The sequence below is a fragment of the Pseudomonas sp. 31 R 17 genome (genome assembly GCF_900004915.1).
GTDB lineage: Bacteria > Pseudomonadota > Gammaproteobacteria > Pseudomonadales > Pseudomonadaceae > Aquipseudomonas > Aquipseudomonas orientalis_A.
This window is the reverse complement of the sequence record NZ_CVTN01000068.1, coordinates 74,857-124,378: the sequence shown is the minus strand read 5'-3', so window position 1 is coordinate 124,378 and position 49,522 is coordinate 74,857. Positions and strand designations below refer to the sequence as shown.

At 62.3% G+C, this 49,522-nt stretch carries 37 protein-coding genes and 1 pseudogene (1 of these 38 cut by a window edge); 11 read left to right on the top strand and 27 right to left on the bottom strand.

What is annotated here, in order from left to right:
• Positions 1–52: 52 nt before the first annotated feature.
• The 15 genes from BFP89_RS16990 to BFP89_RS16920 are packed head-to-tail and all read right to left on the bottom strand — an operon-like array spanning position 53 to position 13,370.
• Positions 53–535: a hypothetical protein gene (locus tag BFP89_RS16990; protein ID WP_065886605.1), complete on the bottom strand. Its 483-nt coding sequence runs from the start codon at positions 533–535 to the stop codon at positions 53–55.
• Positions 532–1,281: a class I SAM-dependent methyltransferase gene (locus BFP89_RS16985; protein WP_065886604.1), complete on the bottom strand. Its 750-nt coding sequence runs from the start codon at positions 1,279–1,281 to the stop codon at positions 532–534. Before BFP89_RS16985 ends, BFP89_RS16990 begins: the two co-directional genes overlap by 4 nt.
• Positions 1,278–2,525 carry an NAD(P)/FAD-dependent oxidoreductase gene (locus BFP89_RS16980; RefSeq protein ID WP_083208089.1) on the bottom strand — a complete coding sequence of 416 codons (1,248 nt, stop codon included), beginning with the start codon at positions 2,523–2,525 and terminating at the stop codon, positions 1,278–1,280. The genes BFP89_RS16985 and BFP89_RS16980 overlap by 4 nt, the downstream gene beginning before the upstream one ends.
• A gap of 33 nt (positions 2,526–2,558) precedes the next feature.
• Positions 2,559–4,889, bottom strand: coding sequence for an MMPL family transporter (locus BFP89_RS16975; protein ID WP_065886602.1), 2,331 nt, complete (start codon positions 4,887–4,889; stop codon positions 2,559–2,561).
• A complete protein-coding gene (locus BFP89_RS16970) occupies positions 4,861–5,544 on the bottom strand; it encodes an outer membrane lipoprotein carrier protein LolA (protein WP_065886601.1) in 684 nt (227 codons plus the stop codon). The genes BFP89_RS16975 and BFP89_RS16970 overlap by 29 nt, the downstream gene beginning before the upstream one ends.
• A complete protein-coding gene (locus tag BFP89_RS16965; RefSeq protein ID WP_065886600.1) occupies positions 5,541–5,966 on the bottom strand; it encodes an acyl-CoA thioesterase in 426 nt (141 codons plus the stop codon). Before BFP89_RS16965 ends, BFP89_RS16970 begins: the two co-directional genes overlap by 4 nt.
• Positions 5,959–7,500 (bottom strand): HAL/PAL/TAL family ammonia-lyase, encoded by a 1,542-nt coding sequence (hutH, locus tag BFP89_RS16960; protein ID WP_065886599.1) that lies wholly within the window; start codon positions 7,498–7,500, stop codon positions 5,959–5,961. Before hutH ends, BFP89_RS16965 begins: the two co-directional genes overlap by 8 nt.
• Positions 7,484–8,419, bottom strand: a complete 936-nt coding sequence (locus BFP89_RS16955) for an LpxL/LpxP family acyltransferase (protein WP_065886598.1) — start codon at positions 8,417–8,419, stop codon at positions 7,484–7,486. The genes hutH and BFP89_RS16955 overlap by 17 nt, the downstream gene beginning before the upstream one ends.
• Positions 8,416–9,150 (bottom strand): glycosyltransferase family 2 protein, encoded by a 735-nt coding sequence (locus tag BFP89_RS16950; RefSeq protein ID WP_065886597.1) that lies wholly within the window; start codon positions 9,148–9,150, stop codon positions 8,416–8,418. The genes BFP89_RS16955 and BFP89_RS16950 overlap by 4 nt, the downstream gene beginning before the upstream one ends.
• On the bottom strand, positions 9,143–10,813 hold the full coding sequence (locus BFP89_RS16945) for an acyl-CoA synthetase family protein (RefSeq protein WP_065886596.1): 1,671 nt from the start codon (positions 10,811–10,813) through the stop codon (positions 9,143–9,145). The genes BFP89_RS16950 and BFP89_RS16945 overlap by 8 nt, the downstream gene beginning before the upstream one ends.
• Complete coding sequence (locus tag BFP89_RS16940; protein WP_065886595.1) at positions 10,810–11,355, bottom strand: COG4648 family protein; 546 nt, start codon at positions 11,353–11,355, stop codon at positions 10,810–10,812. The genes BFP89_RS16945 and BFP89_RS16940 overlap by 4 nt, the downstream gene beginning before the upstream one ends.
• Positions 11,352–11,606, bottom strand: a complete 255-nt coding sequence (locus tag BFP89_RS16935) for an acyl carrier protein (RefSeq protein ID WP_003209389.1) — start codon at positions 11,604–11,606, stop codon at positions 11,352–11,354. The genes BFP89_RS16940 and BFP89_RS16935 overlap by 4 nt, the downstream gene beginning before the upstream one ends.
• Positions 11,607–11,615: 9 nt before the next feature.
• Positions 11,616–11,885, bottom strand: a complete 270-nt coding sequence (locus BFP89_RS16930) for a phosphopantetheine-binding protein (RefSeq protein ID WP_065886594.1) — start codon at positions 11,883–11,885, stop codon at positions 11,616–11,618.
• Positions 11,863–12,675: a lysophospholipid acyltransferase family protein gene (locus BFP89_RS16925; protein ID WP_065886593.1), complete on the bottom strand. Its 813-nt coding sequence runs from the start codon at positions 12,673–12,675 to the stop codon at positions 11,863–11,865. The genes BFP89_RS16930 and BFP89_RS16925 overlap by 23 nt, the downstream gene beginning before the upstream one ends.
• A complete protein-coding gene (locus BFP89_RS16920) occupies positions 12,651–13,370 on the bottom strand; it encodes a beta-ketoacyl synthase chain length factor (RefSeq protein WP_065886592.1) in 720 nt (239 codons plus the stop codon). The genes BFP89_RS16925 and BFP89_RS16920 overlap by 25 nt, the downstream gene beginning before the upstream one ends.
• A 316-nt stretch (positions 13,371–13,686) precedes the next feature.
• Between BFP89_RS16920 and BFP89_RS16915 the strand changes: the two genes are divergently transcribed.
• Positions 13,687–14,457, top strand: a complete 771-nt coding sequence (locus tag BFP89_RS16915; protein ID WP_057724393.1) for a ParA family protein — start codon at positions 13,687–13,689, stop codon at positions 14,455–14,457.
• A gap of 465 nt (positions 14,458–14,922) precedes the next feature.
• A complete protein-coding gene (locus BFP89_RS16910; protein WP_065886606.1) occupies positions 14,923–15,141 on the top strand; it encodes a DUF6124 family protein in 219 nt (72 codons plus the stop codon).
• 130 nt (positions 15,142–15,271) lie between these two features.
• Here the strand turns inward: BFP89_RS16910 and trxC are convergent, their stop codons facing one another.
• Entirely contained in the window at positions 15,272–15,706 is a 435-nt protein-coding gene (gene trxC, locus BFP89_RS16905; RefSeq protein WP_065886591.1) for a thioredoxin TrxC, read from the bottom strand.
• A 222-nt stretch (positions 15,707–15,928) separates the two neighbouring features.
• Here trxC and BFP89_RS16900 point away from each other — a divergent pair, with 222 nt between their 5' ends.
• Together BFP89_RS16900 and BFP89_RS16895 are read left to right on the top strand one after the other, a co-directional pair.
• Positions 15,929–16,225, top strand: coding sequence for a type II toxin-antitoxin system HigB family toxin (locus BFP89_RS16900; protein WP_065886590.1), 297 nt, complete (start codon positions 15,929–15,931; stop codon positions 16,223–16,225).
• Positions 16,222–16,623 carry a helix-turn-helix domain-containing protein gene (locus BFP89_RS16895; RefSeq protein ID WP_057724389.1) on the top strand — a complete coding sequence of 134 codons (402 nt, stop codon included), beginning with the start codon at positions 16,222–16,224 and terminating at the stop codon, positions 16,621–16,623. Before BFP89_RS16900 ends, BFP89_RS16895 begins: the two co-directional genes overlap by 4 nt.
• Positions 16,624–16,627: 4 nt before the next feature.
• Here the strand turns inward: BFP89_RS16895 and selO are convergent, their stop codons facing one another.
• The 5 genes and pseudogenes from selO to BFP89_RS29755 form a co-directional block, all read right to left on the bottom strand.
• Positions 16,628–18,091 carry a protein adenylyltransferase SelO gene (gene selO, locus BFP89_RS16890; protein WP_065886589.1) on the bottom strand — a complete coding sequence of 488 codons (1,464 nt, stop codon included), beginning with the start codon at positions 18,089–18,091 and terminating at the stop codon, positions 16,628–16,630.
• Positions 18,092–18,139: 48 nt separating this feature from the next.
• Positions 18,140–21,517, bottom strand: coding sequence for a mechanosensitive channel MscK (gene mscK / locus BFP89_RS16885; protein WP_065886588.1), 3,378 nt, complete (start codon positions 21,515–21,517; stop codon positions 18,140–18,142).
• A 49-nt stretch (positions 21,518–21,566) separates the two neighbouring features.
• Positions 21,567–23,309 (bottom strand): potassium/proton antiporter, encoded by a 1,743-nt coding sequence (locus BFP89_RS16880; protein ID WP_065886587.1) that lies wholly within the window; start codon positions 23,307–23,309, stop codon positions 21,567–21,569.
• Positions 23,310–23,647: 338 nt separating this feature from the next.
• On the bottom strand, positions 23,648–24,511 hold the full coding sequence (locus tag BFP89_RS29760; RefSeq protein WP_370671221.1) for a methyl-accepting chemotaxis protein: 864 nt from the start codon (positions 24,509–24,511) through the stop codon (positions 23,648–23,650).
• Positions 24,503–25,258: pseudogene (locus BFP89_RS29755) on the bottom strand (MCP four helix bundle domain-containing protein); the annotation flags it as partial. The gene BFP89_RS29760 and the pseudogene BFP89_RS29755, both read right to left, overlap by 9 nt.
• Positions 25,259–25,548: 290 nt before the next feature.
• On the opposite strand from BFP89_RS29755, the gene BFP89_RS16870 reads away from it, so the two are divergent.
• Together BFP89_RS16870 and BFP89_RS16865 are read left to right on the top strand one after the other, a co-directional pair.
• A complete protein-coding gene (locus BFP89_RS16870) occupies positions 25,549–25,779 on the top strand; it encodes a hypothetical protein (RefSeq protein ID WP_057724384.1) in 231 nt (76 codons plus the stop codon).
• The gene (locus BFP89_RS16865) at positions 25,776–26,066 is read left to right on the top strand and encodes a cell division protein ZapA (RefSeq protein WP_057724383.1); all 291 of its coding nucleotides are present in this window, start codon (positions 25,776–25,778) and stop codon (positions 26,064–26,066) included. Before BFP89_RS16870 ends, BFP89_RS16865 begins: the two co-directional genes overlap by 4 nt.
• Here the strand turns inward: BFP89_RS16865 and BFP89_RS16860 are convergent.
• Together BFP89_RS16860 and putA are read right to left on the bottom strand one after the other, a co-directional pair.
• Positions 26,063–27,865 (bottom strand): acyl-CoA dehydrogenase, encoded by a 1,803-nt coding sequence (locus tag BFP89_RS16860; protein WP_065886585.1) that lies wholly within the window; start codon positions 27,863–27,865, stop codon positions 26,063–26,065. The genes BFP89_RS16865 and BFP89_RS16860 overlap by 4 nt on opposite strands.
• Positions 27,866–28,086: 221 nt before the next feature.
• Entirely contained in the window at positions 28,087–32,040 is a 3,954-nt protein-coding gene (gene putA, locus BFP89_RS16855) for a trifunctional transcriptional regulator/proline dehydrogenase/L-glutamate gamma-semialdehyde dehydrogenase (protein WP_065886584.1), read from the bottom strand.
• A 461-nt stretch (positions 32,041–32,501) separates the two neighbouring features.
• On the opposite strand from putA, the gene putP reads away from it, so the two are divergent.
• The 4 genes from putP (at position 32,502) to BFP89_RS16835 (ending at position 37,848) form a co-directional block, all read left to right on the top strand.
• Entirely contained in the window at positions 32,502–33,986 is a 1,485-nt protein-coding gene (gene putP, locus BFP89_RS16850; RefSeq protein ID WP_065886583.1) for a sodium/proline symporter PutP, read from the top strand.
• A 201-nt stretch (positions 33,987–34,187) separates the two neighbouring features.
• A complete protein-coding gene (locus BFP89_RS16845) occupies positions 34,188–36,206 on the top strand; it encodes a type VI secretion system Vgr family protein (RefSeq protein WP_065886582.1) in 2,019 nt (672 codons plus the stop codon).
• Positions 36,206–36,931: a DUF4123 domain-containing protein gene (locus tag BFP89_RS16840; RefSeq protein ID WP_065886581.1), complete on the top strand. Its 726-nt coding sequence runs from the start codon at positions 36,206–36,208 to the stop codon at positions 36,929–36,931. The genes BFP89_RS16845 and BFP89_RS16840 overlap by 1 nt, the downstream gene beginning before the upstream one ends.
• Positions 36,932–37,011: 80 nt before the next feature.
• Positions 37,012–37,848: a 23S rRNA (adenine(2030)-N(6))-methyltransferase RlmJ gene (locus BFP89_RS16835; RefSeq protein WP_065886580.1), complete on the top strand. Its 837-nt coding sequence runs from the start codon at positions 37,012–37,014 to the stop codon at positions 37,846–37,848.
• Positions 37,849–38,378: 530 nt separating this feature from the next.
• Here the strand turns inward: BFP89_RS16835 and msrA are convergent.
• From msrA to aceE, 4 genes are all read right to left on the bottom strand, one after another.
• Positions 38,379–39,026 carry a peptide-methionine (S)-S-oxide reductase MsrA gene (gene msrA / locus BFP89_RS16830; RefSeq protein ID WP_065886579.1) on the bottom strand — a complete coding sequence of 216 codons (648 nt, stop codon included), beginning with the start codon at positions 39,024–39,026 and terminating at the stop codon, positions 38,379–38,381.
• Positions 39,027–39,098: 72 nt separating this feature from the next.
• Positions 39,099–41,792, bottom strand: a complete 2,694-nt coding sequence (locus BFP89_RS16825; RefSeq protein WP_065886578.1) for a putative bifunctional diguanylate cyclase/phosphodiesterase — start codon at positions 41,790–41,792, stop codon at positions 39,099–39,101.
• 301 nt (positions 41,793–42,093) lie between these two features.
• Positions 42,094–43,731: a dihydrolipoyllysine-residue acetyltransferase gene (gene aceF / locus BFP89_RS16820; RefSeq protein WP_065886577.1), complete on the bottom strand. Its 1,638-nt coding sequence runs from the start codon at positions 43,729–43,731 to the stop codon at positions 42,094–42,096.
• A gap of 11 nt (positions 43,732–43,742) precedes the next feature.
• On the bottom strand, positions 43,743–46,388 hold the full coding sequence (gene aceE, locus BFP89_RS16815) for a pyruvate dehydrogenase (acetyl-transferring), homodimeric type (RefSeq protein WP_065886576.1): 2,646 nt from the start codon (positions 46,386–46,388) through the stop codon (positions 43,743–43,745).
• A gap of 383 nt (positions 46,389–46,771) precedes the next feature.
• Between aceE and glnE the strand changes: the two genes are divergently transcribed.
• Positions 46,772–49,522, top strand: partial view of a bifunctional [glutamate--ammonia ligase]-adenylyl-L-tyrosine phosphorylase/[glutamate--ammonia-ligase] adenylyltransferase gene (gene glnE, locus BFP89_RS16810; RefSeq protein ID WP_065886575.1) — the 5' portion only. The gene runs 189 nt beyond the window's last position; the window shows 2,751 of its 2,940 coding nt (coding positions 1–2,751); its start codon is at positions 46,772–46,774; its stop codon lies beyond the right edge, outside the window.

Genomic DNA, 49,522 nt, shown 5'->3' with positions numbered 1-49,522 from the left:
GCCTGGCCGCGACCGAGGGCACAGATCACGCCCAGGGCATTGAGGTAGGCGCTCATTTGCCCACGCCCAGCGGGGTAATGCGATAGCTCAACGGTTGGCCCACCATGTTCACGCTGAACACCTCTGAAGACTGATAGACGATTTGCCAATGGCCCGGCAGCGTTCGCGTAAGGTCCATGGCCTGGGCCGCAGGATACAGCGCACGCAGGTCATCCGCCGAGGCCAGGGCAAACAACAGCGCGGCGAACAGCGCTCGGGCCTGGGGGTTGGGCGGCAGCAAGCCATCGGCCTGCCACTTGCCGTCGATCAACTTCTGCCGGGCCTGGGGAATGCCCAACGGGTCCATCATCGACCAGCGAATCGCCCGGCCTTCACGCTGGATCACCAGCAGCCAATCCTGGCTGAGTTCGCCCTCCAGGCGTTGTACATGCAGCTGCATCGGCAAGTTCAGGGCGGGCATGGTTTGCGGCAACGGCGCCTGGCTGGCGCACGCGCCGAGCAGCAACAGGCAACTCATCAGCAACCAGCGGATCATGAACGCGCGGCCTCTGCCGGCTTGCGCGCCACGCAGTTGACCAGGGTTTCCTCGCGCTGGCCCACCGGCGGCGCCTTGCGCAGGCCCCAACGTTCCAGCAGGCCGAAATCGCTGGAGCGGCTCCACCACAGATAGGGGTACGAGACGTTCTGCGCGCCGAATTCAAAGCCCTGCTCGCGCAGCATGTCCAGGTACTGCTCGGCGCTTTTCTGCACATGCATGGGGTGGCGGAACAGCCAGCGAATTACCCAGGTGTCGATGTAGGCTTCGGTGGATTCGGCAAACAGCAAATAGCCGCCCGGCTTGAGGACCCGATAGAACTCCTTGAGGGCGCGATGCTGCTCGACCAGGTGGTGAAAGGTCTGGTGGCAAAACACAATATCGACGCTGGCGTCGGGTAACTCGAGGGTGGCGCAGTCGCTGCCGATCAACTCCACGGCCAGGCCCTGGCGAGTGGCTTCTTCGCGGCTCAGCGCCAGGCTGTGAGGGTCGGCATCCAGGCCGATCAGGCGCGCGGGCGCAAATACCTGCTGCAGCAACTTGAACGATTTACCCTGGCCGCAGCCGGCGTCGAGCAATACCGGCGCCACCGGCAGCGGTTCGCTGAACAGGCTGCGCAGGTCATCGATCGCCACGCGCAACACATGATGCTGCCAGGTGTGGCTGCGCAGGAACCAGAAGCCGAAGCGGGTTTCTTCGACGTAGTTTTTACTCAGGTAGTTCTTTTCAACCGCAGGGCTGGTCATACCGGCTCACTCGCACAGATTTGCGACAGCATTCGCAGGCGCCGCTTGGGCTCGCTGACAAACGGGTTGCGTTCATCCCAGGCGTAGCCGGCGAGGATCGAACTGATCATGCGGCGAATCTGCGGCGAACTGCCGGCGTGGAAAATCACGTCCTGGAATGTCCCGGCGTACCAGCCCTCGACGTAGCAGCGGAAGGTGTCGACGCCGCGCTTCAACGGCTCGGCAAACTCGGTTTGCCAGTCCACCGCTTCGCCTTGCAGTTGGCGATGCAGCACGCCCGCAGCCATGCTCGCCGAGCGCATGGCGATGGTGACGCCGGAGGAGAACACCGGGTCGAGAAATTCCGCCGCGTTGCCCAGCAGCGCAAAGCCCGGGCCGTGCAGGGTTTTGACGTTGGCCGAATAGCCGCCGATGCTGCGCGCCGGGGTGTCCCACACGGCGTTCTGCAGTACGCCGGACAGGCTTGGGGTTTCGTCGATAAAGCTGCGCAGGCAGGCATCCAGATCGTGGTCACGGCCGTCGAAATGTTCCTTGGCCGCGACCACGCCCACCGAGCATCGGCCGTTGCTGAACGGGATGGTCCAGAACCAGATATCACGCTGCAGGGGATGGGTGGTGATCAGAATCTTGGTACGGTCGAAGCCTGGGTGTTCGATGCGGTCTTCGACGTGGGTGAACACGGCCTGGCGCAGCGGGAAACCGGACGGCACTTCGAGGTCCAGCAGGCGCGGCAGCACGCGGCCATAGCCACTGGCATCCAGCACGAATGCTGTCTTGAGGTGGTACTCGCTACCATTTTCGCGGCGTACGTGCAGGTAGCGATGGTTGGCGGAAAAATCCACGCCGACGATGCTTTCGCCGTAGCGGATTTCCACACCCTGCAACGTCGCCTGGTCGGCCAGCAGCTTGTCGAACTCGGCACGCTGCACCTGGAAAGTCGTCGGTTTGCCGTTGCTGAAGGTGTCACCGAAATCGAACGCACTGTATCGCTCGCCCCAGGCGAACGCCGCACCGGTTTTCAGTTGAAAGCCGGCAGCCTGCACGGCGTCGAGCATGCCGGCTTCTTCGATAAAGTCGATGCAGTGCGACAGCAGGCTTTCGCCAATCGAGAAACGCGGGAAATACTGGCGCTCGATAATCAATACATCATGCCCTTTGCGCTTGAGCAGCGCGGCCGCGATGGCCCCGGATGGCCCGGCACCGATCACCACCACCTGGCGACGTTCCATTTCAACTGTGGGCACGAAGGCTCCTTGCCACTTTGGCGATATTCACATTCATAAGGCGTGCTTTTGTTGCCCGGCCCAGGGCGCCAGCATAAAGCTGAATGCCAGGCCGAGGCTGACCGACAGGCCGAAATTGCTCACCGCCGGGGTACTGGAGACGGCCAGCAGGCCGAACGATAACCAAGTGGTCAGCGCGGCCAGCAAGGTTCCCAGCAGGCTGACGGCGGCCCCGCCAATCTGCTCGCGCATCAGGATCGCGTAGTCGACGCTGATGGCCGTGACCAGCAGCAGGCCGAACAGGCTGAACAGGGTCAACGGCTGGCCCAGCCAACCGAGGCTGGCCAGGCTGCACAGCGCCGCCAGCAACGGCAGCGCGACGACGCGCAAGGCGCCGGTGAAGCCGAAAGGCAGCATTAACAGCAGCACGATCAGCCCACAGGACAGCAATTTCAATTCGGCCGCGCTGATTTGAGTGTCGGCAAACACACGGTTCAAATCACCCAGGCGATCCACCAATTGCACACCGGGCAGATCCACCGCCTGCACCCGCAGCAACGCCGGGTTGTTCAGGCCTTGCAGGCTGACCATCGCCGCCACGCCGCCGTCTACCTTGCCCAGCCACAGCGTGCGCCAGGGCTCGGCCAGGGGGCCTTTGAGCGCGGCGTCGATGTCTTCGGTGGGCAGCGCCTGCAACTGCGCGACTTCAGCTTGCAGCGCGTCGACGGGAATGCCGATGTCCAGCAACGGTTGCCAATGCTGCTCAAGCTTATTGAGCGCATCGCGCAGTTGCTGCTGTTCGGCGGGCAGGTTGACCAGTTGAGTCAGCGCCAGGTAACCCTGGAGCTTGTCCATATTCACCAGTTGATCCAGGCGCTGGCCCAGGGCGGCCTGGCGCTCCAGCAACTGCTGCTGATTGTCGGCGCGCACCAGGAAGAACTGACTGGTGGGCTGGAACCCGGTAATGCGCGCCACGGCCTGGGCTTCCTGCAGCAATTGCGGCGGCGCGCCGATCCACTGGCGGATATCGTTTTTACTGTTCAATTGCCACAGGCCACCGGCGCAGAACAACAGCACCCACACCAGCAACACGGCGCCGGGCACGCGCTTGATCAATCCCGCCCGCCACTGCCACAAGCGTTCGGCGATGCGCAGCGGCCAGCGCGCCGGGCGCAGTTCGACGCCGTTGAGCAGTGCCGGCAGCAGGCACACGGCGCACAGGTACGCGCCGACCAGACCGGCTGCCGAGAACACCGCGATTTGCGTCAGCGCCGGGAACGGTGTCCAGGCCAGCGCCAGGTAGCCGATGCAACTGGTGGCCAGGCTCAGGCTCAGTCCCGGCAGGGTCAGGCGCAATGCCGCCCAACTGCGCCACGGCTGCAGGCTCCAGCTTTTGGACAAATAGTGCAGCGGGTAATCCACCGCCACGCCGATCAGGCTGGAGCCCAACACCAGGGTCATCACGTGCATATGGCCGAACAGCGCCACACAGGCCACTGCGCCAAACAGCATGCCGACCACCACCGGCACGAAGGCCAGCAGCACCCGCCAGCGCCGGAATGCCAGCAGCAGCAATATCAGGATGCCCAGGGTTGCACCGCCGCCGACCCAGGTCATCTCCCGCGTGGCTTGTTGCTGCCCGTTGGCCGCATAGAGCAGACCACTGGCGGCGAGCAGTTGCACGCCTTGCGCGCCGGCCTGGGCGCGGCTGGTCTGGAGCAGATCCGCCACGTGCAGCGGCAGTTTCATGTCGAATGCATTGCCGGTGGTGCGCGCCCGCAGGAGTACCCAGCTTTTGCCGTCGGCGTCGGCGATCAACGCGCCGCTGCCGATATCCAGCTGTACCGCGCCGTGTTGTGGCTGGCTGTTCTGGATGCGCCCGGTCAGGCCCAGCCAGTCGTCCTGGCTGGGCACCAGGCTGAAGCCGGCGATGGGGTCGAACAGCGTTTGCACGCGTTGTTGTATAAACGCGTCGGGGTGTTCTATCAGTTGCTCGCGGTCCTTGGCCGACAGCATCGCCAGTCGGTCGCGCAGCAGTTGTTTGCGCAGCGCCGGCAAGTCGGCCTGCAGGTTCCATTGCACCTTCTCAAACAGACCGCTGGCCTGCCAGCGCTCGGCCAGTTGCTGCGCCATGGCCAGCGCTTGCTGGCGGTCGGCATGCCCCACCAGCACCAGCATTTCGCGGTTCAGCGGTTCCTGCATGCGCTGCTCGGCTTGCAGCTCCAGGGCGTCCGGCGTACTGCCGGGCACCAGCTCCATCAGGTTGGCCGACAAAGGCGCACCGTGACGCCACTGCCAGCCGGCCAGTGCCAGCACGGCCACCAGCAGGATCAGGAACAGGCGCGGCAGCAGGCGCTCACTGGGCAAAGTCGTGTTGCTCCGCATCGCTCAACGGTTGGTCGGCGCTGCTGTCCTGCATGCGCAGTACGGTACTGTCGCCCTGGGTTTCCAACAGCTCGATGGTCTTCACCAGCGCGCCGCCATCGATATTGATTTGGGTGAATACTTGCTTGAGCAGCAGTGAGCGCGGAATCAGCGTGAGCTTCCAGTCTTGCGCCTGGCCTTGCAACTGCAGGTCGAAGTCACGCTGCAAGCCGCTGCTGTCGCCCTGAAGCACCGCGAGGAACAGGCGATTCTGCTCGGTGCCGGCGCTCTTGTTCGGCAGCAGTTGCCAGCCGTTGGCGTCACGCCGGGCGATGCCCTGACTGGTGATGCGATAGTCCTGTTGCAGCGGGGTTTTGAGCAGCCACAGCAGGCCGTGGTCCTTGGCGAGCACGAAGGTGCCTTTGCTGACCAGCGGCTGGGGCAGGGCGCGCAGGTGTTTTTCCTGGGTGAAGTTGCCGTGGATCACGCTGGGTTTGGCCAGTTGATCGCTCAGTTGTTGCAGGTCGAAGGCGTGGGCGCTGAAGCTCAGCAATGCGGCGGCCACTGTAGGAGCGAGCTTGCTCGCGAAAAACCTGAGGGCCCCACGGGGTGTCAGGCGCCCCGCGTTATCGTTGGCGATCTTCGCGAGCAAGCTCGCTCCTGCAGGGGATCTCATTTCAGGGCCCTTTCGACGGCGTTGGTGAATATTGTTGGCGATGCAAGCTGCATTTCGCGGCTGGCGATTTCTACTGCCACTTGCACGGTGCTGGCGCGGGTCAAGCGTTCGCCGCTGGCCAGATCGGTAATCAGGTAATTGATCTTCAAACGGTTCTCCCACTCCACCAGGCTGGCGCGCACGTTGATCGTTTGGCCGAAGGTGGCGCCGCGCACGTAGCGCAGTTGCATGTCGATCACCGGCCAGGCGTAGCCGGCCTCGAGCATCGCAGCGTAGTTGTGGCCGATCTTGTCCAGCAGCGCGCAGCGCGCCACTTCCAGGTACTTCACGTAATGCCCGTGCCACACCACGTGCATGGTGTCGATGTCGAAAAACGGCACGAGGATTTGAGTGTCGCAGTGCAACACGCCGGGGCTACGCATGCAGCCTCCAGTGTTGCTCGGCGATGCGTTGCAGGCACAGGCGCAGTTCGCCTTCCAGGGCGCGGTCTTCGATGACCGGCGGGAAGTCCCGGGCCAGTTCTTCGTGCATCGCCGCCAGTGCTGGTGGCAACGGCCGTGCATCGTCAGCCTGGGTACGCAGCCACACGCCCTGGTTGGCGGCGAGCAGGGTGGCGGCGGCGACCTGTTCGGTCAGCTCGAGCACGCGGATCGCATCGCGGGCGGCGATGGTGCCCATGCTGACCTTGTCCTGGTTATGGCACTCGGTCGAGCGCGAGAACACGCTGGCCGGCATGGTGTTTTTCAGCGCTTCGGCGGTCCAGGCGCTGGTGCCGATCTGTACGGCCTTGAAGCCATGGTTGATCATTGCGCGCTCGGCCGGCGCGCCCGACAGGTTGCTCGGCAGGCCGTGGTTGTAACGCACGTCCACCAGCAGCGCCAGTTGGCGGTCGAGCAGGTCGGCGACATTGGCCACCAGGGTCTTGAGGCTGTCCATGGCAAAGGCAATGTGCCCGCCGTAGAAGTGCCCGCCGTGCAGCACGCGTTCCTCTTCGGCGTCGATGATCGGGTTATCGTTGGCGCTGTTCAGTTCGATTTCGATAAACGCGCGCAGCCAGTTCAGGCTGTCGGCCAGCACGCCGAGTACATGGGGTGCGCAGCGCAGGGAGTAGCGATCCTGCAGGCGGTGCAGCGGGGCCGTCGGTGCATCGATGGCCAGGTCCTGGCGCAGCCAGGCGGCGACTTGCATTTGCCCGGGATGGGGCTTGGCGGCGAACAGGCGTTCGTCGAAGTGTTCCGGGTTGCCTTGCAGCGCCACCACATTCAACGCGGTGATGCGCGTGGCCAGCTGCAGCAGGTAGTCGGCGCGGGCGAAGGCCAGGCAGGCAATGCCGGTCATTACCGCTGTGCCGTTCATCAACGCCAGGGCTTCCTTGGGGCGCAGCACCAGCGGTTCCCAGCCCAGTTCTCGATGCACGTCGGCGGCCTGGCGGCGTTCGCCACGAAACAGCACTTCACGTTCACCGGACAAGGTGGCCGCCACATACGACAGCGGGGTCAGGTCGCCGCTGGCGCCCACCGAGCCTTCTTCAGGGATCAGCGGCAGCACGTCGTGTTCGAGGAATCCGTGCAGGCGCTCGAGCAGTTCCACGCGCACCCCGGACACGCCATGGCACAGCGACTGCAAGCGCGCCGCCAGCACGGCGCGGGTGGCTTGGGCATCGAGCAACTTGCCCAGGCCGCAACCGTGGAAGGTGTACAGATGACGCGGCAGCGCCTCGACGTGTTCGAGCGGCACCGCCACCACGCAGGAGTCGCCGTAGCCGGTGGTCACGCCGTAGATCACGCCTTCCTTGTCCAGCAGCGAATCAAGAAACTGCGCGCCCTTGGCGATGCGCCGGCGATACGCGGCATCGTCCTGCAATCGAGTGGGCACCTGACGGTTGGCCAGGGCCAGGACGTCTTCGATGCGCAGGGGGCATTCGCCAAAGGTGATCGGCTCAAGAGACGTGGTCATCGGTCTTCCAGAAAGGGTAAAAGTTGAACCATTGTTGCGGCGCTTGCAGGCAGAACTGGCCCAGGCGTGCGGCGTAGCGGGCGGCCCACAGGGCGATGACCTGCTCACGGGTGCTGCGCTTCCATTCGATCAATGGCGCGAAGGGCTCGATGGTCAGGCGATAGCGGCCCTGGTGCTTGAGGCACATCAGCAGGTTGACCGGGCACTTGAGCAGGCCGGCCAGCAGCCACGGGCCCTGGGGGAATGCGGCATCATGCCCGAGGAAATCCACGCGCACCGTGCGCCCGCCGTGCAGCGGAATGCGGTCGCCGGCAATCGCCAGCCATTCGCCGTCGTCCAGGCGCTGGCTGAGCAGCAGCATGGTGGCCGGGTCCAGCTCGCTGACCTGGATCAGGCGCAAATGGGTCGCGCCCGCTTCGCCCAGCAGACGATTGAAACGCTCGGCGTGCTTGGTGTGCACCAGCACGTTCATGGTGACCTGTTCACCGATCTCCGCCAGCGCGCGGCACACTTCCAGGTTGCCCAGGTGCGCGCCCACCAGCATCTGCCCGCGCTCGCCACGCAACTGGCCGCGCAATTGCGCCGGATCGTTGATTTCGATCTGCTCCAGGCGCAGCTTGCCGTTCCACACGTCGAGCTTGTCGAGCAGGGAGTCGGCGAAGGCCATGAATTGGCCGAAGACCTTGGCGTGGCTCGGCTGCAGCTCGGCACGCCCGCTCCACTGCGCCAGGCGCTGCTGGTATTGCCAGGCGCTCTGGCGCGCGGTGCGGCCGAACACGAAGAAGTAGAACACGATGCTGTAGAGCAGCGGGCTCAACAGGCGCCGGCCAAGGACTTTTGCCGCGAACGCCGTGAGTTTCATCAGCCGGAAGCTGCCGCGCTCCTCGCGGTCGGCCCAGTGTTTGCTGCGCTCGCTCATGCCTGCCACCGGCGCCACAGGATGGCGGGCGCGCGCACCAGCATGCCGAAGAACAGTCGCGTATGCATGGCGCTGATGCGCACGTTGTCACGCAACAGGCGAAAGTGCGACAGGCCGTCGGCGGGGTAATGCACCTGGGTCGGCAGCCAGCGCATCGGCTGGTTGCGCCAGGCCAGGCGCACGAGGATGTCCGAGTCGAAATCCATGCGCGTGCCGATGTAGGCCGAGTCCATCAGCGCCAGGGTGGGTGCCAGCGGGTACACGCGAAAGCCGCACATCGAGTCGCGAATCTGCAACGACAGGGTGTTGATCCACACCCACACGTGGGTCAGGTAGCGCGCGTAGAGACGGCCCTTGGGCACGCTTTCGTCGTATTCGGGATAGCCGCAGATGATCGCGTCGGGGTGCCTGCGGGACGTATCGACAAAGGTCTCAACTTCGCGCAGGTCATGCTGGCCGTCGGCGTCCACTTGCAGGGCGTGGCTGTAGCCCAGGCGCGCGGCTTCGCGAAAGCCCGCCATGACGGCGGCGCCCTTGCCCTGATTGCGGGGCAGGGTCAGCAGGGTGACGTTATCCAGCGTCGCCAGTTGCATAAGCACCGCCGCACAGGCCGGGCTGCTGCCGTCGTCCACCAACAGGCAGGGCAGGCCACTGTTCAGAAGGCTGCGCACCACGGCAGGCACGGCGGTTTCATGGTTGTAGACCGGGATCAGGGCGCAGGGGTTATGCATGCGCGGCCTCCAGCACGATCCGGCCACTTGAGCATGCAGCCTCCCCATTGCGATAGGCGAAGTACAACTTGCCGCGCTCTTGGTCAAAGCGCAGGTGCAATTGAATGTGATCGCCGGGGCGTACCAGTTGCTGGAACTTGAGCACTTCCATACCGGCAAACGTGCTCGGCAAGTCGAGCAGTTGCTTGCCCAGGTTGAAGGCCCATTCCACTTGCACCACGCCCGGCAGCACAGGCGTGACTGGAAAATGCCCGCTGAAATAGGCCAGGTCGGGCGGCACGCTCAGTTGCAATGTCCATTCGCCGTCGGTCTCGGCCTGCGCCAGCACGTCCGGCGCCTTGGGGCGCGGGGCCAGCAACAGCGCCTCGATATCGGCCTGGGGCAGCTTGCCCTGGCTGTTGAGCGGCAGTTGGCGCAACAAACGCCAGCGGCGGGGCAAGGCCAGGGCTTCGCAATGCTGGCTCAGGTGCTGGCGCAGGGCTTGGGTCACCGTGCGCCGACCCTGATTGCGCAGAACATGCAGGCCCTCGGCGCTCAGTACCACGAGGGCACCGAGTGACGCGCGGTTTTCCTGCACCACGCCCAGGCGGGTTTCAGCGACCCACGGATGGGTCATCAAGGCCTGTTCGAACATCGGCAGGGCGATGCGTTTTTCTTCCAGCTTGACGATACGGTCCAGGCGACCGAGCAGTTCGAAGCGGCCATCGGCATGGATGCGCGCGGCGTCGGCGGTCTGTTCGATATGCCCGGCGGGCAGGTAGGGCGAGGCGATGCGCAGGGCACCGTCGGCCGCCTGGCTCAGGTGCACGTCGGCAAACGGCTGCCAGGGTTGTGCGCCCTGGCGCCAGGCGATGCCGCCGGTTTCCGAGCTGCCGAGGATTTCCGTCGGCCATTGCTGCAAGCGGTCATAGAGGCTGCCGGCGGCTTCGACAGGCAAGGCGCCGCCCGAGGAAAACACCCGTGAGACCTGGCTCAGCGCCGGCCAGTCGAGGTTATCGCCCATGCGCTTGAGCAGCGCCGGGCTGGCCACCCAGGCGAATGGCGAATGCTCGCGACTGGCGCGCTGCATGTCCTCGGGGAATGCCAGTTGCCTGCGCAAAAACGTGCGACCGGCGCACAGTGGCCACAGCACGCGGAACAGCAAGCCGTAGATATGTTGGGTGGCGACGCTGCCGATGATGCAGGCGTCTTTCAGGTCGGCGCCCCACAGTGCCTCCAGCGCCTGTACCTCATTGGCCAGCTGGCGCAGGGACTTGTCGATGCGCTTGGGTTCACCGCTGGAGCCGGAGGTGCACAGGCTCAGTTGGCAGCGATCGAGGTCGAGGGCGGCAGGGCTCAGAGGCGCCTGGTACAACGCTTCAACGTCCGCCGCTTCTGTCAGCCAGGCATCGACGACGGCGTCCCAGCGTTGACGGGTTTGCGGCTGCAGGTCGGCGGGCAGCAACACGCCGACCCCGGCACGCCAGGCGCCGAGCAACGCAATCGCCAGTACGCCGGCGTCTTCCAGGTGCACCGCCAGGCGCTGGATGCCACGCGCTTGCAAGCCTGCCGCCAGGCGCAGCGACTGCTCCATCAGTTGAGCATGATTGAGCGCCGGCTCAGTGGTGACCCGACGCTGTTCCTGTGGCTCGAGCAGCAGGTGCTCAAGTTTCAAACCTTTCATACGCGGCCTCGAACCCTTTGTCGTACCAGCCATTCCACGGCAAACAACAGCCCCATCAGCGCGTAGGCGATAAAGCCGTTGTACAACGTCCACCAGCTCAGCGGCGCCCATAAGGTGAGGGCGGCAGCGAGCAGGCCATTACACAGAAAAAACACACTCCACACCACGGTGACCTGGCGCGTATACAGCACCGCGTTCGACGGCAGGTCCGGCTCAGTCATGCGCGCCAGGCGCTCGACCATCGGCGGCCCGTATTTCAGGCTCAGGCCGAACAGTGCCAGCATGAACCCACTGACCAGGCTGGGGTACCAGCGCAGCCATTGCGGGTTATCGAACCAGGCCAGCGCCAGGCAAAACACAATCACCACCAGCGCCATCCAGCGACTGCCGGGGCGTCGTGCAGCGGTGAACGCGCGCAGCAACCACAGGCTGCCCAACAACAGGCCAAATTGCCAGGGCGCAAAATGCTCGGTGCCGTAATACACCGCGAAGGGGTACAGCAGCCCCGCCAGCAACAGGCCAAGGCCGATCAGCCGGCTCATGCGGCGGGCTGGACCAGACGGTACACCGCCTCAACCACGTCATTGACGGTGCGCACCGCCTTGAATTCTTCGGCGGCGATCTTCTTGCCGGTCTGGCGCTTGATATGGTCGATCAGGTCCACGGCATCGATGCTGTCGATTTCCAGGTCCTGGTACAGGTTGGCGTCCAGGGTGACGCGCTCAGGTTCCAGTTCAAACAGTTCCACCAAGGCATCGCGCAGGGTGTTGAAAATATCGTCACGAGTTTGCATGGTCCGGTCTCAAGCTGCCTGTCTGGCCGTGACGAATGCCGCAAGGCTGGCCACGTTGGTGAAGTGATTGCGCGTGTCCTTGGCGTCGGCGTCGATCTTGATGCCGTACGTTTTCTGAATCGCCAGACCCAGTTCAAGGGCGTCGACCGAATCCAGTCCCAGGCCCTCGCCGAACAGGGTCTGGTCGCTGCCGATGTCGTCGGCGCTGATGTCTTCCAGGCCCAGGGCCTCGATGATCAGCGTCTTTATGTCGTGCTCAAGGCGGTGTTGGTCGCTCATCTTCGGCGAGCTCCTTAATGAAATAGTGATGCAGGTAATCGTTGAGCTTGCGTGACGCCTGGGGCGCGGGGCCCAGTGCGGCAAACGCGTGTGGTTCTATATCGGCACCCACACGCAAACTGAAGTGGAATCGGCACTTGGGGATGCGATACCAGGGCTCGGCCTTGGTCAGGGTGGTGGGACTGACCTTGATCACCACCGGGGTGATGATCGTCGCACCGCGCAGTGCAATCGCCGCGCCGCCGCGATGAAAGGCCGGTGGCGCGCCGGGCGTGGTGCGGGTGCCCTCTGGAAAGATGATCAGGGTTTGCCCCGCGCGCAGGGCATCGGCAGCGGCATCGAGCATGTCGGCGCTGCCATCGTTGCTGATGTAGCCGGCGTCGCGCACCGGGCCGCGGGTGAACGGGTTCTGGAACAGGCTCTGCTTGACCACGCAATTGGTCTGACGCATCAGGCCGATCAGGAACACGACATCGATCAGCGACGGGTGGTTGGCGACGATCATCTGGCCCGGGCGACCGAGTTTCTCCGCGCCCTCGACGCTGTACGTGAGGATGCCCAGCCATTTCATCAGGCGAATGAAGAACCAGAACAGGCAACTGATGGTGTGGCGCGCGCGCCGTTGATGCTGTCCGGCGTCGCCCGGCAGGCAACTGAGCAGCGGGAACACCAGCAAGCGCAGGCACAGCCCGCCGACGCCGAACACAAAGAAGCTGGCGGCCGTGGCGAACAGGCGCCAGTAATAGGCCTGCCGTGGTTTGTCGTTCAGGACTTGCGTCGCCAGTTCCATACTCGGTTCTTCCAGGCATGTTGGCAGGCGCCCTGTTCGGTCAGCAGGGTGCGCAGCAGGTTCAGGGCGTGGGGCCACTGGGTGTGAGTGAGTTGGACAGCGCTGCTGTTTAGTTCCAGTTGCCACTCGTCGCCCGGCGTCAGCAACAGGCCCAGGGCATAGGGGAAGGGCACGTCAGCGATCCAGCTGGCATACGCCTCGGGCGGTTGTTCTTCGGTAATTATCAGCAATACGGCCGGGGCGCCTTCGTTGAGCAGCGCGGCGGCTTCAAGCAGGCCGTGTTCGAGGCCATCACCGGCGGCGGCAAGGGCGGTCATTTCGCTGGTTTCATTGCGCAGAATCGACCACAGGCCAATCACCGCGTTATGCACCGACAGGCTGAACTGGGTCGGCGACAGCGGCTGCTCGTTGGCCAGGTCGCTGAGGATGTCGAGGGTGCGTGGGGTTTCGCCGTGGCGGGAAATGAACACCAGCGGCAGGTCTTCAAGGCCTTCGGCCAGTGGCCAGCCGACGCTGAACGCCATGCGCGCCAGGCGGCTCAGGCGGCGACGCTGCATAGCTGGCAAAAATGACACATCGGGGGACGCGTCGCTGACAGGCAGCAACACCGGGTCCCGGCACCAGGCGTGCCAGTCGTCCGCACTCTCAAGGCTTGGAGCCCAGGCGCGCCATTGGGCGATGTTGAAGTTGATCACTGAGAAGTTATCCCGCCCCTGCGGGCTTCCATGTGCGGCCAATGGCCCCGGATTCCGGGACAGAGGGCAATGGCCGAATGGCGCGCATTATCCCGGTGCCGTGGGGTTCTAGCAAATACTGGTTAAAATTTGTTCGCTATTGATTACAAATAAGTCGTTGAAATTTACGCGCTGTGTGCGACAGAAGGTCGAACCGGATTATCGGAACGTTCCCATTCATTTGTGAGCCAGGCACAGCGGATGGATGAACGAGGTAGCTAACCGGCGCTTTTGCGCTCTACACTCGGGTTATTCATTGATACACGGAGGCTTTTCCATGCGGCGCGTGGTGTTCAATCAGAAAGGCGGCGTGGGCAAGTCCAGCATCGCCTGCAACCTGGCGGCGGTCAGCGCCAGCGAAGGTTATCGAACCCTGTTGGTGGACCTCGATGCACAGGGCAACTCCACCCAGTACCTCACCGGGCTGACCGGTGATGACATTCCCATGGGGATCGCCGATTTTTTCAAGCAAACCCTGTCTTCCGGGCCGTTTTCCAAGAAGAACAAGGTAGATATCTACGAAACGCCCTTCGACAACCTGCATGTCATCACCGCCACCCCGGAATTGGCGGACCTGCAGCCCAAGCTCGAGGCCAAGCACAAGATCAACAAGCTGCGAAAGCTGCTGGATGAGTTGAGCGAGGATTACGACCGTATCTACCTGGACACGCCCCCGGCGTTGAATTTTTATGCGGTTTCGGCGCTGATTGCCGCTGATCGCGTGCTGATCCCCTTCGATTGCGACAGCTTCTCGCGGCAGGCCCTGTATGGCCTGCTGGCTGAAATCGAAGAATTGAAGGAAGACCATAACGAAGGCCTGGAAGTGGAAGGTATCGTGGTCAACCAGTTCCAGGCCCGGGCGAGCCTGCCGCAGCAGATACTCGACGAAATGATTGCCGAAGGGCTGCCGGTGCTGCCGGTGTACCTGGCCAGCTCGGTGCGCATGCGTGAGTCGCACCAGGAGAACAAGCCGCTGATTCACCTGGACCCACGGCACAAGCTGACCCAACAGTTTGTGGAACTGCATAACTTGCTGGAAAATGCCTGACCTCAAGCAGTACACAGTTTCAATGTGGGAGGGGGCTTGCCCCCGATGGCGGTATGTCAGCCAGCGTATTTGTAGCTGACCCACCGCTATTGGGGGCAAGCCCCCTCCCACATTTGGATTTGGATTTTTCCCACAAGGTCTGTAGGAAGTCTCTGGCAGCAGAGGATTGGCCTTGTAACCTTGCCTACAGCTACGCCAGAATCCGCCGGCTTGTGCGTCTGGATGTGGGTCTCTAAGGTTTGCCGGTCGCTGAATGTTCAGTGATCGGGTTTAGTAGCCCGCTCAGACGAAAGCATGTGCACCGCTCCAAAAGCATGGCGTCTTTGCCTGTCGATGGTAGCTGTGCGCAGGGCACCTTCGGGTGCGCCGGGTTTTGCTTTCGTTCTACCGGTCTACTAACCTGCGTACAGCTGCCGCCCCTTGTTTAGTAGCAAGCAGGCGATGGCCCTGGCAGAGAACGAAAATATGAATTTATTCACCGTCACACCCAACCTTCCCACCGAAGCGCTGGTCATCAACAGCTACGAAACCTTCTCCTCGGTCCGCACCTTATTGCTCAATCTATCCAACGACCTCACCGGTGAACACCGCGATGTGGCTCTGGCTATCCATCAACTGAGCGAGCTTGGCGTCATGCTGGTCAGCCAGATGATGGACCGCCAAGCCCCGCTATCCTCAAGTTAAAACGCGGTTAAAAAATGTGGGAGGGGGCTTGCTCCCGATAGCAGAGTGTCAGGCACTTATGTGTCACTGATACACCGCTATCGGGAGCAAGCCCCCTCCCACACTGTCCTGTGGTGCTTTCCTGACCGGGTTACACGCCCTGACTACGCAACCAACTCATCAACTGTGGCAACGGAAAGGCCCCACTCTGGCGCGCCACTTCCCGGCCATTCTTGAACAGAATCAAACTTGGAATCGAGCGAATCCCCAGCTGAGCCGACAACTGCTGGTTGGCCTCGCTGTCCAGCTTGGCCAACCGGCATTTGCCTTCAAGCTGCCCGGCGGCCTGCTCGAATACCGGCGCAAACGACTTGCACGGCCCGCACCAGTCAGCCCACACGTCCACCAGCAACGGCAGGTCGCCCTTGATCTGGCTGGCGTAGTCGCCCTGTTCCAATTCAAACGGCTTGTTCAACAGCACTGGCTGCTTGCAACGCCCGCATTTGGGCGCATCACCCAGGCGTGCGCCGGGGATGCGGTTGAGACCGTTGCAATGAGGGCAGGGGATTACGAGAGGTTCAGACATCGGAGGCTCCTGGGGACTGGCCAATAGGTTGTATCTGGTGCCGGGGCTGAGATTTATCAAGGCTGGGTGCAGAGACTCATTCGCTCACAGTTTCTCCCGCGCCGAATGAGTCGTCTGTCTAGGCTTGCTGTTGTGCGCCATTGGTCTGTTTACGGCTATAGCAAATTGCGATAGTCGGAAATCAGGTTTAACCTCCATAGCAAGATGCGATAGGGACGTTGCATGCGAGTCATCAGTGAAAAGAGGATCTGGGAAGCAAAGGAAACATGGCCGCGCTCGGCAACGGCTTTGGACCAGTGGTATCGCGTGATCAAGCGCAACGCCCCCAAGAACTTCGCTGCAATGAAAGCCATGTTTCCCGCCACGGACAAGGTAGGTGAATTTCATGTGTTTGATATTGGCGGTAACAAGCTGAGGTTGATCGCGTCGGTGCAGTATCGAATGCAGCGCGTTTACATCAAGCACCTGCTGGACCACCGCGACTATGAGAAGGACAAATGGAAGGAAAAAAACAGATGAGCGCGCTTATGCAAGTAGCGGCAGAACACTGGCAGTTCGTTTCGCCGGTGCTGCGCAAGCCGGAAAACGAGGCGGACTACGACGCACTGGTATGCGGTCTGGATGAGTTGTTGAGCCTCGTGGGTGAAGACGAGGACAGCCCGCTGATGAGCCTGGTCGACATTCTCAGTGACTGGATCGAAGCGTATGACCGTGAACACCGCCCAATGCCCGTCGCCAGCGGGGTCGATGTGCTGCGCTACATGATGCGCGAGCACAATCTCACCCAGAGCGACCTTCCGGGGGTTGGGGCACAGTCAGTCGTCTCGGAGATATTGAGCGGAAAGCGTCAGCTCAACGTGCGTCAGATTCGTTGGCTGGCCGAGCGTTTCGGGGTGTCCGTGGAGACCTTTATCTAAGCGGTCAAGACGAACAACTGATCTCCAGATGCTTGCCCCAATCCGGCGGCCGCTGTGCATACTGCTCCATCCCCGCTTGTTCCTCGAACGGCCTGGTCAGCACTTTATGCAGCCGCCGCACTTCACTGTAGTCCCCGGACTCGGCGGCGGCGATCGCGTTTTGGGCGAGGTAATTGCGCAGGATGTACAGCGGGTTCACGGCATGCATGCGTTCGCGGCGCTGTGCCTCGCTGTCGTCCCCGTCCCTTGCGACACGGGCCTTGTACTGCTCGGCCCAGGCATCGAAACCGGCCAGGTCGACAAAGTCGTCACGCAAACGCGCCACGGCCAACGCCGCTGATTCATCGCCCAAACGCCGGAAGAACAACGTGTAATCCACACCGCTGTTCTGCATCAGTTTGAGCAAGCGCTCCACCAGCTTCTGATCATCCTCTTCGGCGGTCGTCAGACCCAACCGGCGACGCATCAGGTCCAGGTAGTGCGCCTGGTAAATCGGCAGGTACAGGCCGAGGGCTTCCTTCAAGGCGTCAACGCTGATAAACGGCGTCAGCGCCTGGGCCAGCGCGCTGAGGTTCCACTGCCCGATCGGCACCTGATTACTGAAGGAGTAACGCCCTTCATGATCGGAATGGTTGCAGATGAAGTGGGCGTCGAAGTCATCCAGAAACGCGAACGGCCCGAAGTCGAAGGTGATGCCCAGGATCGACATGTTGTCGGTGTTCATCACGCCGTGGCAGAAACCATACGCCTGCCATTTGGCGATCATCTCGGCGTTGCGCTCAACGATTTCGCGGAACATCGCCAGATACGGCTCAGACTGTTCGCGGCACTCGGGGTAATGCAGGTTCAATACGTGTTCAGCCAGCTCGGCCAACTGCTCGGGTTTCTGGGTGTAGTAGAAGTATTCGAAGTGCCCGAAGCGGATATGGCTGGGGGCCAGGCGCAACACCATGGCCCCGCGCTCCTGCTTCTCACGCCACACCGGCGTGCTGGAGCCGATCACGCACAAGGCGCGGCTGGTGGGGATGCCCAGTGCATGCAGCGCTTCGGAGGCGAGGAATTCGCGGATCGAGGAGCGCAATACCGCGCGCCCGTCGCCCATGCGTGAGTAGGGCGTCATGCCGGCGCCCTTGAGGTGCAGGTCCCAATGCTCGCCGGCCTGGTTATACACCTCGCCCAGCAGCAACCCTCGGCCATCGCCCAGTTGCGGGGTGTAGCCGCCGAACTGGTGCCCGGAATAGACCATCGCCCGCGGCTGAGCTTCGGCCCACAGCTTATGGCCGCCGAACAGTTCGGCAAACACGGGCGTTTCGGCCACGGCCGGGTCGAGGTCGAGCAGGGCCATGGCGGCGTCGCTCGCCACCACCAGGCGAGGCTCGTCCAGGGGCTCGGGCAGCACGTGGGTCGAGAACGCATCGCCCAGGCGTGCGAAGCGGTTGTCGAAGGTCAGTTCGTCGAGGGCTTTCACCGGGCATCTCCAGCAGGATGCCCCAGCATTTGGCTGGGGCTCAGTTCGTTAGTCGAGTTTGCTCGGCGGTGGTTCAGGCGCATCTTCGACCTTTGCGGCGGGCGGCTCGGGCGTATCCTGCTCGGGCGCGACGAGGGTCTTGCGTTCGTCCTCCACCGGCACCAGTTTGTATTCCTGGCCGTGCATGTTCTTCAAGTACACCTCCATCTGTCGGAACGAGATGTTGATGTGCTGCTTCTTGAACTCACGGTTGATATAGCGGTTGACCTCGTCCAGCACCGGGTTGCGGTCGCCCAGGTCGCGCACGTGCATGCGCAACTCGTGGTCCAGGGTGCTTTCGCCGAAGTTGAGGAAATACACATGGGGTTCCGGTTCCTTCAATACCCGTGGGTTTTCCCTGGCGGCCTTGAGTAACAACTCCTTCACCAGATCCAGGTCGGAGCCGTAGTCCACGCCCAGTTTCAGGGTCACTCGCGTGATGGTGTCGGTCAGCGACCAGTTGATCAGTTGCCCGGTAATGAAGGTCTTGTTCGGGACAATGATGTCCTTGCGGTCGAAGTCGGTGATGGTGGTGGCGCGGATGCGGATCTTGCTCACCGTGCCCGACAGGTTGCCGATGGTGATGGTGTCGCCGATGCGCACCGGGCGCTCGAACAGGATCATGATGCCGGAGATGAAGTTGGCGAAGATTTCCTGCATGCCGAAGCCCAGGCCTACCGACAACGCCGCCACCAGCCATTGCAACTTGTCCCAGCTCACGCCCAGGGTGGACAAGGTGGAGACGAAACCGACGCCGGCGATCACATAGGACAGCAATGTCGTGGTGGCATAGGCGCTGCCTTGCGCCAGTTCCAGCTTGGACAGCACCAGCACTTCGAGTAAACCGGGCAGGTTGCGCGCCAGGGCGAAGGTGATACCGATGATGATCAACGCGCCGAGCAAGTCGCCGATGCTGATGGGCACCATGCTGATATTCGCACCGGTGCCGCTGGTGTATTCGTACAGCGTGACGTTATCCAGGTAGGAAAATACCGAGATGAGGTCCGACCACACCCAGTACAGGACTGCGATAAAGCCGCCGAGCAGGGCCAGGCGGATCAGGCGCAAGGATTGTTCGTTGACCTTTTCGATGTCCAGGGTCGGCTCTTCAACCACCGCTTCGCCTTCACCGGCTTCCTTGGCGGCCTGGCGTTTGGCCAGGGCGCGCGCATAGGCCAGGCGTCGGGCGGCCACGCTCAGCCAGCGTACGAAGGTGGCTTCGATCACCAGCCAGAACATCAGCAGGTACAAGGTGTTGATCAAGCGGTCGCTGAGCTTGAGCGCGGTGTAGTAGTAGCCGAAGCACACCGCAATAAACAGCGCAATCGGCAGGGCGGTGAACAACAGGCCCACGGCTTTGCGGAACAGCGAGGCTTTTTCGTGGGTTGGGCTGTTGAGCAGCAGGCGACTGAGCAACCACGCCATCAAGGCGTAGCAGGTGAGGACAACGGCGATGCCCAGCACGTCTTCGGCGAGTGCCGCCGGTTGGTGCTCGGCGATGGCCACCACGGCCACCAGGGCCAGTACCACCAGCCCGAGCTTGCGCACCCAGCCCTGGAGGAATTCGACCTGGGGCTTTTCCCAGCGAAAGTGCAGCTCGGCCACGCCGCCGGGCGCGAGGATGCGGTAGGCGGTGTAGAACACCAGCCACGCCTGGGCGATCTGCAACAGGGCCGAGCCCAGGTTGGCGTTCTGCCCACGGGCGTCGATCTGCAAGGCATAGCCGCACAGCGCCAGGCCCAGGGATACCGGCATTGCCAGCAGGATATTGATCAGGATCGCCTGCGGCGTGTGCCACTGGCTGTCGCGCTTGAAGTGACCGATGTCCAGGTGAACCTTGTTCAGGCGCTGATACAGCGCCTTGCGCCGCCACAGCAGCGCGCCGATCAACAGCAGCAGCGGCAGGAACAGCAGCGGACGCTGGGTCAGGCCGTCATACAGCTCGCTGACGCTGGAGGCCCAGGGCAGGGTGGTGACTTGCTTGGTCAGGTGCGCCGGTACGGTTTCCAGCCACTCGGTGTCCAGCGGTTTGTTACTCGGAATCCAGAACATCTGCTCATCGAGCGTGGCGCGCAGGGTGGTGGCGGTGCTGAGCAGTTGTTTCTGGTTCAGTTGCAGGGTGATGGATTCGTTGAGCAGCGCGCTCAATTCACGGCTCAGGCGCTCCAGCAGGTCGCTGCGGGTGATCGCCAGTTCCAGCAGGGTGCGGCGCAATTGCGGGGTGACGTCGTCCGGCGGCTGGTTGGCCAGCAGGTTATCCACATAGGCGCTGGGAGAGCTGATCAGCTCGCGCTGCTGGTTGACCTCGAACTGGTACAAGCGAATGTTGGCGATGTCGTCGGCCAGGTCGCGGTCGACGGTCAAGCGCGGCAGCGCCTGTTTCTGTTTGTAGAGGATCTTGGACAGCAGCAGGCTGCCCTTGAGTACGTTGATCTGTTCGTCCAGCGCCGAATCGCTTTGGGTCACGGTGTCCAGTTGCTGCTTGGTCTGCAGGTTTTTCTGGGTCAGGTCGTTGAGGCGGTCGGTGCTTTTGAGCAGGTAGTCGGAGAGCTTCAGGTTGGCCGCGCTTTCCGTGGCCAGCAGGCTGCTGCCGCCGGCTTTCTGCGCTTCGATGGACTGTTGGGTCACCGTCTGCTGGGACTGGGCCAGGCGTTTCTGGTTGATCAGGGTTTGCAGGTCCTGGATTTCCTGCTCCAGGCGCGTGGTTTTTTCCTGGATCAGGTCGTGCTGGCTGTTGCCCAGGTCTTGCAACTGGCTGTTGCCGGCCAGTTCCTGGCGGCGAAGGGGAATCAGCGCATTCAGGGCGGCGAGTTCGGCGTTGAGCTGGTTGCGCTGGTCGGCGTTGAGGGCTTTGCCGTTGTCCTTGCCGGTCTTGAGGGTCGCATTGATTTGCTGGATGCGCGTCTGGCTGCTGCTGATCTCGGTCTGGGCGCGCTCGGGCCGGGTCTGGGCGGCGATGGTCAGGCTGTTGGCGTCGGCCAGCTCTTTTTGCAGGTCGCCTTGCTGGGTACTGCGCTGCACCAGTAATTGCTCAAGCTGCGGCACCGGCAGGCTGGCGTAGCGTTGGGCCACCGGGACGATTTTGGTGGCCTTGAGCCGGGTCAGCTCGCGCTGGTTGTCGACCGTCTGGCGCGGCGCGTCCTCAAGCTGGCGTTTGAGGTCGGCCAGGCGCTGCTCGTAATCCTGCTTGTTGGCCAGGTACGTCAGGGTCTGTTGCAGGATGCCCTGCAATGCCTTCATGTCGGCGTCGGGCAGCTTGCGGTCGGGCAGCTTGTCCAGGGTTTGCTGGATAGCGTCGGCGCTGGGCGGGTCGGCGGCGTGGACGGTGCCGACACAAAGGGTCAGGCCCAGCAGGGCAGTAGCGAGAAAAGTGCGCAGGATTGGCATAGAGACCGGTCGAGCAAGGTGAAGAATCGGGGCGTTGTCGCCCCGCAGTTTAGAGGAAGAGCCCGGGGCCCGGGCGACTTCCTTCGGGGAATCTGACGCCGACTTTGCCAATCTTGTTCCCGTCCATGACTGCGACGGTCCAGATGGTGTTGTTCCACTCCACCTGGTCGCCCACCACCGGCGCACCGCCGACTTTCTGGGTGATGAAGCGGCTCAACGGCATGTCCGGGTCGATACCCTCCAGCTTGAGGCCGTACAGCGCCGACACCGCGCCCAGCTGGGCGTCGCCTTCAAGGACGAAGTCGCCGAAGAAACGCAGGTCCAGGCCGCGTTGAGGTGCCTGGCTGAACAGTTTGCCCAGGGCCGGCAGGTTGTGTTCATGGCCGATGACGCAGAGCAAATCATCGACTTCCAATACCGTACTACCCGACGGATGGAGCAGTTGCTGGCCACGGAACAGCGCGGCGATCCGCGTGCCCTCGGGCATTTTCAGCTCGCGCAGGGCGGCGCCGATGCACCATTTTTCCGCGCCCAGGCGGTAGACGAACAGCTCCCACTCGCTGGTGACGTGCACTTCCAGGGCGGCGCGGGAAATCGGCGCCGGGTCCGGCGGAACGGTGACTTTGAGCAACTTGGCCACCCACGGCAGGCTGGTGCCCTGCACCAGCAGCGACACCAGCACGATAAAGAACGCCAGGTTGAAGTACAGCTGCGCATGGGGCAGGCCGGCCATCAGCGGGAACACCGCGAGAATGATCGGCACCGCACCGCGCAGGCCGACCCAGGCGATAAAGGCTTTTTCGCGACTGTGGAAGGCCTTGAACGGCAGCAGGCCGACCATCACCGACAGCGGGCGCGCAAACAGGATCATCCACAGCGCCAGGCCCAGGGCGGGCAGGGCGATGGGCAGCAAGTCATGGGGCGTGACCAGCAGGCCCAGCACCAGGAACATGCCGATCTGTGCCAGCCAGGCCATGCCGTCGAGCATATGCAGGATGCCGTGGCGGCTGCGCACCGGGCGGTTGCCGATCACCAGGCCGCACAGGTACACGGCGAGGAAGCCGCTGCCGTGCAAGGCGTTGGTCAGGGCGAAGACGAACAGGCCGCCGGCGATCACCAGGATCGGGTACAGGCCGTTGGCCAGGTTGATGCGGTTGACCATTTGCAGCATCAGCCAGCCGCCGCCCAGGCCCACGAGGCCGCCGATGCCGAATTCGCGGATCAGGTGGGTCAGCAGGCTCCAATGCAGGCCGGTCTGGCCGCTGGCGAGCATGTCGATCAGGGTCACGGTGAGGAACACCGCCATGGGGTCGTTGCTGCCCGATTCGATTTCCAGGCTGGCGCTGACCCGCTCGTTCAGGCCCTTGCCGCCCAGCAGCGAGAACACTGCCGCAGCGTCCGTGGAGCCGACGATGGCGCCGATCAGCAAGCCCTGGATGATATTGAGGTCAAACAGCCAGGCCGCCGCCATGCCGGTGAGGCCGGTGGTGATCAGCACGCCCACTGTGGCCAGGGACAGCGCCGGCCAGAGCGCCACACGGAAACTCGCCACCCGCGTGCGCAAACCACCGTCGAGCAGGATCACGGCCAGGGCGAGGTTGCCCACCAGGTAGGCGGTCGGGTAGTTATCGAAGATGATGCCGCCGCCATCGACGCCGGCGATCATGCCCACGGCCAGGATGATCACCAGGATCGGGATGCCCAGGCGTGACGAAAGAGAACTCACCAGAATGCTCGCACTCACCAGCAACGCGCCGATCAAGAACAGGCTGTTGATGGTCGTCGCATTCAAAGGCAGTACTCCAGAGCAGGGAAGACAGGGCGCAAACTGACCATGCAGTCTGCGTGCCAGGGATTCTAACCTGTTGAATTGCTGCGCTGTCAAAAAGCTTTTGTGGGGGGAATCCCATAATAAAGATTTCCACCCCATTCCAAATGTGGGAGGGGGGCAGGCCCTGATGCCAGTGTAGGAGCGAGGGGGGCGCCTAGCTCTTGCTCGCGAAAAACTCACAGGCGCCGCGGTCAGTCAGGAAGCACGCGTTATCGTTGACGTTTTTCGCGAGCAAGCTCGCTCCTACAGACTGGCATCAGGGCAAGCTCCCTCCCGCATTTTCAAGCCAGTGCCGTCAGTCAGAGGCGGAAGCGGCCGACCATCCCGTTCAAGTCCACCGCCAGGCGCGACAGCTCGTTGCTCGCCGCGCTGGTCTGGCTGGCGCCGGTCGCCGATTGCACCGACAGGTCACGGATATTCACCAGGTTGCGGTCCACTTCCCGTGCGACCTGCGCCTGTTCCTCCGCCGCACTGGCGATCACCAGGTTGCGCTCGTTGATCTCGACAATTGCGGTGTTGATGGTGTCCAGCGACAGCCCCGCGCCCTTGGCGATGTTCAGCGTCGATTCGGCGCGCTCGGTACTGTTGCGCATCGAATCCACCGCATGCTCGGTGCCGGCCTGGATGCTGCCGATCATGCGTTCGATCTCGCTGGTGGACTGCTGGGTACGATGGGCCAACGCGCGCACCTCATCCGCCACCACCGCAAAACCACGCCCGGCCTCACCCGCCCGCGCCGCTTCGATGGCCGCGTTGAGGGCCAGCAGGTTGGTCTGGTCGGCCAGGCCGCGGATCACGTCCAGTACCTTGCCGATATCGCGCGATTCATTGGCCAGTTCACCGATCAAGGTCGCGGTGGCTTGTACGTCGCCGCTCATGCGTTCGATGGCGCTGACGGTTTCCTGCACCAGGTCACGCCCGTCGCCGGCGGAGGTGGTGGCGTTGCGCGAGGCTTCAGAGGTGCTCACGGCATTGCGTGCAACTTCCTCGACCGCGCTGGTCATCTCGTTGACGGCGGTGGCCGCCTGTTCGATTTCGTTGTTCTGCTGGGCCAGGCCGCGCGCGCTTTCGTCGGTGACGGCGTTGAGCTCTTCGGCGGCCGACGCCAGTTGCGTGGCCGAGCCGGCGATGCGTTGCAGGGTGTCGCGCAGTTTGTCCTGCATTTTGGCCATGGCGGCCAGCAGGCGCCCGGCTTCATCGTTACCGTCGACCTTGATCGGGCGCGTGAGGTTGCCTTCGGCCACTTCTTCCGCCGCTTCCAGGGCCTGGGAGATCGGCACGGTGATGCTGCGGGTCAGCAGCCAGGCGAACAACAGGGTCAGTGCGGTGGCGATTACCAGCAGGCCCACGACCATGTTGAAGGCCAGGTGGTACTGGTCTTCGGCCTGCTGGTTGGTGTCCAGGGCCATGGCGTTATTGATTTCCAGCAGGCGGTTGAGTACCCCGTTGACCTGCTCGGAGTTGGTCAGCAGTTCGGTATTGAGCAAGGTGCGCAATTCATCGACCTGATTGGCCCGTGACAGGCTCTTCATGCGCTCTTCGATCTGATGGTACTGAGCCAGCAATCGCACGTATTCGTTGTAGGTCGAACGTTCTTCGCTGGTCTCGATCAGCTTTTCATACACGCCCTGGGCGGTGCGGATCTGCTGGTTGCGCAGGTCAAAGGCTTCCAGGGTCTTTTGCTGCACGTCCGGCTCGCGGTTGGTGAGCAAGCGGTACGACAACACGCGCAGGCGCAATGTCAGTTGGGTGAACTCGTCGAGGGCGCGGATGCTGGGTACGCTGGCCAGGGTGATGTCTTCGGTGGCCGCTCGGATCTTGCTCATCTGGTTCAGCGCGAACACGCCGAGAAACAACATCAAGGCGCCAATAAACGCGAAGCCGAGGAAGGCCCTCGGCGCGATATTCATATTACGAAGAGACATGCTGGAATCCTGGGGGGAGCGCGATCCGTGCGGCCATGAGGTGGTGTGTGCATCGCGTATCGGCCCTACGACTAAAGTCTTAAGGGACTGTGCGTTTTTGTCGCATCTGACCAGGGGTTTCAGCGATTCAGGAACCAGATTGGGTAATTGCAGTCACTAAGGCTCGAAAGTGCGGCCCGGGCCTTCGGAATCGGGCTGCGCGCCGGGGGAAACCCTGGCATCCGAGGTGAATTTTCTTTATCGTCACCGCCCTTTTAAAAGCTCGAGAAATCAAAATGTTAGAAGCATCCCTCAGCCAACTGGAACAACTGGTCAGCGACCTCGTACAGCAGAATCAAGACCTGCTGGGCAGCAACGAATCCCTCAAGGCGGAGCTTGCCCGTGCCAGGGACGAAAACGACAGCCTGCAACTGAACCTGATGGAACAGGAAGAAAAACACGGTGCCACCGCCGCCCGTATCCAGGCACTGGTTGAGCGTGTAAGCGCAGGGCCTGTCAGCGCATGAACGAAGGGATAAAGGTCGTTTCGATTCTCGGAGAGGATTACTCGATCAAGGCACCGGCCGGGGAAGACCAGACCCTGATGCACGCCGTGACTATGCTCAAGGCCTCCCTGGCCACCACCAAGAAAAAGTACCCGACCCTGATCGGTGACAAATTATTGGTACTGGCCGCGCTGAACCTGTGCGCCGAGCAAATCGAAATGCAGCAGGCTCACCAACAGGAACTTGACCGTTACCAAGAGCAAGTCAGCGCCACGGTCGAGGTGATTTCCAAGGCGATCCAGCCCTAGAACCACGCCTCCTGCATGCCCAGGCACGTATCGTCACGTGCCTCCAGAATCGCCAGTTCATGATGGCAGCCTGGTACTTCCCAGGTCAGGAAGTACCGGGCGGCCTGGAGCTTGCCTTTATAGAAGGCCACATCGGCCGCGTTGTCCCTGGCCAGTCCTTCTTCGGCGCGAATCGCCTGTTCCAGCCAGCGCCAGCCAATCACCGTGTGCCCGAACACCTTCAGGTACAGCGCCGAGTTCGCCAGGCTGCTGCTGACCTTGCCCTGGGCGAGATCGCCCAGCAGGCCGAGGGTGACGCTTTGCAGGCGACTGACCAGGTGCTCCAGCGGTTGCCTCAGCGCGGTCAGCGATGGGTACCGCTGTGCCCGCGCGCCTGTCTCGGCGATCAGCCGAATCAATTGCTTGAGCCCGGCACCGCCGTTCTGCGCCAGTTTGCGCCCGAGCAAATCCAGGGACTGGATGCCATGGGTGCCTTCATGGATCGGGTTCAAGCGGTTATCGCGGTAGTACTGCTCCACCGGGTATTCACGGGTATAGCCATGGCCGCCAAGAATCTGGATTGCCAGTTCGTTGGCCTTGAGGCAGAACTCCGACGGCCAGGATTTGACGATGGGGGTCAGCAGGTCCAGCAGCTCGTGGGCCTGTTTGCGCGCGTCGTCGGTCGGCAGGGTGGTGGTGTCGTCGAACAGCCGCGCGGCGTACAGGCCGAGGTCGAAGGCGCCTTCGACATAGGCTTTTTGTGCCAGCAGCATGCGCTTGATATCGGCGTGCTGGATGATCGACACGGGCGCGGTGCCTGGGTCTTTGTTGTCCGGCAGGCGGCCTTGCGGACGTTCGCGGGCGTACTCCAGCGAGTAAAGATAGCCCGCATAACCGAGCATCACCGCGCCCATGCCCACGCCGATGCGGGCTTCATTCATCATCTGGAACATGCAGCTCAGGCCCTGGTGCGGTTTGCCCACCAGGTAGCCGACACAGTTGCCGTTATCACCGAAATTAAGCGCTGTGGACGTGGTGCCGCGCCAGCCCATCTTGTGAAACAGACCGGCCAGCAGCACGTCGTTGCGCTCGCCCAGGCTGCCGTCATCGTTGACCAGGAATTTGGGCACGATAAACAGCGAAATGCCCTTCACCCCGGCCGGTGCGTCGGGCAGCTTGGCCAGCACCATGTGCACGATATTTTCCGACAGCGGGTGGTCGCCGCCGGAGATAAAGATTTTATTGCCCTTGAGGCGATAGCTGCCGTCCGCCGCAGGCTCTGCGCGTGTACGAATATCCGACAAAGACGACCCGGCATGCGGTTCGGTGAGGGCCATGGTGCCGAAGAAACGTCCGTCGATCATTGGCTGCAGGAAGCGTTTTTTCTGCTCCTCGGTGCCAAAACTTTCAATCAGGTTGGCGGCGCCCATGGTCAGGAACGGGTAGGACGTGGACGCGGCGTTGGCTGACTGGAAGTGTGCAAAGCAGGCCTGGGACAGCAATGTAGGCAGCTGCATGCCACCGGCTTCGAAACTGCGCGCGGCGTTGAGAAAACCGGCTTCAAGAAAGGCATCCACGGCCGGCTTTACTTCCGGAATCAGGATCGCCTTGCCGTCTTCATAGCGCGGTTCGTTTTCATCGTTCTTGCGGTTGTGCGGCGCGAAGTGCTTTTCGGCAATGCTGCGCGCCGTGCTGATGGCGGCATCGAAGGTTTCGCGAGTGTGCTCGGCAAACCGCTCGCGCTGGGTCAGGCCCTCGGCATCGAGGACTTCGTACAGCTCGAAAGCCAGATTGCGGGAACTGAGCAGCGTCTCGGACATGGCGGATTACCTTTGAAGGAATTGGCCTGAGTCTAAGTGCGCGAATGGAGGGTGGATAGCAAGATTGATCTGGGTGATAGAGGGGCAAAACGCAGGCAGGGAATTGAAATGGGGCCAAATGTGGGAGGGGGCTTGCCCCCGATAGCGATGTGTCAGCCAAACATAAGCTGGCTGATCCATCGCAATCGGGGGCAAGCCCCCTCCCACATTTTTTACCGCGTTTAGCCGATGGTCATCAGGCTGGCGTTACCGCCTGCCGCAGCGGTGTTGACGCTCAATGCCCGCTCGATCACCAGGCGCTCCAGCGCAATCGCCGTTTCGCCCTGCGACAGACCATGCACGCCAACAATCGCACCGCCACGCTGCGCCACTTGCTGGCACACCGCGCGCAATTGGTCGGAATCACCGTGATGCAGGACCGCGTCGAACACCACGTCGTCCTTGGTCCAGTCGGCCACGCGCTTGATCTTCGCCTGAATATCTTTCGGCAGGCGTGGGAACAAGGCCTTGGTCAGCTCGGTTTCCGGCCATACCGCCGAACCGCCTACCGCCAATACCGCGGCCAGTTGGGTCAGCAGGTCGCCTTCCACTTCGGCCAGGCACAGCACGTGCTCGCGCGGCAGGATCGCATAGCTGTTGCGCTCGCCGGTCGGGCCGGCCAGTTGGCGGGTGATACCGCTTTGCGACTGTGCGGCAAATTGTGTGCACAGGGCGCTCAGTTCGCTGAACTTATGAGTGTCGGCCCAGGTTTTCAGCGCGGTCAGCGGTTGGCTCATGGCGTCGCGCAGGCGCAGGTCGGGTGCGGTCAACGCGTCGCCACGTACGAAGGATTGCTCGATCGCATCGGTAGGACGGGTCGACAACAGGCGGTACAGGTACAGCGGACCACCGGCTTTGGGGCCGGTACCCGACAGGCCTTCACCGCCGAACGGCTGCACGCCGACCACGGCGCCGACAATGTTGCGGTTGACGTAGACGTTACCGGCGTTGACGTTGTCGATCACCTTGGCGATGGTCTCGTCGATGCGGGTGTGCACGCCCAGGGTCAGGCCGTAGCCGGATGCGTTGATCTGGCCGATGAGCTGGTCGATCTCTTTACGCTTGTAGCGCACCACGTGCAGCACCGGCCCGAAGATTTCCCGTTGCAGCTCGTCGAAGCTTTCCAGCTCGATCAGGGTGGGCATCACGAAGGTGCCACGCTTGATCTCGTCGCCATCGGCAATCGCCACCTGGTAAACGTTGCGGCCTTTGTCGCGCATGGCCTGGATGTGTTTCTCGATGCCGGCCTTGGCTTCGGCGTCGATCACCGGGCCGATATCCACCGACAGGCGCTCCGGGTTGCCGAGGCGGCATTCGGCCATGGCGCCCTTGAGCATTTCGATGACGCGGTCTGCCGAATCTTCCTGCAGGCACAGGACGCGCAGGGCCGAGCAACGTTGGCCGGCGCTGTCGAAGGCCGACGACACCACGTCGATGACCACTTGTTCGGTGAGCGCCGACGAATCGACGATCATCGCGTTCTGGCCACCGGTTTCGGCGATCAGCGGAATCGGACGCCCCTGGGCATCCAGGCGCCCGGCCACACTGCGTTGCAGCAAACGTGCAACCTCGGTGGAACCGGTGAACATCACGCCCTTGACGCGCTCATCACCGACCAGGCGCGCACCGACGCTTTCGCCCTGGCCCGGCAGCAATTGCAGCACGCCTTGCGGGATACCGGCTTCGAGCAGGATGCGCACGGCCTGGGCGGCGACCAGTGGGGTTTGTTCGGCAGGCTTGGCCAGGACCGGGTTGCCGGCGGCCAGCGCAGCGGCAACCTGGCCGCTGAAGATCGCCAGCGGGAAGTTCCACGGGCTGATACACACCACCGGGCCCAAGGGGCGATGGGCGTCGTTGGTGAAATCGTTGCGAGCCTGGACCGCGTAGTAGCGCAGGAAGTCCACGGCTTCGCGCACTTCCGCGATGGCGTTGGCGAAGGTCTTGCCGGCTTCACGGGCGAGCAGGCCCATCAGTGGCTGGATTTCGCCTTCCATCAGGTCGGCGGCGCGTTCCAGGATCGCGGCGCGCTCGGCAGGCGGGGTGGCCTGCCAGATCGGCGCGGCGCTGATAGCGCACTGGATGGCATTGTCGACGTCTTCGACCGTGGCTTCCTGAACATGACCGACCACATCGCGCAGGTCCGACGGGTTCAGCACCGCGGCAGCCGGTTGTTCGCTGGCGGCGCAACCGAGCATCGGCGCGGCTTTCCAGTTGTTGTGGGCGGTGGCCAGCAGGGCGCAGGACAGCGATGCCAGGCGATGCTCGTTGGCCAGGTCGATACCGGCCGAGTTGGCGCGGTCGCGGCCATACAGGTCACGCGGCAGCGGGATACGCGGGTGCGGCAGGCCGAAGCCGCCTTCCACGGTCGCCATCTGCTCGATGCTCGCCACTGGATCGGCCACCAGCTCCTGGATCGAGATGGATTGGTCGGCGATGCGGTTGACGAATGAAGTGTTCGCGCCGTTTTCCAGCAGGCGACGCACCAGATACGCCAGCAGTGTTTCGTGGGTACCGACCGGGGCGTACACGCGGCATGGACGGTTCAACTTGCCTTCGGAAACCTTGCCTACGACCTGTTCGTACAGCGGCTCACCCATGCCGTGCAGGCATTGGAATTCGTACTGGCCGGGGTAATAGTTCTGACCGGCAATGTGGTAGATGGCGGCCAGGGTGTGGGCGTTGTGCGTGGCGAACTGCGGGTAGATGACTTCCGGCACCGACAGCAGTTTGCGTGCGCAGGCAATGTAGGAAACGTCGGTGTAGACCTTGCGCGTATACACCGGGTAGCCTTCCAGGCCTTCGACCTGGGCGCGCTTGATTTCGCTGTCCCAGTACGCGCCTTTGACCAGGCGGATCATCAGGCGGTGGCGGCTGCGGCGGGCCAGGTCGATCACATAGTCGATCACGTACGGGCAACGCTTCTGGTAGGCCTGGATCACGAAACCGATACCGTTCCAGCCGGTCAGTTGCGGCTCGAAGCACAGGCGCTCGAGCAGGTCCAGGGACAACTCGAGGCGGTCGGCTTCTTCGGCGTCGATGTTCAGGCCGATGTCGTACTGTTTGGCCAGCAAGGTCAGCGACAAGAGGCGCGGGTACAACTCGTCCATCACCCGCTCGTACTGCGCGCGGCTGTAACGCGGGTGCAGGGCGGAAAGCTTGATGGAGATGCCTGGGCCTTCATAGATCCCACGGCCGTGGGACGCCTTGCCGATGGAATGAATGGCTTGTTCGTACGAGGCCAGGTACTTCTGCGCATCGTGCTCGGTGAGCGCGGCTTCCCCGAGCATGTCGTAGGAGTAGCGAAAGCCCTTGGCTTCGAACTTGCTCGCATTGGCCAGGGCTTCGGCGATGGTTTCGCCGGTGACGAACTGCTCGCCCATCAGGCGCATGGCCATGTCGACGCCCTTGCGGATCATCGGCTCGCCGCTTTTGCCGATGATGCGGCTCAGGGACGAGGTCAAGCCGGCTTCGTTATGGGTGGCGACCAGTTTGCCGGTCAACAGCAGGCCCCAGGTGGCGGCATTGACGAACAGCGACGGGCTGTTACCCAGGTGCGGGTGCCAGTTGCCGGTGCTGATCTTGTCGCGGATCAGTGCATCGCGAGTGCCCTTGTCCGGGATGCGCAGCAGCGCTTCGGCCAGGCACATCAGCGCCACGCCTTCCTGGGACGACAGGGAAAATTCCTGCAGCAGGCCCTGAACAATACCGGCACGGCCGCCGGCGCTCTTCTGGTTGCGCAGTTTCTCGGCAATCGTGGCGGCCAATTTGTGGGTGGCTTCGGCCATGTCGGCCGGCAGACGGGCCTGTTCGATCAGCATCGGCACCACTTCCGGCTCGGGGCGACGGTAAGCGGCGGTGATCGAGGCGCGCAATACGGACTGCGGCAGGATGCTCTCGGCGAACTCAAGGAAGCACTGGTGCGCGTTGTCGGCCTGGACCTCGCCCGCATCATCGGCGTCCTTGTTGCTCAAGCCATTGAGCTCGTTCAGGGTTGCACCACCCTCGAGTTTCTCCAGGTAATTGAAAATTGCCTGTTTGATCAGCCAGTGCGGCGTGCGATCAATGGAGGACGCGGCGGCCTTGAGGCGTTCGCGGGTCGGGTCGTCGAGTTTGACCCCAAGGGTGGTCGTAGCCATATTCTTATCCTCATGGGTGCCACTACCGAGTGGCATCTGCTGGTGGCAAGATTAGCTTTGCCCATGGCGAGGTGCAACCGGGTGCAACCCTTTTTGTTCATGAAATTTACGACGCTTGATCGGAAAAAATCCGGCCTTTGACCGAATCCGCTGCTTGTCGGTGCATTTGCTTCTGAGATTGAATGTTCTTGCTCCGAAAAGGAGCAAAAACACGGTGTTTGTGCGCAAAAGCGCGAAGGTGCAACTTATTCGCAAGAAACTGGTTGCACCTTATTTGCATTGTTGAATAGCATTCGCGCACCAAGGTGCAACCACCTCTACGGTTTGGTTCATCGGCTGGCGGCTTTCCTGGGGAAACGCCAGTCATAAATGCGCGGCATTCAGTATCGTTTATCGGGTTACTACCGGTAGCGGTCTGACAGACCGTCGCTACATAAAAACAAAGCCAGGGCGTCACTTCTATGAGCGTTAGCAACCCCACCCTGATCACGTTCGTGATCTATATCGCAGCAATGGTGCTGATCGGCCTGATGGCCTATCGCTCCACCAACAACCTTTCCGATTACATCCTTGGCGGTCGCAGCCTCGGTAGCGTGGTGACAGCCTTGTCCGCCGGTGCTTCCGATATGAGTGGCTGGTTGTTGATGGGCCTGCCGGGCGCGATCTACATGTCGGGCTTGTCGGAAAGCTGGATCGCCATCGGCCTGATCGTCGGTGCCTACCTCAATTGGCTGTTCGTGGCCGGTCGCCTGCGGGTGCAGACCGAACACAATGGCGACGCCCTGACCCTGCCGGATTACTTCTCCAGCCGCTTCGAAGATAAAAGCGGCCTGCTGCGGATCATTTCCGCCGTGGTGATCCTGGTGTTCTTCACCATTTACTGCGCCTCCGGCATCGTGGCCGGTGCGCGTCTGTTCGAAAGCACCTTCGGCATGTCCTACGAGACGGCGTTGTGGGCCGGTGCCGCGGCGACCATTGCCTACACCTTTATCGGCGGTTTCCTGGCGGTCAGTTGGACCGACACCGTGCAAGCCACGCTGATGATCTTCGCGTTGATCCTGACGCCGATTATCGTACTGCTGGCCACCGGCGGCGTGGACACTACCTTCCTGGCCATCGAAGCCCAGGACCCGACCAACTTCGACATGCTGAAAAACACCACCTTCATCGGCATCATCTCGCTGATGGGCTGGGGCCTGGGTTACTTCGGCCAGCCGCACATTCTCGCGCGGTTCATGGCGGCGGATTCGGTGAAGTCGATTGCCAAGGCGCGTCGCATCTCCATGACCTGGATGATTCTGTGCCTGGGTGGCACCGTGGCGGTGGGCTTCTTCGGCATCGCTTACTTCTCGGCGCATCCCGAGGTGGCCGGTCCCGTGACCGAAAACCCTGAGCGCGTGTTTATCGAACTGGCCAAGATCCTGTTCAACCCATGGATTGCCGGTGTCCTGCTGTCGGCCATCCTCGCGGCCGTGATGAGCACCCTGAGCTGCCAGTTGCTGGTGTGCTCCAGCGCCCTGACCGAAGATTTCTACAAGGCCTTCCTGCGCAAGGGCGCTTCCCAGCTTGAACTGGTATGGGTCGGTCGGATCATGGTGCTGGTGGTGGCCTTGATCGCCATCGCCATGGCCGCCAACCCGGAAAACCGCGTGCTGGGCCTGGTCAGCTACGCCTGGGCCGGTTTCGGCGCTGCCTTCGGTCCTGTGGTGCTGATCTCGGTCATCTGGAAACACATGACCCGCAACGGCGCACTGGCCGGCATCCTGGTGGGCGCGATCACCGTGATCGTGTGGAAACACTTCGAGTTGCTCGGCCTGTACGAAATCATCCCAGGCTTCATCTTCGCCAGCCTGGCGATCTACTTCGTGAGCAAGATGGGTGCACCGACTGCCGGTATGGTCGAGCGCTTTGATGCGGCGGAAAAAGACTACAACCTCAACAAGTAATACCGCTGGGCGTTGATCGCCCAGTCATCGAAAAGAAGGCCTGCGTCCGATGGATGCGGGCCTTTTTTTTGCCTGAGCGATCAGGCCTTGAGGATTCCGGCATCGCCGATGTAGGACCTTACTTATTTTCCGGAGCAGTGCCCGACTCGGTAAACGGCTGTTGCAGAATCGCTCACTCACCTTTCTGCAGAGAAACACCGGATGTTCGCTCCTGCCAATCAAAGTGCCTTTAATCTGACCCTGGATGGGAAGCCTTGTGATCTCAAGGTTCATGGATTCATGGGCGATGAATTTATCAGCCTGCCCTTTCGCTTTGACCTTGAGTTGGTCAGCGAACAACCCGACCTTGACCTCGACAGCCTTCTGCACCGCCAGGCATTCCTGGGGTTCGACGCTCAGGGCCATGGCATTCATGGCCAGGTTTACCGCGTCGCGCAAGGCGATTCGGGCAAGCGCCTGACCCGTTACCAGATCACCCTGGTGCCGCAGTTGGCGTATCTGGAACACAGCACTCACCAACGGATATTTCAGCAAAAAACCGTGCCGCAGATCATTGCGCGGGTGCTGGAGGCTCAGGAAATCCAGGCCGATACCTTCGTGTTTCGCCTGAGCGGTCAATATCCCGAGCGCGAATACTGTGTTCAGTTCGACGAAACCGATTTGCAGTTCATCCAGCGCCTGTGCGTTGAGTCGGGCATTCACTACCACTTTCAGCACAGTCCCGAGCGCCACTTGCTGGTGTTTGGCGATGACCAGAGTGTGTTCAGGCAGCCGGACCAGGAAACGCCCTACCTGGCCGGTTCCGGGATGGTGGCCGGGGCCCCCGCGATCAAGCGCTTTATGTTGCGGCTCGAAACCCGCACTGCCGGCGTGAACCTGCGGGCCTACGACTTCAAAAAGCCCAGCCTGGTATTGGAAGGCACGGCCTCCAGCGCGCAACGCCCCTCCCTCGACGAACAACGCTACCCTGGTGATTTTACGGACCGAGCGCACGGCAAGTACCTGGCGCAACGTGTGTTGGAGCGCCATCGCAGTGACTTTCGCCAGGCCAGCGGCATCAGCGACCAGCCGGCCCTGGTCACCGGGCAGTTTCTGAAGATGGCCGATCACCCGCGTCAGGAGTGGAATGAACTGTGGCTGGTCACCCAGCTGCACCATACCGGGCAGCAGCCGCAAGTATTGGAGGAGTCTGCGCCTGAGACCTATGGGGATGACGTGCCCGCAGGCTACAGCAACGAATTTGTCGTGACGCCTTGGGAGGTGCCGTTCCGAACGCCTGTGATCATGACCCGGCCACAGCTGTCGGGTTACCAGAACGCGGTGGTCACCGGGCCTGTCGGCAGTGAGGTGCACTGCGACGAATACGGTCGGGTCAAGGTGCAGATGGCCTGGGATCGCGACGGGGAACACAACGAACACTCCAGTTGCTGGCTGCGCGTGGCGAGCGGCTGGGCCCATGATCGTTACGGGGCGGTGCTGACCCCGCGCGTCGGCATGGAAGTGCTGGTGGGCTTCGTCGATGGCGACGTGGACATGCCGCTGGTGATGGGCTGCCTGCCCAACGCAGCGAATCGTTTGCCCCTCGATCTGCCGGCGGACAAGACTCGCAGTATCTTTCGCAGCCAGAGCAGCCCCGGTGGTGGCGGCTACAACGAACTGCGCATCGAGGACCGCAAGGGCGCCGAGGAGATTTACCTGCGCGCCCAGCGCGACTGGACCCAGCACGTGTTGCATGACCAGCAGGTGCAGGTCGATAACCAGCGCCGGGTTACGGTGGGCGGCGAGTCGCACCATGAGTTGCAGGGCGAAGAGCAACGCATCACTCACGGCAATCGCCTGACTGAACTCAAGCAGGATGACCACCTGGTGATCGGCGGTTCGCAGCACATGCGTGCCGGTTGCACCCTTCAATTGGGGGCAGGGCAGAGCATCGTCATCGATGCGGGGGCCAGCGTTACGATTCAGGCGGGAGGGCAGTCGATCACGCTGTCGGCGGGCGGCATTTTCAGCAGTGTGCCGATCCAGCCTGGCGGGGCGCCTGCCGCTACGATGGCGCCGTTGACGCCTGGGTTGAAGGAGGCGCTGCAAGCGGTTATCCCGCTCCCCCTGAGCCCTGTGCAAGTGGCCACCCTCAAGCGCAGTGCGCCGTTTTGCGAGGAATGCGAGCGCTGCCGTGCCGGGCAGTGCGATATCAGCGGGCATGCACGGAGTGTTTCCTGATGCGCACACCCCTGGACCCCCGCAGCTGGCTGGCGCAGTGCCCTTTACTTGCCGATGAGCGAATTTATGCCGTACTCGGCAATGCCAGCGACGCCGGGCCGCTCGCTGCCTGGCAAGCCACGGCGGCGGGGCCGCTGCCCCAAGCGATCTGGGCAGGCACGGCCTACGCCCAGTGGGAGGCGGTGATGCCTTACGTGGGCATCGTCGAGCCGGGCAGCGCGTTTCTCGATTGGGTAGCCGCCGCGCCAGCCGACGATTGGGGGTGGCTGGCGGTATCTTCCAGTCCACTGGAAAGCGTGGTCGCCCACCTGCAAGGCTTGAGCAAGGTGTTCCTGCCCAATGACCAGGCGGTGTTTTTCCGCTTCTGGGATGGCGCCCGGTTTGGGCCGATGTGGCAGCACCTGGATGACCAGGCAGGCGCGGTCTTGCCGGTGTTTGGGCGTTACCTGATCAATGGCCGCCCGCTGACGGTGGCAACTGGACCGGTCACGCCAGCTCAAGCGTGCCCGTGGTGGCGAGTGCCTGCGTCGTTGCTCAGGCACCTGGAGGAACAGTCGCCGGTCGTGCTGATCGACAACCTGCTGCAATGGCTGCAAGCGCAGCGTCCTGATCTGTGCGCGGCCTTCACGCCGGCCACCTTGCAGCACAAACTGGGCTGGTTCGTGCGCGGGCGGGGGGGCAGTCATTCTGCGCTGGTCGATTACCTCCAGTCGCAGCTGAGTTAGACAAAGACGCCAACCCGCCATGCGGCCCTGCACCTTTGCGCCGGTAGAAGGTAAACTTCGCCCCCTGCGCAGGAGCAACCATGAATTATCGTCACGCCTTTCACGCCGGCAACCACGCCGATGTCTTCAAACACCTGACCTTGACCCGCCTCATCGCCCTGATGTCGCGCAAGGAGCAGCCGTTCGCCTACCTCGATACCCACGCCGGCATTGGTCTGTACGACCTGCAGGGTGACCAGGCCAACCGCACCGGTGAATACCTGGAAGGCATCGCCCGCCTGTGGGGCGCCAACGACCTGCCGCCGCTCACCGCCGATTACATGCGTGTGCTGCACGAGATGAACCCGGATGGCCAGTTGCGCTACTACCCGGGCTCGCCGGAGCTGGCGCGGCGCCTGACGCGGCCTCAGGACCGTGTGTTGCTCAACGAAAAACACCCGGAAGACGGCGTGCTGCTCAAGGACAACATGAAGGGTGATCGCCGAGTCAAAGTGCACCTGGGCGAAGGCTGGCATGTGCCGCGCGCCTTGTTGCCAGTACCGGAAAAGCGCGCGCTGATGCTGATCGACCCACCGTTCGAAAAGCTCGACGAAATGCAGCGCTGCGCGGCGTCCCTCAAGGAAGCCGTGAGCCGCATGCGCCAGACCGTCGCAGCGATCTGGTACCCGGTGAAAGACCCGCGCATGCTGCGCCGCTTTTACCAGGACCTGGCCGGCACCGGCGCGCCGAAACTGTTGCGCGTGGAGCTGCTGGTGCACCCGCTGGACACGCCCAACACCCTGACCGGCTCGGGCCTGGCGATTGCCAACCCGCCGTGGGGGCTGGAAGAGGAATTGCGTGAACTGCTGCCATGGCTGTCCAAGAAGCTTGGCCAGACCCAGGGTGGCTGGCAGATGGATTGGCTTATCGCTGAGTAACTAATCTCAATACAAACGCAGAACCCAATGTGGGAGGGGGCTTGCCCCCGATTGCTGGGTGTCAGTCATTGCATCTGTAACTGACACTCCGCTATCGGGGGCAAGCCCCCTCCCACATTTTTTAATCTGTGTTGTGCTTTAGATCGGGCAGGTCACGCCAGTGCCGCTGATCCATGGATTGGCTTCTCGCTGGGTAACCGGCTTTGAAGCAAAGCAAGGACCCAATGTGGGAGGGGGCTTGCCCCCGATTGCTGGGTGTCAGTCATTACATCTGTAACTGACACTCCGCTATCGGGGGCAAGCCCCCTCCCACATTTTTAACCTGTGTTGCTCTTTAGATCGGGCAGGTCGCGCCAGTGCCGCTGATCCAGGATTGGCTTCTCGCTGGGTAACCGGCTCTGAAGCCAAGCAAGGACCCAATGTGGGAGGGGGCTTGCCCGCGATTGCTGGGTGTCAGTCATTACATCTGTAACTGACACTCCGCTATCGGGGGCAAGCCCCCTCCCACATTTTTTAATCTGTGTTGTGCTTTAGATCGGGCAGGTCACGCCGGTGCCGCCGATGCCGCAATAGCCCTGCGGGTTCTTCGCCAGGTACTGCTGGTGATACGCCTCGGCGAAGTACACCGTCGGCGCTTCGTCGATTTCGGTGGTGATCTCACCCAGACCGGCCTTGGTCAGTTCTTGCTGATACGCCTCGGCACTGGCCTTGGCCGCTGCCAGTTGCTCCGGCGTGGTGGCATAGATCACCGAACGGTATTGGCTGCCGATGTCGTTGCCCTGGCGCATGCCCTGGGTCGGGTTGTGCAGTTCCCAGAACATCTTCAGCAGGTCTTCGTATTTCACTTTGGCCTGGTCGTAGACCACCAGCACCACTTCGCTGTGGCCGGTCAGGCCCGAGCAGACTTCTTCGTAGGTCGGGTTCGGCGTGAAGCCGCCGGCGTAGCCGACCACGGTACTGACCACCCCGTCGCGCTCCCAGAATTTGCGCTCGGCGCCCCAGAAGCAACCGAGGCCGAAGATCGCGAAACCGACGTCGTCGGTAAAAGGGCCCAGCAACGGGTTGCCGTTGACGAAGTGAGTTTCGGGCAATGCCATCGGGGTTTCACGGCCGGGCAAGGCTTGTTCTTGAGTAGGCAGCACGTTTTTGTTCACCAGAATTTCCGAGCGCAAGACCATGATCAGTCCTCTCGTCAGGTTGAGTAACAGTAAATTTTCAGACAGCCAGTGTGCCCGAGTGTTACCGCGCTGTCAGGCAATTGGCCCGCGTGGATAACGTTTGAGCTTTTCCAGCAGCTCTGCGCCGGGGATTGGCCGGTCGAACAGATAGCCCTGGCCCACGTCGCAACGATGCCGGCGCAGGAACGCCAGTTGCTCGGCGGTCTCGATACCTTCGGCCACCACCTTGAGCTTGAGGTTGTGAGCCATGGCGATGACCGCCGAGGTGATCTCCATGTCGTCCTGGTTGTCCGGGATTTCGTGGATAAAGCTGCGGTCGATCTTAATGATGTCGATGGGGAATTTTTTCAAGTAGCTCAGCGACGAGTAACCGGTACCGAAGTCGTCCATGGCCAGGGTCAGGCCAAAACTCTTCAGTTGGTCCAGTTGCTGGCGTGTGTCTTCGGTGGCTTCCAGCAGCAGGCCTTCGGTCAGCTCCAGCTCCAGCAGGTTGGCCGGCAACTGTTCCTCCTTGAGGATCGTGGCAATCGAGGCCACCAGGTCCGGGTCGGAAAACTGCTTGGGCGACAGGTTGATCGCCACCTGCAAATTACCCAGGCCCGCGGCCGTCAATCGACGGCTCATGCGGCACGCCTGCCGGGCGACCCACTTGCCGATGGGGATGATCAAGCCGGTCTCTTCGGCCACGCTGATGAACTGGTCGGGGCGGATCATGCCCTTTTCCGGGTGGTTCCAGCGCAACAGCGCTTCCATGCCCAGCAGGCGACCACTGCGCAGGCACAGCTTGGGCTGGTAGAACACGTCCAGCTCATTCTGGGTCAGGGCGCGGCGCAGGTTGTTTTCCACAAACAGCTTGTAGCTGGCCTCGGCATTCAGCGCTTCGGTAAACACCTGTACCTGGTGTTTGCCGTTGGCCTTGGCCTTGTGCAGGGCCAGGCCGGCGTTGCGCATCAGGGTCTGCGGGTCGCGCCCGTGCAGCGGCGCGCAGGCGAGGCCCACGGAGCCGGTCACGCTGATCAACTGGTTGTCGACGAACATCGGTTTGTCGAGGGTGGCCAGTAACTGGCTGGCCACCTGCTGGCCGGTCTCCATGTCGGCATCGTCAAGCAGCACCGCAAACTCGTTACTGGCAAAGCGCGCCAGGCTGCCGCCGCTGCTCAAACTGTTGCGCAGACGACGGGCCAGGCTGATCAGCAGCTTGTCACCGGTCTGGTGGCCGAGGCTGTCGTTGATCCGCTTGAAGTTGTCGATGTCCACCAGCAGCAGGCTGATCGGGCTGTCGCTGTCGCGGGCAAAGCGCTCATCGAGGTTGCGGATGAACGCCGGGCGGTTGCCCAGGTTGGTCAGGTTGTCGGTGTAGGCCAGGCGTTCGATGCGCTGTTGCGCCAGCTTGGTCTGGGTAATGTCTTCGTAGATGCCGATGTAATGGGTCAACTCCCGGTTGTCGCCATATACCTTGGAAATCGACAACTGGCCCCAGTAGGGTTCAAGGTTTTTGCGCCGGCTTTTGAATTCGCCTTGCCAGCTGTTGCTTTTGGCCAGGACCGACGGCGCGTCGAACAGCAACTCGCTGAGGTTCTCCAGGGCCGGCAACTGCGCCAGGCGGTGGCCGTGCACCTCTTCGGCGCTGTATTGGGTAATGGCGGTAAAGCTTGGGTTGACGTACTCCACCACGCCATCGCAATTGACCAGCAGAAACGCGTTGGCGCTCTGTTCCACCGCGCGCTGGAACAGGTGCAGGGCGCTGGTGGCGGTGCGCCGGTTGTGGTTGTTGATGACTTGGGCGAACTGGTCCGCCAGCTCGCCGGCAAAGGCGATCTCATCGGACTGCCATGCTCGCGAACTGCCGCTTTGCTCCAGGCACAGCACGCCGACGACCTGGCCATCCACGCGGATGCTCGCGTCGAGCATGGCGTGGACATCCTTGGCGATCAGGCTTTCGGCCATTTCCCGGGTGCGCGGGTCGCGCACGGCATGGGTGGCATCGATGGCGCGGCTGCTGTGCAGGGCTTCGAGGTAGTCGGGGAAGCAGCTGGCGTCGATCGCTTCGGGCAAATAGTGGCGTTGATCGGCGCGCAGATAGGCCGAAATCGGCACCAGGTGCTGGCCGTCCAGATTCCAGATGCTGGCGCGATCGATCTGATAGATGTCGCAGGCGCTGCGGGTGATCAGTTCGGCGGCTTCTTGCAGCGAATTGGGCGTGGTGTAGCGCTGGCGGGCCAGCAGCAGGATCAACTCCTGCTGGGCGCGTACCCGCTCCAGGTGCTGCAGTTGCTCCTGCTGCGCACGCTGGTTGAGTTCCAGGGCGATTTGCAGGCGGCTGTTCTGGTTTTCCAGGTCGGCGGTCGGCACCGTGACGGGCAGTTCGCTGAACAGGCCATCCACCACCATCAGGTAGCCGCGCAGCAGGTGACGGTTGTGCTGTTTGTAGGCCTCGCCCATTTCGAGCAGGCTCAGCGGGCCATCGCTGGTGTGCAGGGTGTAGCGCACCAGGTAGTGGGCGCTGTGGCTCAGTTGCTGCTGGATCGCGTCGTGCAGTTGATAGCGCGCCTGGGGCTCCATCAGGCTGGCGTACGGCGTGCCCAGCAGGGCGCACAGTTCGACCGCCGGCAAGCCGAATTGGCGCTCGCAATTGGGGTCAAGGTAGAGCAGCGCCCAGCTTGCCTCATTCAGCCGCTCGAAACGCAGCATACCGAGGCGCGAAGGCACCGGTAATTGCGTCACTACCTCGGTCGCCATTCGGGCAACATCGGGTTGGCTTTTCATGGGGGAAACTCGCTTGGGAAAATGCGCACGGCGCCGGGCTCACGCCCTCTTTTACTGTTGCTTGCGGCAAGGTTGCATCATGCGGCACGCACTGACAAGAGAGGATGAAGGCTAAGTGCTATAAGGGTGTTATCGGCCACCCGGGGGATTTCTGCAATCAGGGTGACAGAAGGTGTACAAGCCTGTCCTGTGTGTACAAAAAATCCAAAAAAAGCCCCGCCAAGTGGCGGGGTTGAGGTACGAGCGTGGCGCTCGGAAATCGAGGCGGCAATGGCCTCCCGCCAGGGGAGGCCGTTGCGGCTTACAGCAGGATGGTGCGGATGTCGTTGAGCAACTGGCTCAGGCGCTGGGTGAAGCGTGCCGCTGCGGCGCCGTTGATCACGCGGTGATCGTAGGACAGCGACAGTGGCAGCATCAGCTTGGGCTGGAACGCTTTACCGTCCCACACCGGCTGGATAGTCGCCTTGGACACACCCAGGATCGCCACTTCCGGCGCGTTGACGATTGGCGTGAAGCCCGTACCGCCAATGTGCCCGAGGCTGGAGATGGTGAAGCACGCGCCCTGCATGTCGTCCGGGGTGAGCTTCTTGTCGCGGGCCTTGGCGGCCAACGCAGCCGCTTCGCCAGCCAGTTGCAGCAGGCTCTTCTGGTCGACGTTCTTGATGACCGGTACCAGCAGGCCGTCAGGGGTGTCGACCGCAAAGCCGATGTTCACGTACTTCTTGCGGATGATCGCTTTGCCGCTTGGCGCCAGCGAGCTGTTGAAGTCCGGCAGTTCCTTGAGCAGGTGTGCACAGGCCTTGAGCAGCAGGGGCAGCACGGTCAGCTTCACGCCGGCCTTCTCGGCCACGGCTTTCTGCGCAACGCGGAAGGCTTCCAGGTCGGTGATATCGGCCTGGTCGAACTGAGTCACGTGCGGGATGTTCAGCCAGCTCGCGTGCAGGCCGGCCGCGCCGATTTGCATCAGGCGAGTCATCGGCACTTCTTCGATTTCGCCGAAACGGCTGAAATCCACGGTACGGATCGGCGGAATGCCCGAGCCCCCGGTAGCGCCACCGGCAGCTGGCGCTTCCTTGGCCTTCTGCATCATGGCCTTGACGTAAGCCTGCACGTCTTCCTTCAGCACGCGACCGTGAGGACCGCTGGCCGAGACGGCGCTCAGCTCGACGCCGAATTCACGGGCCAGTTGGCGTACAGCCGGGCCGGCGTGAACTTTGGCTCCGCTTGGCGCGGGTGCGGGTGCAGCAGGGGCCGGAGCGGCCTCGGCTTTTGCAGCAGGCGCAGGGGCGGCAGCAGCCGGAGCAGCTTCAGCCTTGGCAGCCGGAGCGGCGGCCGGTGCTGGAGCGGCCGCAGGCGCAGCGCCTTGTACTTTCAGCTTGAGGATGAAGTCACCGGTGCCGACTTCGTCTTCCAGCTTGACCGCAATGCTTTCCACCACGCCGGCAGCCGGCGATGGGATTTCCATGGAGGCCTTGTCGGACTCCAGGGTGATCAGCGACTGGTCGGCTTCGACGGTGTCGCCGACCTTGACCAGCAGCTCGATGATCTTGGCCTTGCCCGACGAGCCGATGTCCGGGACGTGAATGTCCTGGACGGTGGCGGCGGCAGGTGCGGCAGCCGGGGCCGCTGGGGCCTCGGCGGCAGCGGCAGGCTGTTCAGCAGCAGGTGCAGGTGCAGCGGCAGCCGCAGGCGCTGCATCGGCAGCACCTTCGATTTCCAGCTCCAGCAGTTCGTCGCCTTCTTTCAGGCGGTCGCCCAGCTTCACTTTCAGGCTCTTGACCACGCCGGCCTTGGGAGCAGGGATTTCCATGCTCGCCTTGTCCGACTCCAGGGTCAGGATGCTCTGGTCGGCTTCGACGGTGTCGCCGACCTTCACAAACAGCTCGATTACTTCACCTTCACCGCTGCCGATGTCAGGTACGCGAATGAGTTCGCTCACAAAAAGTCTCCTCAGCAGTCCAGTGGGTTGCGTTTTTCCGGGTTGATCCCGAACTTGACGATGGCGTCAGCCACCACCTTGGGTTCGATCTCACCACGGTCAGCCAAGGCTTCCAGGGCTGCCAACACCACGAAGTGACGGTCGACTTCGAAGAAGTGACGCAGCTTCTTGCGGCTGTCACTGCGACCGAAACCGTCGGTGCCCAGGACTTTGAATTCCTTGGACGGGACCCACTGGCGAATTTGTTCAGCAAACAGTTTCATGTAGTCGGTAGAGGCGATGACCGGACCCTTACGGCCGGCCAGGCATTCTTCGACATAGCTCTTGGCTGGCTTCTGGCCAGGGTGCAGACGGTTGCTGCGCTCTACGGCCAGGCCGTCGCGACGCAGTTCGTTGAAGCTGGTCACGCTCCACACGTCGGCGCCGACGTTGAATTCGTCACGCAGGATCTTCGCCGCTTCACGCACTTCGCGCAGGATGGTGCCGGAGCCCATCAGCTGTACGTGGTGCGCCGCTTCCCTGGTGTCTTCCTCGAGCAGGTACATGCCCTTGATGATGCCTTCTTCCACGCCGGCCGGCATGGCTGGCTGCTGGTAGGACTCGTTCATCACGGTGATGTAGTAGAAAACGTCCTGCTGCTCTTCGGTCATCTTCTTCATGCCGTCCTGGATGATCACCGCCAGCTCGTAGCCGTAGGTTGGATCAAAGGTGCGGCAGTTCGGGATGGTGGCAGCCAGGATGTGGCTGTGACCGTCTTCGTGTTGCAGGCCTTCGCCGTTGAGCGTGGTGCGGCCGGCGGTGCCGCCGATCAGGAAACCACGGGTACGGCTGTCGCCGGCTGCCCAGGCCAGGTCGCCAATACGCTGGAAGCCGAACATCGAGTAGAAGATGTAGAACGGCAGCATCGGCTGGTTGTGGCTGGAGTACGAAGTACCGGCAGCGATGAAGGAGCTCATGGCGCCCGCTTCGTTGATGCCTTCTTCGAGGATCTGGCCCTTCTTGTCTTCCTTGTAGAACATCACCTGGTCTTTATCGACTGGCTCGTAGAGCTGGCCGACGGAGGAGTAGATGCCCAACTGGCGGAACATGCCTTCCATACCGAAGGTACGGGCTTCGTCCGGGATGATCGGGACGATGCGCGAACCGATTTCCTTGTCCTTGACCAGTTGCGCAAGGATGCGCACGAAGGCCATGGTGGTGGAGATTTCACGGTCGCCCGAGCCGTCCAGGATAGCCTTGAGGGTATCGAGTGGCGGCGTCGGGATGCTCATGCTCTTGGCGCGGCGTTGCGGCACGAAACCGCCCAGGGCGCTACGGCGCTCGCTGAGGTAGCGGGCTTCGGCGCTGTTCGGCTCCGGCTTGAAGAACGGCAGGTTCTCCAGCTCTTCGTCCTTGACCGGGATGTCGAAGCGGTCGCGGAACAGCTTCAGGCTGTCGACGTCGACTTTCTTGGTGTTGTGCGCGGTGTTCTTCGCTTCGCCGGCACCGGTGCCATAACCCTTGATGGTCTTGGCCAGGATGACGGTCGGTTGTTCCTTGTGGTTGACCGCTTCGTGGTACGCCGCGTAGACCTTGTACGGGTCGTGGCCGCCACGGTTGAGTTTCCAGATCTCGTCGTCGGACAGGTCGGCAACCATCGCCTTGAGTTCAGGCGTGTTGAAGAAGTGCTCGCGAACGAACGCGCCGTCTTTGGCCTTGTAGTTCTGGTACTCGCCGTCGATGACTTCGTCCATGCGACGTTGCAGGATACCGTCGACGTCCTTGGCCAGCAGTGGGTCCCAGAAACGGCCCCAGATGACTTTGGTCACGTTCCAGTGAGCACCGCGGAACACGCCTTCGAGTTCCTGGATGATCTTGCCGTTGCCGCGAACCGGGCCGTCGAGGCGCTGCAGGTTGCAGTTGATGACGAAGATCAGGTTGTCCAGCTTCTCGCGGCCGGCCAGGGAGATGGCGCCCAGGGATTCCGGCTCGTCGCACTCGCCGTCGCCCAGGAAGCACCAGACTTTCTGCTTGCCTTCGGGGATGAAGCCACGGGCTTCCAGGTACTTCATGAAACGCGCCTGGTAGATCGCCTGGATCGGGCCCAGGCCCATGGATACAGTCGGGAACTGCCAGAAATCAGGCATCAGCCAGGGGTGCGGGTAGGACGACAGGCCCTGACCGTCGACTTCCTGGCGGAAGTTGTTCATTTGTTCTTCGCTGATGCGACCTTCCATGAACGCACGGGCGTAGACGCCTGGCGAGGTGTGGCCCTGGAAGTAGATCAGGTCGCCGCCATGTTCGTCGGTCGGGGCCTGGAAGAAGTAGTTGAAGCCGATGTCATACAGGGTTGCGCTGGAAGCGAAGCTGGAGATGTGACCGCCCAGGTCCGAATCTTTCAAGTTCGTGCGCATTACCATCGCCATGGCGTTCCAGCGTACCAGCGAGCGAATGCGGCGTTCCATGAACAGGTCGCCAGGCATGCGTGCTTCGTGGGTAACGGGGATGGTGTTGCGGTATGGCGTGGTGATGGCGTAAGGCAACTGCGAGCCGCTGCGGGTCGCGAGTTCGCCCATACGGGTCATCAGGTAATGAGCACGGTCTTCGCCTTCTTTGTCGAGAACCGATTCCAGGGCGTCCAGCCATTCCTGGGTTTCGACGGGATCGAGGTCTTGCATGGCTTGCTCCAGGGCGGAAAGGCTACCAGAATCGGTTGCCTGAAGTTTGCGACTGGCCTTGTGGGCAGACGACATAAATTCTTGGATGGCCGAAGGTTGCTTCGGCGTCCTGTAGTTTTACTACAAATCGTCGGCCATTTCAGCCTTTCGAATGTATATACGAGTAGTAAAACTACACAAGACCGAGCGTATGGCTCGGTCTGGCTGGTGAGCATAATCGTTATTGTTGGTCTATTGCGAACAAGAAAAGGTGAAAGTTTGATGTTGCCTGCCAAGATTAATTTAATTTCAGCTATTTCTAACTTTTGTTCGACAGTCCTTCATCGAGCAGGGCTCCTGCGTTCACAACTACACGCCATTTACCCGCCGATCAAGGATAGACCATGAGCCTTCCTACGCTGGCCGAACTGCCGGCCATTCTGTTGCCTTACGCCAGTCGGGCCGAGCAGTCATTTCGTGACGCCGTGGCCGCGCTGGATGACGATCATGGCCTTTCTGGCTGGACGCCGCAACGCTGGGCCGACTTCGCGCGGGTGTGCGCCGCCAGTGATTTCGTGATTGAACAGAGTGTTCGTGACCCTTTGATGTTGCTCGAGCTGGTGGCCTGGGGCGAGCTGGACCGGGGTTTTGCGCCGGGTGAACTGTGCGGGCAGATTGCCGGTGCCGTGCAACAGGCTGAAACAGAAGAGCAGATGGGCCGTGTACTGCGCCGCCAGCGCACGCGCCAGCAGGTGCGCATCATCTGGCGCGACCTGACCCGCCAGGCAGACCTGGTGCAAACCTGTCGCGACCTCTCCGACATGGCCGACGCCTGTATCGACCAGGCCTACCAGTGGCTGTACCAGCGCCATTGCGTGCAGTTCGGCACGCCAACCGGGCGGCGCAGCGGCGAGGCGCAGCACATGGTCATCCTCGGCATGGGCAAGCTCGGGGCCGTGGAACTGAACCTGTCGTCGGATATCGACCTGATCTTCGCCTACCCCGAAGGCGGCGAGACAGTGGGGGTCAAGCGCGCCCTGGATAACCAGGAGTTTTTCATCCGTCTTGGTCAAAAATTGATCAAGGCGCTCGACCCGATGACGGTCGACGGTTTTGTCTTCCGCGTCGACATGCGCCTGCGCCCCTACGGTTCGGCGGGCGCGCTGGTACTCAGCTTCAATGCGCTGGAGCAGTACTACCAGGACCAGGGCCGCGACTGGGAACGTTACGCCATGATCAAGGCCCGTGTCGTCGCCGGAGACCAGGTGGCCGGCGCGCAACTGCTCGACATGCTGCGCCCGTTCGTCTATCGCCGTTACCTGGACTTCTCGGCCATCGAAGCGCTGCGCACCATGAAGCAGTTGATCCAGCAGGAAGTGCGGCGCAAGGGCATGGCCGACAATATCAAGCTGGGTTCGGGCGGTATTCGCGAGGTGGAATTTATCGCCCAGGCGTTTCAACTGATCCACGGTGGTCGCGACCTCAGCCTGCAGCAACGCCCGCTGTTGAACGTGCTCGGCACCCTGGAAGGCCAGGGCTACCTGCCGCCAGCGGTGATTGCCGAGCTGCGCAATGGCTACGAATTCCTGCGTTACACCGAGCACGCGATCCAGGCGATTGCCGACCGCCAGACCCAAATGCTCCCGGACAGCCCCGAAGACCAGGCGCGTATTGCCTTCATGCTGGGCTTCGCCGATTGGGCCGCGTTCCACGAGCGCTTGATGTATTGGCGTGGGCGGGTGGATTGGCATTTCCGCCAAGTGATTGCCGACCCTGATGAAGAAGAGGGTGAAGAAAGCGAGTTGGTCGTCGGCGGGGAGTGGCTGCCGCTGTGGGAAGAGTCCCAGGACGACGACGCGGCCTGCCGCCAATTGGGCGAAGGCGGCTTTACTGACGCGCCCAAGGCCCTCAAAGCCCTGGCCGGCCTGCGCGGTAGCCCGCAACTGCGCGCCATGCAGCGCCTCGGCCGCGAGCGCCTGGATGCGTTTATCCCGCGCTTGCTGGCCCAGGCTGTCGAACACGCCAATCCGGACCTGGTACTGGAGCGCGTATTGCCCCTGGTGGAAGCCGTCGCCCGGCGTTCCGCTTACCTGGTGCTGCTCACCGAGAATCCCGACGCCCTGCGCCGCCTGCTGACCCTGTGCGCCGCGAGCCCGTGGATCGCCGAGCAGATCACGCGCTTTCCGCTGTTGCTGGATGAATTGCTCAACGAAGGACGCCTGTTCAAGCCACCGCTGGCGCCGGAACTGGCCGCCGAGTTGCGCGAGCGCCTCACGCGCATCCCCGAAGACGACCTTGAGCAGCAGATGGAAGCGCTGCGCCATTTCAAGCTGGCGCACCGTCTGCGCGTGGCGGCCTCGGAAATCGCCGGCAGCCTGCCGTTGATGAAAGTCAGCGACTACCTCACCTGGCTCGCCGAGGCCATTCTCGAGCAAGTGCTGGCCCTGGCCTGGCGCCAGACTGTTGCCCGCCACGGCTCGCCGCAACGGCTGGACGGCAGCCTGTGCGATCCCGGGTTCATCATTGTCGGTTATGGAAAGGTCGGCGGTATCGAACTGGGGCATGGTTCGGACCTGGACCTGGTGTTTATCCATGACGGCGACCCGCAGGCCGATACCGACGGCGCCAAGCCGATCGACGGCGCGCAGTTCTTCACGCGTCTGGGCCAGCGCATCATTCACCTGCTGACCACCCAGACCAACTCCGGCCAGTTGTACGAAGTGGATATGCGTCTGCGACCTTCAGGGGCGTCCGGCTTGCTGGTCAGTTCGCTGGGCGCATTCGACCGCTATCAACAAAATGAAGCCTGGACCTGGGAGCATCAGGCGCTGATTCGCGCACGCGTCCTGGTCGGCAGCCAGGATGTGGGCCATGCATTCGAGCAGGTACGCGCCAACGTGTTGGGGCGTGAGCGGGATCTGGCCAAGCTGCGCCAGGAGGTCAGCGAGATGCGCGCCAAGATGCGCGATAACCTGGGTACCAAGGCCACGGCGGCCGGCAGGGGCGCCAATGCCTTCGAAGCCACGGCGCTGTTCGACCTCAAGCAGGACGCCGGAGGTATCGTCGATATTGAATTTATGGTGCAATACGCCGCTTTGGCGTGGTCTGCGCAACATCCATCGTTGCTGCGCTACACCGACAATATCCGCATCCTC

Coding starts and splice junctions, on each gene's coding strand:
- BFP89_RS16935 (WP_003209389.1), bottom strand. CDS start 11,606: ATGCAAACTCGTGACGATATTTTCAACACCCTGCGCGATGCCTTGGTG.
- BFP89_RS16865 (WP_057724383.1), top strand. CDS start 25,776: ATGAACGAAGGGATAAAGGTCGTTTCGATTCTCGGAGAGGATTACTCG.
- msrA (WP_065886579.1), bottom strand. CDS start 39,026: ATGGTCTTGCGCTCGGAAATTCTGGTGAACAAAAACGTGCTGCCTACT.
- BFP89_RS29760 (WP_370671221.1), bottom strand. CDS start 24,511: ATGCAGGACAAACTGCGCGACACCCTGCAACGCATCGCCGGCTCGGCC.
- BFP89_RS16990 (WP_065886605.1), bottom strand. CDS start 535: ATGATCCGCTGGTTGCTGATGAGTTGCCTGTTGCTGCTCGGCGCGTGC.
- BFP89_RS16860 (WP_065886585.1), bottom strand. CDS start 27,865: ATGTCCGAGACGCTGCTCAGTTCCCGCAATCTGGCTTTCGAGCTGTAC.
- BFP89_RS16970 (WP_065886601.1), bottom strand. CDS start 5,544: ATGAGATCCCCTGCAGGAGCGAGCTTGCTCGCGAAGATCGCCAACGAT.
- BFP89_RS16945 (WP_065886596.1), bottom strand. CDS start 10,813: ATGAAAGGTTTGAAACTTGAGCACCTGCTGCTCGAGCCACAGGAACAG.
- BFP89_RS16955 (WP_065886598.1), bottom strand. CDS start 8,419: ATGAGCGAGCGCAGCAAACACTGGGCCGACCGCGAGGAGCGCGGCAGC.
- BFP89_RS16835 (WP_065886580.1), top strand. CDS start 37,012: ATGAATTATCGTCACGCCTTTCACGCCGGCAACCACGCCGATGTCTTC.
- BFP89_RS16950 (WP_065886597.1), bottom strand. CDS start 9,150: ATGCATAACCCCTGCGCCCTGATCCCGGTCTACAACCATGAAACCGCC.
- BFP89_RS16845 (WP_065886582.1), top strand. CDS start 34,188: ATGTTCGCTCCTGCCAATCAAAGTGCCTTTAATCTGACCCTGGATGGG.
- BFP89_RS16900 (WP_065886590.1), top strand. CDS start 15,929: ATGCGAGTCATCAGTGAAAAGAGGATCTGGGAAGCAAAGGAAACATGG.
- BFP89_RS16895 (WP_057724389.1), top strand. CDS start 16,222: ATGAGCGCGCTTATGCAAGTAGCGGCAGAACACTGGCAGTTCGTTTCG.
- aceE (WP_065886576.1), bottom strand. CDS start 46,388: ATGCAAGACCTCGATCCCGTCGAAACCCAGGAATGGCTGGACGCCCTG.
- BFP89_RS16975 (WP_065886602.1), bottom strand. CDS start 4,889: ATGCGGAGCAACACGACTTTGCCCAGTGAGCGCCTGCTGCCGCGCCTG.
- trxC (WP_065886591.1), bottom strand. CDS start 15,706: ATGTCTGAACCTCTCGTAATCCCCTGCCCTCATTGCAACGGTCTCAAC.
- BFP89_RS16925 (WP_065886593.1), bottom strand. CDS start 12,675: ATGGAACTGGCGACGCAAGTCCTGAACGACAAACCACGGCAGGCCTAT.
- BFP89_RS16940 (WP_065886595.1), bottom strand. CDS start 11,355: ATGAGCCGGCTGATCGGCCTTGGCCTGTTGCTGGCGGGGCTGCTGTAC.
- hutH (WP_065886599.1), bottom strand. CDS start 7,500: ATGACCACGTCTCTTGAGCCGATCACCTTTGGCGAATGCCCCCTGCGC.
- BFP89_RS16985 (WP_065886604.1), bottom strand. CDS start 1,281: ATGACCAGCCCTGCGGTTGAAAAGAACTACCTGAGTAAAAACTACGTC.
- BFP89_RS16930 (WP_065886594.1), bottom strand. CDS start 11,885: ATGAGCGACCAACACCGCCTTGAGCACGACATAAAGACGCTGATCATC.
- BFP89_RS16825 (WP_065886578.1), bottom strand. CDS start 41,792: ATGAAAAGCCAACCCGATGTTGCCCGAATGGCGACCGAGGTAGTGACG.
- BFP89_RS16915 (WP_057724393.1), top strand. CDS start 13,687: ATGCGGCGCGTGGTGTTCAATCAGAAAGGCGGCGTGGGCAAGTCCAGC.
- putP (WP_065886583.1), top strand. CDS start 32,502: ATGAGCGTTAGCAACCCCACCCTGATCACGTTCGTGATCTATATCGCA.
- mscK (WP_065886588.1), bottom strand. CDS start 21,517: ATGCCAATCCTGCGCACTTTTCTCGCTACTGCCCTGCTGGGCCTGACC.
- putA (WP_065886584.1), bottom strand. CDS start 32,040: ATGGCTACGACCACCCTTGGGGTCAAACTCGACGACCCGACCCGCGAA.
- BFP89_RS16965 (WP_065886600.1), bottom strand. CDS start 5,966: ATGCGTAGCCCCGGCGTGTTGCACTGCGACACTCAAATCCTCGTGCCG.
- BFP89_RS16910 (WP_065886606.1), top strand. CDS start 14,923: ATGAATTTATTCACCGTCACACCCAACCTTCCCACCGAAGCGCTGGTC.
- BFP89_RS16870 (WP_057724384.1), top strand. CDS start 25,549: ATGTTAGAAGCATCCCTCAGCCAACTGGAACAACTGGTCAGCGACCTC.
- BFP89_RS16840 (WP_065886581.1), top strand. CDS start 36,206: ATGCGCACACCCCTGGACCCCCGCAGCTGGCTGGCGCAGTGCCCTTTA.